The sequence below is a fragment of the Nocardia pseudobrasiliensis NBRC 108224 genome (assembly GCF_001613105.1).
Taxonomy (GTDB): domain Bacteria; phylum Actinomycetota; class Actinomycetes; order Mycobacteriales; family Mycobacteriaceae; genus Nocardia; species Nocardia pseudobrasiliensis.
The window spans coordinates 56,688-114,358 of sequence record NZ_BDBS01000005.1; the positions used below are offsets into that span (position 1 = coordinate 56,688).

The 57,671-nt window shown below is 66.9% G+C and carries 50 protein-coding genes (2 of these 50 cut by a window edge); 24 read left to right on the forward strand and 26 right to left on the reverse strand.

Annotated elements, in window-relative coordinates; genetic code table 11:
• Nucleotides 1-663, forward strand: the 3' portion of a protein-coding gene (locus NP4_RS07290; protein ID WP_114755604.1) for an ArnT family glycosyltransferase. 1,254 nt of this gene lie to the left of the window's left edge; the window shows 663 of its 1,917 coding nt (coding positions 1,255-1,917); its start codon lies beyond the left edge, outside the window; the stop codon is at nt 661-663.
• A gap of 101 nt (nt 664-764) precedes the next feature.
• Nucleotides 765-1,415, forward strand: a complete 651-nt coding sequence (locus tag NP4_RS07295) for a hypothetical protein (protein WP_067993942.1) — start codon at nt 765-767, stop codon at nt 1,413-1,415.
• On the opposite strand, the gene NP4_RS07300 is transcribed toward NP4_RS07295, so the two are convergent.
• The 12 genes from NP4_RS07300 to NP4_RS07355 form a co-directional block, all read right to left on the reverse strand.
• On the reverse strand, nt 1,409-2,665 hold the full coding sequence (locus NP4_RS07300; RefSeq protein ID WP_067993945.1) for a TetR/AcrR family transcriptional regulator: 1,257 nt from the start codon (nt 2,663-2,665) through the stop codon (nt 1,409-1,411). The genes NP4_RS07295 and NP4_RS07300 overlap by 7 nt on opposite strands.
• 292 nt (nt 2,666-2,957) lie before the next feature.
• On the reverse strand, nt 2,958-3,545 hold the full coding sequence (locus NP4_RS07305) for an Rv1363c family protein (protein ID WP_067993948.1): 588 nt from the start codon (nt 3,543-3,545) through the stop codon (nt 2,958-2,960).
• Nucleotides 3,546-3,554: 9 nt separating this feature from the next.
• Complete coding sequence (locus tag NP4_RS07310) at nt 3,555-4,733, reverse strand: MCE family protein (RefSeq protein ID WP_067993952.1); 1,179 nt, start codon at nt 4,731-4,733, stop codon at nt 3,555-3,557.
• Nucleotides 4,730-5,830 carry an MCE family protein gene (locus NP4_RS07315; protein ID WP_067993954.1) on the reverse strand — a complete coding sequence of 367 codons (1,101 nt, stop codon included), beginning with the start codon at nt 5,828-5,830 and terminating at the stop codon, nt 4,730-4,732. Before NP4_RS07315 ends, NP4_RS07310 begins: the two co-directional genes overlap by 4 nt.
• Nucleotides 5,827-6,930 carry an MCE family protein gene (locus tag NP4_RS07320; protein ID WP_067993958.1) on the reverse strand — a complete coding sequence of 368 codons (1,104 nt, stop codon included), beginning with the start codon at nt 6,928-6,930 and terminating at the stop codon, nt 5,827-5,829. The genes NP4_RS07315 and NP4_RS07320 overlap by 4 nt, the downstream gene beginning before the upstream one ends.
• The gene (locus tag NP4_RS07325; protein WP_067994789.1) at nt 6,927-7,928 is read right to left on the reverse strand and encodes an MCE family protein; all 1,002 of its coding nucleotides are present in this window, start codon (nt 7,926-7,928) and stop codon (nt 6,927-6,929) included. Before NP4_RS07325 ends, NP4_RS07320 begins: the two co-directional genes overlap by 4 nt.
• Entirely contained in the window at nt 7,925-8,947 is a 1,023-nt protein-coding gene (locus NP4_RS07330; protein ID WP_067993963.1) for an MlaD family protein, read from the reverse strand. The genes NP4_RS07325 and NP4_RS07330 overlap by 4 nt, the downstream gene beginning before the upstream one ends.
• Nucleotides 8,944-10,422: an MCE family protein gene (locus tag NP4_RS07335; RefSeq protein WP_067993967.1), complete on the reverse strand. Its 1,479-nt coding sequence runs from the start codon at nt 10,420-10,422 to the stop codon at nt 8,944-8,946. Before NP4_RS07335 ends, NP4_RS07330 begins: the two co-directional genes overlap by 4 nt.
• A gap of 8 nt (nt 10,423-10,430) precedes the next feature.
• Complete coding sequence (locus NP4_RS07340) at nt 10,431-11,294, reverse strand: ABC transporter permease (RefSeq protein ID WP_067993970.1); 864 nt, start codon at nt 11,292-11,294, stop codon at nt 10,431-10,433.
• A 1-nt stretch (nt 11,295) separates the two neighbouring features.
• Nucleotides 11,296-12,114, reverse strand: coding sequence for an MlaE family ABC transporter permease (locus tag NP4_RS07345; RefSeq protein WP_067994790.1), 819 nt, complete (start codon nt 12,112-12,114; stop codon nt 11,296-11,298).
• 46 nt (nt 12,115-12,160) lie between these two features.
• Nucleotides 12,161-12,352 carry a hypothetical protein gene (locus tag NP4_RS07350; protein ID WP_067993973.1) on the reverse strand — a complete coding sequence of 64 codons (192 nt, stop codon included), beginning with the start codon at nt 12,350-12,352 and terminating at the stop codon, nt 12,161-12,163.
• Nucleotides 12,340-12,564: a hypothetical protein gene (locus NP4_RS07355; protein ID WP_067993975.1), complete on the reverse strand. Its 225-nt coding sequence runs from the start codon at nt 12,562-12,564 to the stop codon at nt 12,340-12,342. Before NP4_RS07355 ends, NP4_RS07350 begins: the two co-directional genes overlap by 13 nt.
• 99 nt (nt 12,565-12,663) lie before the next feature.
• Between NP4_RS07355 and NP4_RS07360 the strand changes: the two genes are divergently transcribed.
• Entirely contained in the window at nt 12,664-13,527 is an 864-nt protein-coding gene (locus tag NP4_RS07360; protein WP_245997738.1) for an oxygenase MpaB family protein, read from the forward strand.
• A 108-nt stretch (nt 13,528-13,635) separates the two neighbouring features.
• Nucleotides 13,636-14,076, forward strand: a complete 441-nt coding sequence (locus tag NP4_RS07365) for an SRPBCC family protein (protein WP_067993981.1) — start codon at nt 13,636-13,638, stop codon at nt 14,074-14,076.
• On the opposite strand, the gene NP4_RS07370 is transcribed toward NP4_RS07365, so the two are convergent.
• The 3 genes from NP4_RS07370 to NP4_RS07380 form a co-directional block, all read right to left on the reverse strand.
• Nucleotides 14,077-16,182 carry a prolyl oligopeptidase family serine peptidase gene (locus NP4_RS07370; protein ID WP_245997746.1) on the reverse strand — a complete coding sequence of 702 codons (2,106 nt, stop codon included), beginning with the start codon at nt 16,180-16,182 and terminating at the stop codon, nt 14,077-14,079.
• A 154-nt stretch (nt 16,183-16,336) separates the two neighbouring features.
• Nucleotides 16,337-16,987, reverse strand: coding sequence for a hypothetical protein (locus NP4_RS07375; RefSeq protein ID WP_067993988.1), 651 nt, complete (start codon nt 16,985-16,987; stop codon nt 16,337-16,339).
• 373 nt (nt 16,988-17,360) lie between these two features.
• Nucleotides 17,361-17,954: an SACE_7040 family transcriptional regulator gene (locus tag NP4_RS07380; RefSeq protein WP_067993991.1), complete on the reverse strand. Its 594-nt coding sequence runs from the start codon at nt 17,952-17,954 to the stop codon at nt 17,361-17,363.
• A 94-nt stretch (nt 17,955-18,048) separates the two neighbouring features.
• Here NP4_RS07380 and NP4_RS07385 point away from each other — a divergent pair, with 94 nt between their 5' ends.
• The 6 genes from NP4_RS07385 to NP4_RS07410 are packed head-to-tail and all read left to right on the forward strand — an operon-like array spanning nt 18,049 to nt 26,043.
• The gene (locus NP4_RS07385) at nt 18,049-19,626 is read left to right on the forward strand and encodes a carboxyl transferase domain-containing protein (protein ID WP_067993994.1); all 1,578 of its coding nucleotides are present in this window, start codon (nt 18,049-18,051) and stop codon (nt 19,624-19,626) included.
• A 5-nt stretch (nt 19,627-19,631) separates the two neighbouring features.
• On the forward strand, nt 19,632-21,647 hold the full coding sequence (locus tag NP4_RS07390; RefSeq protein WP_067994793.1) for an acetyl/propionyl/methylcrotonyl-CoA carboxylase subunit alpha: 2,016 nt from the start codon (nt 19,632-19,634) through the stop codon (nt 21,645-21,647).
• A complete protein-coding gene (locus NP4_RS07395; protein ID WP_067993998.1) occupies nt 21,644-22,804 on the forward strand; it encodes an acyl-CoA dehydrogenase family protein in 1,161 nt (386 codons plus the stop codon). The genes NP4_RS07390 and NP4_RS07395 overlap by 4 nt, the downstream gene beginning before the upstream one ends.
• The gene (locus NP4_RS07400; RefSeq protein ID WP_067994002.1) at nt 22,801-23,283 is read left to right on the forward strand and encodes a MaoC family dehydratase; all 483 of its coding nucleotides are present in this window, start codon (nt 22,801-22,803) and stop codon (nt 23,281-23,283) included. Before NP4_RS07395 ends, NP4_RS07400 begins: the two co-directional genes overlap by 4 nt.
• A complete protein-coding gene (locus tag NP4_RS07405; protein ID WP_067994005.1) occupies nt 23,280-24,083 on the forward strand; it encodes an HpcH/HpaI aldolase/citrate lyase family protein in 804 nt (267 codons plus the stop codon). Before NP4_RS07400 ends, NP4_RS07405 begins: the two co-directional genes overlap by 4 nt.
• Before the next feature lie 16 nt (nt 24,084-24,099).
• Nucleotides 24,100-26,043 carry an acetoacetate--CoA ligase gene (locus NP4_RS07410; RefSeq protein ID WP_067994008.1) on the forward strand — a complete coding sequence of 648 codons (1,944 nt, stop codon included), beginning with the start codon at nt 24,100-24,102 and terminating at the stop codon, nt 26,041-26,043.
• 7 nt (nt 26,044-26,050) lie between these two features.
• On the opposite strand, the gene NP4_RS07415 is transcribed toward NP4_RS07410, so the two are convergent.
• The 3 genes from NP4_RS07415 to NP4_RS07425 all read right to left on the reverse strand — a co-directional run bounded on the left by NP4_RS07415 (nt 26,051) and on the right by NP4_RS07425 (nt 28,744).
• Nucleotides 26,051-26,884: a hypothetical protein gene (locus NP4_RS07415; protein ID WP_147287927.1), complete on the reverse strand. Its 834-nt coding sequence runs from the start codon at nt 26,882-26,884 to the stop codon at nt 26,051-26,053.
• Nucleotides 26,885-26,952: 68 nt separating this feature from the next.
• On the reverse strand, nt 26,953-27,678 hold the full coding sequence (locus NP4_RS07420; RefSeq protein WP_067994013.1) for an ABC transporter ATP-binding protein: 726 nt from the start codon (nt 27,676-27,678) through the stop codon (nt 26,953-26,955).
• Nucleotides 27,679-27,694: 16 nt separating this feature from the next.
• On the reverse strand, nt 27,695-28,744 hold the full coding sequence (locus tag NP4_RS07425) for an ABC transporter permease (protein WP_067994795.1): 1,050 nt from the start codon (nt 28,742-28,744) through the stop codon (nt 27,695-27,697).
• A 130-nt stretch (nt 28,745-28,874) separates the two neighbouring features.
• On the opposite strand from NP4_RS07425, the gene NP4_RS07430 reads away from it, so the two are divergent.
• Both NP4_RS07430 and NP4_RS07435 read left to right on the forward strand, forming a co-directional pair.
• A complete protein-coding gene (locus tag NP4_RS07430) occupies nt 28,875-30,023 on the forward strand; it encodes a sensor histidine kinase (RefSeq protein ID WP_067994015.1) in 1,149 nt (382 codons plus the stop codon).
• Entirely contained in the window at nt 30,020-30,637 is a 618-nt protein-coding gene (locus NP4_RS07435; protein ID WP_067994017.1) for a LuxR C-terminal-related transcriptional regulator, read from the forward strand. The genes NP4_RS07430 and NP4_RS07435 overlap by 4 nt, the downstream gene beginning before the upstream one ends.
• Before the next feature lies 1 nt (nt 30,638).
• Here NP4_RS07435 and NP4_RS07440 read toward each other — a convergent pair whose 3' ends face one another.
• Together NP4_RS07440 and NP4_RS07445 are read right to left on the reverse strand one after the other, a co-directional pair.
• Nucleotides 30,639-31,256, reverse strand: a complete 618-nt coding sequence (locus NP4_RS07440; protein WP_147287928.1) for a hypothetical protein — start codon at nt 31,254-31,256, stop codon at nt 30,639-30,641.
• Between the two features lie 8 nt (nt 31,257-31,264).
• Entirely contained in the window at nt 31,265-31,927 is a 663-nt protein-coding gene (locus NP4_RS07445) for a papain-like cysteine protease family protein (protein WP_169813683.1), read from the reverse strand.
• 220 nt (nt 31,928-32,147) lie between these two features.
• Between NP4_RS07445 and NP4_RS07450 the strand changes: the two genes are divergently transcribed.
• Nucleotides 32,148-33,005, forward strand: a complete 858-nt coding sequence (locus NP4_RS07450) for a C1 family peptidase (protein ID WP_114755605.1) — start codon at nt 32,148-32,150, stop codon at nt 33,003-33,005.
• On the opposite strand, the gene NP4_RS07455 is transcribed toward NP4_RS07450, so the two are convergent.
• Nucleotides 32,975-33,979 carry a ParB/RepB/Spo0J family partition protein gene (locus NP4_RS07455; protein ID WP_082875647.1) on the reverse strand — a complete coding sequence of 335 codons (1,005 nt, stop codon included), beginning with the start codon at nt 33,977-33,979 and terminating at the stop codon, nt 32,975-32,977. The genes NP4_RS07450 and NP4_RS07455 overlap by 31 nt on opposite strands.
• Nucleotides 33,980-34,323: 344 nt before the next feature.
• On the opposite strand from NP4_RS07455, the gene NP4_RS07460 reads away from it, so the two are divergent.
• Complete coding sequence (locus NP4_RS07460) at nt 34,324-34,749, forward strand: PPOX class F420-dependent oxidoreductase (protein WP_067994031.1); 426 nt, start codon at nt 34,324-34,326, stop codon at nt 34,747-34,749.
• Here NP4_RS07460 and NP4_RS42455 read toward each other — a convergent pair.
• Nucleotides 34,746-35,312, reverse strand: a complete 567-nt coding sequence (locus NP4_RS42455) for an alpha/beta hydrolase domain-containing protein (RefSeq protein ID WP_255285488.1) — start codon at nt 35,310-35,312, stop codon at nt 34,746-34,748. The two genes, NP4_RS07460 and NP4_RS42455, sit on opposite strands and share 4 nt — an antisense overlap.
• Nucleotides 35,294-36,547 (reverse strand): alpha/beta hydrolase domain-containing protein, encoded by a 1,254-nt coding sequence (locus NP4_RS07465; RefSeq protein WP_255285489.1) that lies wholly within the window; start codon nt 36,545-36,547, stop codon nt 35,294-35,296. The genes NP4_RS42455 and NP4_RS07465 overlap by 19 nt, the downstream gene beginning before the upstream one ends.
• A 108-nt stretch (nt 36,548-36,655) precedes the next feature.
• On the opposite strand from NP4_RS07465, the gene NP4_RS07470 reads away from it, so the two are divergent.
• Genes NP4_RS07470 through NP4_RS07480 form a run of 3 tightly spaced genes read left to right on the forward strand, consistent with a single transcriptional unit; the run spans nt 36,656 to nt 39,281 of the window.
• Nucleotides 36,656-36,952 (forward strand): hypothetical protein, encoded by a 297-nt coding sequence (locus NP4_RS07470; RefSeq protein WP_067994034.1) that lies wholly within the window; start codon nt 36,656-36,658, stop codon nt 36,950-36,952.
• Between the two features lie 2 nt (nt 36,953-36,954).
• A complete protein-coding gene (locus NP4_RS07475) occupies nt 36,955-38,982 on the forward strand; it encodes a hypothetical protein (RefSeq protein WP_067994037.1) in 2,028 nt (675 codons plus the stop codon).
• Complete coding sequence (locus NP4_RS07480; protein ID WP_067994038.1) at nt 38,982-39,281, forward strand: hypothetical protein; 300 nt, start codon at nt 38,982-38,984, stop codon at nt 39,279-39,281. The genes NP4_RS07475 and NP4_RS07480 overlap by 1 nt, the downstream gene beginning before the upstream one ends.
• 12 nt (nt 39,282-39,293) lie before the next feature.
• Here the strand turns inward: NP4_RS07480 and NP4_RS07485 are convergent, their stop codons facing one another.
• Complete coding sequence (locus tag NP4_RS07485; protein WP_245997748.1) at nt 39,294-39,647, reverse strand: DUF4254 domain-containing protein; 354 nt, start codon at nt 39,645-39,647, stop codon at nt 39,294-39,296.
• A 304-nt stretch (nt 39,648-39,951) separates the two neighbouring features.
• Between NP4_RS07485 and NP4_RS07490 the strand changes: the two genes are divergently transcribed.
• The 3 genes from NP4_RS07490 to NP4_RS07500 all read left to right on the forward strand — a co-directional run bounded on the left by NP4_RS07490 (nt 39,952) and on the right by NP4_RS07500 (nt 41,717).
• On the forward strand, nt 39,952-40,842 hold the full coding sequence (locus NP4_RS07490) for a helix-turn-helix domain-containing protein (protein WP_067994044.1): 891 nt from the start codon (nt 39,952-39,954) through the stop codon (nt 40,840-40,842).
• Nucleotides 40,832-41,023 (forward strand): DUF397 domain-containing protein, encoded by a 192-nt coding sequence (locus tag NP4_RS07495; protein WP_067994047.1) that lies wholly within the window; start codon nt 40,832-40,834, stop codon nt 41,021-41,023. The genes NP4_RS07490 and NP4_RS07495 overlap by 11 nt, the downstream gene beginning before the upstream one ends.
• 133 nt (nt 41,024-41,156) lie before the next feature.
• Entirely contained in the window at nt 41,157-41,717 is a 561-nt protein-coding gene (locus NP4_RS07500) for a DUF3558 domain-containing protein (protein ID WP_082875648.1), read from the forward strand.
• On the opposite strand, the gene NP4_RS40770 is transcribed toward NP4_RS07500, so the two are convergent.
• On the reverse strand, nt 41,699-42,061 hold the full coding sequence (locus NP4_RS40770; RefSeq protein WP_156524894.1) for a hypothetical protein: 363 nt from the start codon (nt 42,059-42,061) through the stop codon (nt 41,699-41,701). The two genes, NP4_RS07500 and NP4_RS40770, sit on opposite strands and share 19 nt — an antisense overlap.
• 44 nt (nt 42,062-42,105) lie before the next feature.
• Between NP4_RS40770 and NP4_RS07510 the strand changes: the two genes are divergently transcribed.
• Together NP4_RS07510 and NP4_RS07515 are read left to right on the forward strand one after the other, a co-directional pair.
• A complete protein-coding gene (locus tag NP4_RS07510) occupies nt 42,106-43,461 on the forward strand; it encodes a hypothetical protein (protein ID WP_067994056.1) in 1,356 nt (451 codons plus the stop codon).
• 110 nt (nt 43,462-43,571) lie between these two features.
• A complete protein-coding gene (locus NP4_RS07515; protein ID WP_245997750.1) occupies nt 43,572-44,528 on the forward strand; it encodes a YobF C-terminal domain-containing protein in 957 nt (318 codons plus the stop codon).
• On the opposite strand, the gene NP4_RS07520 is transcribed toward NP4_RS07515, so the two are convergent.
• The gene (locus NP4_RS07520) at nt 44,440-45,327 is read right to left on the reverse strand and encodes an MOSC domain-containing protein (protein ID WP_067994057.1); all 888 of its coding nucleotides are present in this window, start codon (nt 45,325-45,327) and stop codon (nt 44,440-44,442) included. The two genes, NP4_RS07515 and NP4_RS07520, sit on opposite strands and share 89 nt — an antisense overlap.
• A gap of 53 nt (nt 45,328-45,380) precedes the next feature.
• Between NP4_RS07520 and cobM the strand changes: the two genes are divergently transcribed.
• The gene (gene cobM / locus NP4_RS07525) at nt 45,381-46,148 is read left to right on the forward strand and encodes a precorrin-4 C(11)-methyltransferase (protein WP_067994060.1); all 768 of its coding nucleotides are present in this window, start codon (nt 45,381-45,383) and stop codon (nt 46,146-46,148) included.
• A gap of 368 nt (nt 46,149-46,516) precedes the next feature.
• On the forward strand, nt 46,517-57,671 hold the 5' portion of the coding sequence (locus tag NP4_RS07530) for a non-ribosomal peptide synthetase (protein WP_067994063.1). The gene runs 32,468 nt beyond the window's last position; the window shows 11,155 of its 43,623 coding nt (coding positions 1-11,155); the start codon lies at nt 46,517-46,519; its stop codon lies beyond the right edge, outside the window.

The window sequence follows — 57,671 nt, forward strand, 5'->3', positions numbered from 1 at the left end:
ATGTCGGCGGTGACCGGCGTGTGGGTATGCGTACTGCTCGGCTACACCCCGGCCTGGCTGCCGTGGTTGCGCTGGAAACTGCTGGTCGCCGGATTCGTCGCGGGCGCACTGCTGTTGATCGGGGCGCACCGGGCGCGCCGGACCGCCGCGGTGACCGCGGCCGTCGCCGTGCTGATCGGTCTCACCGGACCCGCGGCCTACGCCGCGGAAACCGTGGCCCTGCCGCACAGCGGCGGCAGCCCGTACAGCGGGCCCGAGCGCGCACACGGCGGCGGGTTCGGAGGGGGCGGTGGGAATCCCACGGCCACACCGCATCTCGACGCCCTGCTGACCGGGGCCGGGGCGAGTCGCTGGGCGGCAGCAACGGTCGGCTCCCAGCAGGTCAGCTCCCTCGAATTGCGCACGGGCGCATCGCTGCTGGCGATCGGCGGATTCAGCGGGCGCGACGATGCGCCGACCCTGGCCCAGTTCCGGCAGTACGTCTCCGACGGCGCGATCCGCTACTTCCTGGTCCCCGAACACGGCGGCCGGGGCGGCGGGCCCGCGCGGTCGGACGCGACCACCAGCGGCGGGCAGATCACCGCCTGGGTGCGCGCCGACTACACCCCGACCATCGTCGACGGGATGCAGGTCTACGACCTGACGGCCCCGCCGCGGGCCTGAGTGCACCGCGCAGGTCGCGCGCGCGTGACGAGGTCATATCGACTTCGGGAGCATTCGCGTCGCGGCGTGTGCGGACCGATTGCCGGTGGTAAACCAACTGCATGACGGAGGTGGTGGCCGGCGCGCCGACGACGCGGGGACGCTCGGCGGAGTTCTGGGGATATCTGATGTGGGGCCTGGCGGGCCTCGCGATCCTGGTGCCCGAGTTGGTGGCGGTGTTCGCGGTCGCCGACTGGCCGACCATCTCCGCGACGATCGGTCATCTCGAGACCAGGCACGACTGGGTCCGGCTGATCGTGGTGTTCGTGATCGTCGTGCTGGCCTACTACGCGGTCCCGCAGCTGGCCAAGGATCCGCAGACGCCGTGCGTCGTGCACGGACGGCAGGTGACGGCCAACGGGCGGCTCACCGCGAATGTCGCGGAGGTCGGTTATCAGGGCATGGGTGGCTATCTGGTTTTCGCGCTGGCGGCCTTCGCCTTCGGGGTGGTCTTCGCCGCCGGCGCGCGGGCGGTCGATTCGGACAGCTATGCGGGCGGCTATGTGCTCTACGGGATCATCGCGGTGGTATGGGTGATCCTGCCGAGCGTGCTGGCGATGTTCTTCGCGCGAGAAGTACCGTTCCCCACGCTGTTTCGCACCCTGGCCTATCTCGGGCGTCGGGCGCACTGGCTGGCCGCGGTCGTACTGGCGCTGCTGGTGATCCTGCTCATCCACCTGGCCTTCTATCCGTGGCCGCAGCTGGACTACTGATCGGCGCGTCCCGTGCCGAACAGGGTGACCTCCAGTAACTGGATCACCTTGTCCTGCGGGCAGATCGACTCGTCGTCGAAGGCCCGGCCCAGATCGACGACCAGGCCGAACGCGGCCTGCACCAGAATGCGGGCCTGAGCCTCGGACAGCTCGGGGCGGACCCGGACCAGCAGCTTGACCCATTCGGCCACGATCAGGCGCTGGATATTGCGCAGGACGGTCCGCTCCTCGGCCGGGACGTGGCCGAATTCGGCGTAGTAGACGAAGGTCAGCTCGCGTTCGGCGAACGAGCCCGCGACATAGAGATCGATCAGTTTGGCCAGCGCCTCGGCCGGGCCGGTCGAGGCGGCCGTCGCGGGGCCGATCGCGCCCGAAACCCGTTCGGCCGCACGGCGAAACGCGGCGGCGAGCAGATCGCTCTTGCTGCGGTAGTAGCGGTACACCGCCGAGGCCGCCGACAGATCCGCCGCGGTGGCGATGTCCTCGACGCTGACGTTCGGATAGCCGCGCTGATGGAACAGCTCGACGGCCTTCTTCAGCAGCAGTTCGTGTTTGAACGACTGCGGGATCTCCACCGCGCGCGGCGGGCGCGAAATGGTCTCGGCCGCAGGGAGGTCGGCGCGCACCAGCGACCAGGCGGCCGAATTCAGCACGGCGGTCAGCGGTTTCACCGGCACGGTGGCGTGGTGATCGCCGATACTGCTGATCACGCTGAACAGCGCGACCGATCGGACGCCGCGTTCGCGGCGCGACAGCTCCGGCCGCAGTTCGCCGATGAGGTCGCGGACCACCGCGACCGCGTCGGTGAACTGCTCGTCGAGCGTCGCGCGATCGGTGTCGTCGAGATAGCGCCGCTCCCAGCGCACCAGCGCAACGGTCGGGCGATTGGCGATGGTGTCGGCGATCATCGTGTCGATGACGTGACCGAGGCGGCGTTCGGGCGACCACTCGCCCGCCTCCTCGGGTAGGGTGACGGCCGCCACCGTCGCGGCGCTCAGCCGCAACAGCTCCTCGCGGAACAGCGCGTACTTACTGGGATAGTGCCGATACAGGGCCGCCGAGGAGATGCCGAGCTTGGTGGCGATGTCCTCCATGCTCACCCCGTGATAGCCGAGCGAGCCGAAGGCGGCCGCCGAGGTCGCGGCGATTTGTGCACGGCGATTCTTCGGGCGGCGGCGGATGACGCGCTCCGGCGGATTGGTCGCCGACTGCTCGGCGGGCTGCGCGGTGGCGCGTTGTCCTCGGCTCAAGGTGCTGGCCTGTCTTTCGGTAACGGCACGTCGTGCCGGGTTTCGGCGGGCGCGCTCGGGTTGTGGAGCGTCGGTGGCCACCCCGATGTCGCTGCGACGCTCCTCGATATTCACGGTCGCTATCGTAGCCAGCGGGGGCAACGCCGCTGTTCAGTGTTACTCGCGGTTTCGGCCACGCTCATCCCTTCGGCCGCGGTTCCCCATCTCTTCGGCCGCGGTTTCCTCATCCGTTTGGCCGCGGTTTCCTCATCCGTTTGGCCGCGGTTTCCTCATCCGTTTGGCCGCGGTTTCCTCATCCGTTTGGCCGCGGCGAAGCCAAGGGCGAATCGACCTTGTTCACCAACCACCGCCCGCCGTCCTTCTCCAACCGCATGACCATCGACAACTGCCCCGGCTGCGGCTTGCCCTGCGTGCCCAGACTCGTGATGGTCTGCCCGATCACCACGATCGCCTCGGCCGAGGCCCGATCGCCGTCGCGAATCGCGCACTGCACATCCTCGGCCTTGGACACCACCTCGCCCTTGGCGAGGACATCGCGCAAATCCTTACTGGTGGAATCGAATTGCTTGCGCCAATCCCCGGTCGCCCCGTCGAGGACGGCGGCGAAATAGGGATCGAGGTTCTTGGCATCGTAGTCGGCCAGTACCGGCCCGTATCGACAGGCTGCCTGCCGAGCGTCCTCGTGGGCCGCGAGCAGCTCCCGACCGTCGTCGTTCTGCACGTAGTAGTACGCGCCGACGCCGACGGCCGCGCCGAGCAGCGCCACGGTCCCGGCCTGCGCGGCGATTGCCTTGCGCCCCAGTGAAATCCGCCAGCGTCCGCGCCGCGCAGGCGCATCGGTTTCGGTCGTTTCGGTGGTCTCGGAAGGCTGGTCGCTCATGATCGTCTCCTAATTGCCGGAAGTGGGCCGGGACCGTTCGTCGCCGGTGACGCCCGGCGGCGCGGTGGCGCCGTTGTCGGGAACCGCGGGCCGTGGGGCATTGGCCGCGCCGCGGATCTGCAGCGCCGGATCGGCGGTCACGCAGTAGTTGTAGAGTCGCACCCGGGTATCGGCCACGGCGTCGGTCGGTACCACGGGAATGGTCTGATAGTCGCAGGTCGGACGCGGCCAGATATCCACCATTGTGTGGTAGCTGCCGTCGTGGGCGGGTACGCCGAGGGCCTGAATGCCCTGGCGCAGTGCGGGAAACAGCGCCTCGATCGCGGGTTGGCGCAGCTTGGCGGCCTTGGTGACGGCCACGAAATTGGTGACCAGATCGGTGAGGGGGTCCTGATTCTGCGTCAGCACCGATCCGAGCGTCGCCAGCTGATCGGGCCCCTTGTCGAGCAGTGCGCGAATCTCGGCGTCGGCGGCACTGGCCTGTTGGAACAGCGCGCTGCCCCGTGCGGTCAGTGTGCTCAGATCGGGCTGGGCGTGCGCGGTGGTCCCGGCGATCACCTCGAGATTCTCGAGCAACTGCCGCGTCTGCGGCAGCAGATCGTTCAGACCCGCCATGGCCCGGCTGATCCCGGAGATCATGTCGCGCAACCGATCCGGTCCGCCCGCCAGCGCCCGATCGAGTTCGTCGATGATGACATTGAGCCGATCCGGATTCATCCCGCCGATCAGACCGCTCATATCGGTGAGTACATTCTGCACCGGTACGGGCACGCTGGTGCGGGCCCGCTCCACGATCGCGCCGTCGCCGAGATACGGCCCCGATTCGGCCTCGGGCCGAAAGTCCAGATACTGCTCCCCGGCCGCGGACAGCCGCCCGACGTGCACCGATCCACCGACGGGAATCCTTGCGCCGGAGTCGATTTCGGCCAACGCCTCGATTCCGTCACCGGCCACCCGGACATCGCTGACCCGCCCGACCCTGGTCCCACGGAAGGTGACGTCGTTCCCGGGCAGCAGTCCGCCGGAGGTCGGCAGTTCGACGGTGACGCGGAAGCTGCGCGCGAACGGATCGAAGCGCAACACCTCCCGGCCCAGATAGCCGCAGCCGATGATCAGCACGACCACCAGGCCCACATTCGCCAGGGCGATCCGATGCCGGACCACCCACTGCCACAGCGGAGGATTCATCGGGTACCGCCCTGTGGGGGACTGGTGACCCGCCCGAGCACCTTCTCGAGCACCTGGGCCAGACTTCCGGCGAAGGCGGGCACATCCCCGAGTTCGGGTGGTCTGCTGCCGTGCGGATCGGTCAGCGCCCCGACGCTCAGATACGACACCGTCGCCGCGATCGCCAGGGTCGGGCCGCGCAGGCTGGCCATCAGGCCGGGATACAGCCGATGCAGTTGATCCAGCGCCTGGGTGAGATTGTCACCCATGTCGGTGAATCCGCCCATGAGCTTCTGAATGCTGTCGAACAGGCTCAGGAACCGCGGCCCACTGGTATCGGTGAAATCGCCGAGCGCGGACATGGTCGTGGACACCTTGGTGGTGAGATCGACGATGCGCTGATTGTTCTCGCTGAGCAGAGCGAGCAACTGCGGGAAGGTGTCGGCGGCCGCGCCGAGTTCCGTTCTGCGCCGGGCCAATTCGCCGGAGAGCGAATCGAGTCCCTGAAGGGTCGCGTCGATATCGCCGGTGCGCTGGTTCAATGCAGTGATGACATCGGTCATCTCGGTGATCAGATGCGTCAGCTCCGGGGTGTGCCCGACGAACATCGAATTCAACTCGGTACTGATCTTGGCGGCCTGATTGATACCGCCGCCGTTGATCAGCAGCGAGATCGACATCATCAACTGTTCCACCGATGCCGCGGTGCCGGTGTGATCGGTATCGATGACATCGCCGTCGCGCAGGGCTGGACCCGACTCTCGCGCCGACGGCAGCGTGATGGCGACGAACATATCACCCAGCGGCGTGGCCTGACGCAGTTCCGCGGTGGCGCCGCCCGGCAGCGAAATATCCTGCCGGATGGCCATTTCCACATCGGCGATGAAATTCGTGGTCGAGATCCGGGTGACCGCGCCGATATCGGTGCCGCCGATGCGCACATGCGCGTGATCGGGCAGATTGAGCGCATCGCGGAACGCGGCGTGCACGGTGTAACCGGGCCCGCCGATTCCCGGTTTGGGCATCGGCAGATTCTGCACGGTGACCCCGCAGCCGCAGGCTCCGGCGAGGGCCGCGGTCGTGACGATGGCGGCGATGAGGCGGGAAGGATTCGTCATCGCTGCCCCGTGATTCCGAGAAGTGCGGCGGTGAGCCCGAAATCGGGCCCGAAATCGGCGATCTTGCCGGTCCGGCACCCGTCCAGGCGCATCGCGATCCGCTCGCAGAACAGCGAGAGCGCCTCGCCGTCCAGCGCCGATTTGTCCAGCAGTCCGTGTAGTCGCAGCGCCTGATGTTCGGTGCTGGTGGCATTGGCCAGATTCTCGAACAGCAGCGGTCCCACATCGACGATCTCGGTCAGATTGCGGGCGTTGGCGCGCATCTGCGCGGTGATCGCGACGAAACGGCGCAGCGCCCCGGCCAATTGGTCGCGATTCTCGCCGACCACCGAGGCGGTATTGGTGACGAACGCGTCGAGCTGGGCGAGGACCGCCTGCAGGCCGGGCGCTTGTCGACCCATCAGATCCATCAATTCGGTCAGCCGCCCGCTGAAATCACGAACCGTCTGATCGTTCTGCGCGATCACCTGGGTGATCTCGTTGAGTTTCACGATGGTGTTGGAGATCTGGTCCTTGTTCGCGAGCGTGGTCCGGAAGGCCGCCGACAGCGAATCCAGTGTCGCGCGCAGTTTGTCGCCATTGCCGTCGAGCAGCGGGAACAGCACCCGGCTGGCCATCGGCCCGGTCCGATTATCCCCGGCCAGGCTCGCGCCGAGCTGATCGAAGGTCTGCAGAATGCGGTCCAGCTCCACCGGAACCCTGGTGCGCGGCAATGGAATATGCGCGCCGTCGGCGAGAGTCGGACCGGATCCGGAATAGGCGGGGGCCAGTTCGATATGCCGATTGGTGATCAGCTGCGGATTCACCAGCGCCGCCATGGCATCGGCGGGAATCCGCACATCGCGTGCGAGGGTCATGGTGACCTGGACGTAGCTGCCCTTGGCCTCGATCGAATCCACCGTGCCCACCGGCACACCGAGCACATCCACCTCGTTGCCCGCGTAGAGCCCGGCCACATTCTCGAAATCGGCGCTGATGTGCAGCCGATCGCCCAGATACCGATCCGGCAGCGAGCTCATACTGCCGGGGACCAGCGCGCAACCGGAGCCCATACCGGCGACCAGGCACATCATCAGCAGCCGCACGATTCTCGTTCTCATCGGCACCCCTGTACGGCCTGTGCGAAACACAGCCAGTTGTCCGGGAATATCCACGGCGCGTACACCTCGCCGTAGGGCCCGTTGCCGAGCACATTGTCGAATTGGCGCAGAGCCACCGGCATGATCTCGTAGAGCCGGTCCAGATTCTCCTTGTTCTTCTCCAGCCCCTCCGACATCGTGTTGAGATCACGAATGGTCGGACCGAGCTGATCGCTGTTGTCCAAACCCATGTCCCGCAGCAGTTTCGACAGCGAGGCGACATTGTCCAGCAGCTGTTTCAGCGATTGCTGCCGCTGCTGGACGGCCGCGCCGATGGCCTCGCCGCGGGTCAGGAGCAGCAGCACGCTGTTGCGATTGTCGGAGACCAGTTGGGATACCTGATCGAGGTTCTTCAGCAGCGAATCCACCTCGTCGCGACGGTCGTCGATGACCTTGGCCAGCGCCCCGATGCTGTCGAGGGCCTGCACCGCCAGCTGCGGGGAATCGCCCAGCTGCCGGTTCAGGGTGTCCAGTGCGGTGCGCAGCCGCTGCGGGTCGATGCGTTCGATCCGCTCGAAGGAGGATTTGTACTGCGGATCCTGGATCACCTTGCCCAGGTTGTAGGGAACCGTGGTGTGGTCGAGGCGAATCCGATTGTCGGGCAGGCCCTTTCCATTACCAGGTGTCAGATCGATGTGCAGGCGGCCGAGGATGGTCTCCATCTTCACCGCCGCCCGCGCGTCCGGACCCAACCGCAGATCGCGGCGGACCGACAGATCGACGATCACCTTGTCGCCGTCGAGCCGGACCGCGCGTACCGCGCCGACCTCGATGCCGGAGACATCGACCGTCGCACCCGCGCGCAGCCCGGCCGCCTGGGCGAATTCGGCGCGTACGATCTTGTCGCCCAGCCGGGCCTGGGTCAGCGCGCTGGATCCCGCGAGCAGAATCGCCACGGTCGCGGCGGCCGCGAGCCCCAGCCGCAACTGCCTGTTGCGCGGGAAGCCGAACCCTCTCATCGGCACACCTCCGAATGCGAATTTCCGCCGACCTGCGAGAACAGGCCGGGTGGCAGCAGAACACCCCACAGCGAGACGTCCAGGCCGCAGATGTAGGCGTTGCCGTACGCCCCGTAGCTGGAGAACTGCGCGACCCGGTTCAGCATGTCCGGCAGTTCGACCGCGGCCTTGTCCAGTGACGCCCCGTTGAGCAGCAGCAGTGCGATACCCGTTGTCGCCTTGTTCTGCGCGGCCGCCATCCCGGGCTGTACCCGCGCGACCAGATCCACCAGCGAATCGGTCGCGGTGGCCACGTGATCCACCGAGGACTTCAGCGCCTCACCCTGGGAGTAGAGACCGTCCATGAGCGAACGGGCTTGGGTGATAAGGGTTTCCAGCTCGCCGCTGCGATGTGCGAGTCCGGCGATGACCGAGCTGAGATTGGTCACCACATCGCCGAGAATCTTGTCGCGCTCGCCGAAGGTGCTCGCCAGCTGCGCGGCCTGGGTGATCAGGGCGCTGAGCGACACCTGATTGCCCTGCAGCGCCTGGATCAGGGTCTCCGACAGTGAGTTCACCTGATCGGGTTGCAGCACGCCGAACAGCGGCTCGAAGCCGGACAGCAATGCGGAGACGTCGAAGGAGGGTTCGGTGCGTTCGATCGGTATGCGCGCGCCCGGTTCGAGGGGTGCGCCCGCGTCCGGCCCGGGCGTCAGTGCGATATAACGCTGGCCGATCAGATTCTGGTATCGGACAAGGGCCTTCGTCGTGGTGGTGGGATGCTGCGCGGCCTCGATGCGGAAATCGACCCGCGCCCGGTAGTCGGCCTCGAAGTCGATTCGATCGACTCGGCCGACGCGGACCCCGGCCATCCGGATGTCATCGCCGACCCGCAGCCCCAGCACATCGGAGAAGATCGCCGAATAGCTGTGCGTGGCACCGGAAACCGAGCGTTGTAGGGTGGACCAGATGGTGTAGGTCAGCACGATCGCGATCACGGCGAAGGCGCTGAAGCCGACCAGTGCTCGACCGGATTTCATTGTCCCGCAGCCCCTTCGGTGACGGTGAGATGGCCACCGGCCAGTACGGGGCCGAGCAGCAGGAGTTGTGCCGTATTCGGATGCCCGCCGACGATCGCCGCCACCGCGTCGGGGCCGCGTAGTGCGGCCGGGTGCACGGCCGCGGGGGCGGTGAGACCCGGGATCAGCGGTGCGCCGGGAACTCCGGCGAGCGGCGGCTGGGCGGGTCCGGCGGCGTTCCCCGGGCCTGTACCGGGTGTGACCGCGGCGGGCGGAAAGCCGGGGATGCCCATCGGCAGCGGACCGAACGGAGGCAGCCCGGGAATGGCCCCCGGGATCGGGCCGGGCGCGGGTATCACCGGTCGCGGCCCCGCGGCATCGAGCCAACCGGGCAGCAGCTGCGGTGGATACTGCTGCGGCGGAGCCGAATTCGGAACGCTCACCCCGCCGCAGCGTGGACCGTACAGCTCGCCGTAATGCGGGCAGTCCTTCGCCGTGTACTGCTGGAACGGAGTGAACGAGACATCCATCGTCCATACCATCTGCCGCTTGGGCCCCCAGCGAAACGTGGTGTTCAGCCGCTGCAGCGCGGTATTGAGATTCGCGGCGGTGAAGGGGAGGGCGTCGGGATCGCGCGCCAGCCCGCCGAACAGGTCGTCCAGCCCGGATACCAGATATTTCCCGGCATCGGGATTGCGGGCGAACAGCGTGTTCACCGAATCCACCGCGCCGGAGGCATTGCCCAGCAGCGCGATCAGATTCGCGCGCCGGTCGGCCAGGGTGCGGGCGGTGGTCACCGAATCCGACAGCACCCCGACCAGATCCGGCGCCGAGACGCTCAACGCCGTGGCCGCGCGCCCCAGATCTCCGAGCAGATCGCCGATCCGGGGAATCTGGTGCACCTGGGTGAGCCAGTTGTCCAACCGCTGCACCGTGGAACCCGGTGCCCGCGCGGAACCGTCGAGGGCCTCCGACAGCGTGGCCAGCACCCGGCCCAGCTTCTCCGGCGCAATCGTGGTCAGCACCGTGCGCAGGACGTTCAAGGTGGTCTGCAACTGGATGGTGGCCGCGCCGGTGTCCTCCGGAATGTTCGCTCCCGCAGTCAACTTCGCGGTCGTCGCGCCATTGTCCACCAATTCGATCGCGGTGACGCCGAAGATATTGTTCGGTATGACCCGCGCGGTCACATTCGCCGGAATCGTCGACGCCACAGCGGGTTTCAACGCCAGATCCACCCGCTGGCGCGCCCCCTTGGCCACCACCTCGACCGAATCGACGGTACCGATCACCATGCCGCGGAACTTCACATCGGCATGGGCGGGCAACCCGTCCCCGGTACTGGTCAGCAGGGCCGTCGCGGTGACCCGGTCGGTGAAATGGCCGGTGTAGCGCAGCATGAGCAGATACAGCGCCGCGGCGATCACGAGGATCATCGTCAGACCGGAGACGGTGAGCCGCAGGGCCGAGGGCCCGCGTCCGCTGGGATCGAGGAGCACGGCCGCACCTACCCGGAGATTCGGAAGCCGGGGTCGATACCCCAGATCGCCAGGGTCAGAAACAGATTCGCGAAGACCATCACGACGATCACCATCTTGATCGCCCGCCCGGCCGCGACCCCGACGCCCTCGGGGCCGCCGGTGGCGACGAAGCCGTGATAGCACTGGATGAAGGTGGCCAGCAGGGTGAAGACCACGACCTTCAGCAGTGAACAGAACACGTCGCTGCCGATGAGGAACTGGAAGAAGTAGTGGTCGTAGGTGCCCGCGGTGGCGCCGCCGAGGAACAGCACGGTCAGCTTGGTCGCCAGGTACGCCGCGGCCAGACCGACGGTGTAGAGCGGGACGATGGTCACCGTGGCCGCGATCATGCGGGTGCTCACCAGATACGGAAGCGGCCGGATCGCAATGGATTCCAGCGCGTCGATCTCCTCGGAGATACGCATGGATCCCAGCTGCGCGGTGAACCGGCAACCGGATTGGATGGCGAAGGCGAGCGTGGCCAGGATCGGGGCCAGCTCGCGGGTGGTGGCGAAGCCGGAGATCGCGCCGGTGAGCGGGCTCATGGTGAGCAGATTCAGCGCGGTGAACGACTCCATTCCGACGATGATTCCGCCGAAGGCGCACAGGATGAACACCACGCCGACCGTCCCGCCGCCCACGATCAGTGAGCCGTTGCCCCAGCCGACATCGGCGGTCAGGCGGGCCACCTCGCGCCGATAGTGCCTCAGCGCGAACGGAATCGCCGCCAGCGCCTGGACGAAGGTCAGCGCCTGATGGCCCAGCCGCTGATTGGCGTGCACCGGCGTCAGCGCGGCGGCCCCGACCGCGCGCAGCGGCCGCACGGCCGGTGGGATATAGGAACTGGCCATCTCAGACCACCTTCGTGGGGAACAGTGTGTTGTACAGCTGGGTGAGAATGATGTTGGTGGCGAACAACATCAGCGCCGAGCTGACCACCGCGGAGTTCACCGCATTGGCCACCCCGCCCGGCCCGCCGCGGGCGTGCAGACCGATATCGCAGGCGATGATCGCGGTCAGCACACCGAAGATCGCGGCCTTGGCCAGCGCGACGATCAGATCGTTCGCCACCGCGAACGAGGCGAACGAGCCGATGAACGAGCCCGGCGTGCCCGACTGGGCATAGACGTTGAACAGATACGCCGTGGCGAAGCCGACGAAGACGATGAAGCCGCACAGCAGCATGCTCACCAGCACGGCCGCGGCCAGCCGCGGCGCGACCAGCCGTCGCACCGGATTCACGCCCATCACCATCATGGCGTCGATCTCCTCGCGAATCGTGCGCGAGCCGAGATCGGCGCAGATGGCCGAGCCGACCGCCCCCGCGATCATGAGCGCCGACACCAGCGGCGCGCCCTGGCGAATGATGCCCAGCCCCGCGACCGCGCCGATGAACGTCGTCGCGCCGACCTGATCGACCAGCGCACCGACCTGGATGGACACCACGACCGCGATCGGGATGGCCACGAATACCGTCGGCGCGGCGGAGACATTGGCCATGAACGCGCACTGCCGGATGAACTCCTGGAACGGGAACCGCCGCTGCGCCACCGCGAGGAACAACTGAACGAAGGCCTCGCGGCCCAGCCCCACCTGGCGGCCGAGCGTCTCGAGCGACCGCTGGGGGTGGCGACGCCACAACCCCGTCGCCGTGGCGGCGATCCAGCGCAGCTCGGAATCTTCGGGAAGGGTGGAAGTCACCGAAAATCAACCCCTTTCAGGCCGCGAGCCGGTGGTCCAGCAGCACCAGCGCGAATCCGACGGCGACCGCGCCGGCTGCGGCCACGCTCGACACCGCCAGCCACAGCCCGGCGCGCAGGACGGGATTGACGCGCATCCGCCCGCCGAGGATTTTGACCACGATCACGATCAGGTCGATGAGCCACACCAGCGCCATCACGTCATGCACACATTCGAGAAGGTGAGTACCGGCCAGCACACGATCGAGCCCAGGAACGAGATCACCACGTCCGGGCCGTGCAGCTGCTTCAGGTGCGAGGTGTGGGTGAGGGTCCACACCAACCCGACGAGGCCGTAGGGGATGGCGAGAATGACCAGCGTCCCGAGGAATTCCGAGACCTTCATCTCGTAGGCGAGCAATCGGTCCAGCCGCTTGAGCATGCCGCGTATGTTATGCACGATTCTCCGGATGATTGGGCGTTTTCAGAGAAGTCAGGACGTATCTTCACGCGAATGAAGTTATGGCTTATTCTCTACGCAATGACCATCGACCTGACCCGCATCGCGATTCCGGCGGTGCATCGCACGGGGACCAAGCGCCCGCCGCGGCTGCGGGACGCCCTGGACTTCTGGATGTTCGCGGGATCCGCGGCCAATGTGGCTATGCAGATGTGCCGTCCCGGGGTCGGGCACGGCGTCGCCGACAGCAAGGTCGAATCGGGTGCGCTCATGGTGCACCCCTGGAAGCGACTCCGCACCACGGCGTCGTACCTGGCCGTGGCGATTCTCGGCAGCGAGGCGGAGAAGCGGGCGTTCCGCGAGGCCGTGGATGTGGCGCATCGCCGGGTCCGCTCCGATCCAGGCGCGGCCGTGAAGTACAACGCCTTCGACCGCGATCTGCAACTGTGGGTGGCGGCGTGCCTGTATGTCGGCTTCGAGGACGCCTACCAACTACTGCACGGCAAGCTGAATCCCGAACAGGCCGAAGCCTTTTACGCGACCTCGGCGACATTGGGCACCACCCTGCAGGTCCCGTTGTCGATGTGGCCCGCGACGCGGACCGAATTCGACGTGTACTGGAACGACGCTGCCGGGCTCGCGATCGTCGACGACCGGATCCGCGGCTATCTCGACGATCTGCTGCATCTGCGGATGATCGCGTGGCCGCTGCGCCTGATCTTCGGTGGGCTGCTGCGGTTTCTGACCGCGGGCTTCCTCGCGCCGCATTTCCGCGAACAGCTGCGCGTCGAATGGACGGCCGCCGATCAGCGCCGCTTCGAGCATCTGTTCCTGTTCGTGGGCTTCGTCAATCGGTTCATTCCGCGGTTCCTGCGTTTCGCCGGAACATATTCCATGATGGGCGACGTCCGGCGGCGGCTGCGCCGGCAGCGCCCGCTGATCTGAACGCCTCCGATATCGAAATTGCATCGGTTCGTACGGATGTACTGGTTCGGCCGGTTGTGCGCCCCGTAGGCTCCGCAGGATCCCGCACCTCATCCGAACGGAGCCGCCATGCGCACGGTGGACCTGGAACGCACCATCCAGGCGCCCATCACCGACGTATTCGATTGGCTGACCGATGCCACGAACTATCAACGGACACCGCTGATTCGGCGGGTCACCCTGGTGCGCCCGGGCGATGTCTCCGAGCACGGGACCGGAGCCGTCCGACTACTCGTGACGCCGTTGATGCGCCTCACCGAGGAGATCGTGGAATACGATCCGCCGCGGCTGATGCGCTACAAGATCCTGCGTTCGGTGCCGCCGCTGCGCTCGCAGGACGGCTTCCTGGCCTTCGCCACCGAGGGCGGGGCCACCCGCGTGCACTGGCACACCCAATTCGAGGTCGCCGCACCGCTTTTGAGCCCGATGTGGACACTGGTGCTGATGCCGTGGGTTTCGGTGGGCATCCGCTCGGTGCTCGCGCGCGCCGATCACGAACTGAGGCGCTGACTACCGCAGCTGTCGCATGAAGTAGGTGTAGCGCAGCGCGGTGGTGACGGCCGAGTCATCGATGTTCGCGCCCGCGCCGTGCCCGCCCGCCGAACCCTCGTAGTACAGATACGGGTCGCCGAAGGAATTCAGCCGCGCGGCGAACTTGCGGGCCTGCTGCGGGCCGACCCGATCGTCCTTGGCGGTGGTCCAGATGAACGGTTCCGGGTAGCGCACACCGGATTTCAGCTGTGCGTAGGGCGAGATCTTCGCCAGGAACGCGCGCTGGGCCGGGTTGTCGACGCTGCCGTATTCGCCGACCCAGGACGCCCCGGCGGCGAGCCGCTCGTAGCGCAGCATATCCAGCAGCGGCACCCCGATGTCCACGGCGTTCCACAGCTCCGGATGCTGGGTGAGTTCGACGCCCATGAGCAGTCCGCCGTTGGAGGCGCCGGTAATGCCCAGATGCCGGGCCGAAGTGATCCTGCGATCGATGAGATCGCGTCCCACCGCGGCGAAATCGTCGAAGGCGCGCTGGCGGTTGGTGGTCAGCGCCGCCTCGTGCCAGGCCGGTCCGAATTCACCGCCGCCGCGAATATTGGCCAGTGCGAAGGCGCCACCGCGCGCCAGCCACAATCGGCCGAGCACCCCGGAGTAGCTCGGGGTCGAACTCACCCCGAAACCGCCGTAGGCGTTGAGGATCGTGGGTGTGCTGCCGTCGAGCGGCATATCCGCGCGGTGCACGACGAAGTAGGGAACCTGGGTGCCGTCGGTGGAGGTGGCCTTCCACTGGTCGACGGTCAGTCCGGCCGAATCGAACTGCGGCGGAACCCTTTTCACCTCCGCGAGCGCCCCCGTGACGGTGTCGAGACGCCACAGCGTCGGCGGTTCCAGGAACGAGGTGACGGTCAGATAGGACAGGCCGCTGTGATCGTCCGCGGCGGTCGCGGTGATGGCGGCATTGTCGGGCAGGGCCACCGGGGCCGCCGTCCACGCGCCGCTCGAGCCCGGTCGGTAGATCGTGGCCCGCCCGCGCACATCGTGCAGTGACGACACCACCACCTGATCGCGGGTGGTCAACACCTGTTCCAGGGCATCGGCCGGGCCCGGGGCGTAGACCACCGTGGGTCGAAGTCGGCCGGGGTCGCGGGCGAGTTCGTCGGCGTCGAGAGCGATCAGCGTTCCGGCGGGGTGATTCGCGCCGTCGACCGACCAATCCTGTTGCAGGGAAACCAGAACGCGATTGGCGACCATGCCCTGCAGTTCGGATTTGGGTGGCAGGGCGACCGGTTGGGAGCCGTTCACGAGCAGGCGGTATTCGTGGTCGAAGAACGAGGGGTTGCGGTCCAGCAGCGCCAGCCGGTGGTTCTCGCCGTCGGTCAGCACGATCGGCCGGGTGCTGACATCGGTGCGTTCACCGCGGCCGACCTCGACGGCGGCGTCGAGTGGACGGCCGCGATCCCACTGCTTGATCACGTAGGGGTAGCTGGAGGTGGTCAGCTCGCCGGGCGTCCACTCCCGGCCGACCAGCAGCGTATTGTCGTCGACCCAGGCGACGTCCTGCTTACCGCGCGGCAGTACGAATCCGTCGGCCACGAATTGATCTGTGTTCAAGTCGAATTCGCGAACGGTGACGGCGTCCTCGCCGCCCTCCGACAGCTCGACGAGGCAGCGCGTCTGGCTCACGGGCGCGCAGTCGACGCCCTTCCATACCCAGTTCTTGCCCTCGGTGTGGGCCAGTGCGTCCACGTCGAGCACGGTCGTCCAATGCGGTTGCGGCGATTCGTAATCCGCGACCGATGTCTTACGCCAAATGCCCTGTTCGTGATCGGGATCCTGCCAGAAGTTGTAGATCTCGCCGTGGATGATGTCCGGTTCGGCCAGCCGATCCGGGGAATTGCCGATCTCCCTGGTCTGCGCCAGATTGTCGGCGTATCGCGAATCCTTTTGCAGCACACCGAGGGTTTTGGCGTTCTCCGCCGCCACCCACTGGTGCACCCGGGGGCTGTCGTTGTCCTCCAGCCAGCGGAATTCGTCGTCCGACGACGAGGTTTGTCCGCACGCCGCCCCGGCCGCGGCCACCAGCACCGCCATGACCGCCGTCAATCCGCCCGCAGCACGTCCCACAACGCCTCCCCAAGATCGTCCGGAGCGACCAAGCCTAGAACACCCGAAGCGGCGCGCCGGGACGCTCGAGCCGATCGGCGCGCCCGCCTCGCGACCGAAACGAGCCCGCGTACCAGGGTTACGCGGGCTCGTCGTTGTCGGAATCGGGCCGGGGTCACGGCCCGACGGTGATCGGCTGGGACGGGTTGGTGGTATTGGTCAATGCGAAGGTGGCCGTTTGGTTTCCGCTGGTGACATTGGTCGGGCAGAGGAAGCCGCCGGTAACCTTGACCGGTAGCGGGGCGTTGGCTGCCGAAACCGTGGCCGGGTTGCCATTGGTGAACGTGCCCGCCAGGGAGGCGGGTCCGTTCGGAGCGACCACCGCGGTGCAGGAGGCCAGTCCGGTGCTCTTGATGGTCACCCCGGCTTTGGGAATCGTGATGCTGCCCGTGATCGGCGAGCCGTTCTGCACCGTGACGGTCCAGGCGCCGGTCGTGGAGGCCGTGGCGTTGAGGCCGGGGATATTGCTCGAGCAGCCGCTGATGGTCGGCGCCGAGATCGTCACCGAGACCGGGCCGCTCGCGTTGTGATTGGCCGGAGCCGCGGGCACCGATCCGGTCGCGACGGCCGAGGTGCAGGTGAAGGTCACCGAACCGGCCGTGAAGACGAGCGAGCCCTGATTGGTGGCCTTGACCGCGGCTCCGGCGGGCCCGACCGTGGTCGAACCGGCGGGGGTGGCCTGCGCCGGACCGCCGACCGCGATCACGGCCGCCGCACAGCTCACGGCGGCCAGCGCGATACGCGCGTAGAAGAGTTTGCTGAGCATTATCGCTCCTCGAGAAAAAACAAAAGATGGATCGAAATAGCAAGCCGACAGCTAAATGAACTGGACTGTCGATATAAATGTTGGATCCATCGACCCGCCGCCAGCAAGGGTTCGGGCCCTGAGCTTTTCGTAGAATTTCACCGAATCGATTCGGGGCGTTCGCATCTCGTTCGGCGACTAGAATTATTGATCGAATGACAAAGCGGGGCAATCGGTTTCCGTGCTCACTCGGCCGGATCCGACACCGGTCGGCGGCCGACGCGCCTATCGCGCAACGAAACTCGCGTGCCTACCCCGATTGCCCAGCCGTTCCCGAGCCCGGCGGCCCGGCCACATAGTCAACGAAAAGGTTGATACCGCAGGCGCGCTCGCCTCAGCCGAGGGCCGTCAACGCCATCGCCCGCAGAATCGGCCGCGCGCGTGTGGCCAGAGCCGCCGAGGCGCTGTGCGGTGTGGAGTTGAGTAGCCCGAACACCGCGTGCGCCTGCACCCGGGCCGACGCCTCGGCCAGATCGGGATGCAGTTCGCGCAGGACGCCCACCCAGATTTCGACGTACTGCCGCTGCGTGCGGCGGACCTGCCGCCGCGCGGTCTCGGGCAGATTCTCCAGATCGCGGTCCTGGACGCGAATCAGTTCGGGCTCGCCCAGAGCGAAGTCGAGATGGAAATCGACCAGCGCCGACAGTGCCTGTTCGGGCGTATCCGAGCGATCCACGCAGCCGCGCCCGCCCTCGAGCAGGCGCTGACTGATCCCCACCAGCAACTCGACCAGCAGCGCCTCCTTGTTGGGGAAGTGCCGGTACACCGCCGGTCCGCTGATACCCGCCGCCGCGCCCAGATCCTCGAGGCGCACGCCCGGGAATCCGCGATCGGCGATCAGCCGCGCGCCCGCCTCCAACAGCTGCTGTCGTCGCTGCGCCTTGAGCTGCTCGCGTCGGGTGGGCGCAACGGAATCGCTCGTGGTCATCGCGCCTGCTCTCTGCTCGCCTGGACAACTCGGTTAATGCAGATTATCTTAAACTTCAGTTATTGGCGATTAACCGATCGGGCAGGATGGCGTGATGACGGTTACGCAGGACACGGGCGTGGACAATCGCTCGGCACATCTGGCGCTTGTGGACGAGCTGCGATCCAGACTCGCCGCGACGGCGCTGGGCGGGTCCGAGCGGGCCCGCGAACGCCACCTCGCGCGCGGCAAACTGCTGCCGCGCGATCGCGTGGACCGGTTGCTCGATCCCGGTAGCCCGTTCCTCGAGCTCGCGCCGCTGGCGGCCACCGGCATGTACGGCGACGAATGTCCGGGCGCGGGCGTGATCGGCGGTATCGGACGGGTCTCGGGCCGCGAATGCGTGATCGTGGCCAATGACGCCACGGTCAAGGGCGGCACCTACTATCCGATGACGGTCAAGAAGCATCTGCGCGCGCAGGAGATCGCGCTGCAGAACCGGCTGCCCTGCATCTATCTGGTCGATTCCGGCGGTGCGCATCTGCCCTCGCAGGACGAGGTATTCCCCGACCGCGAGCATTTCGGCCGCATCTTCTACAACCAGGCGACCATGAGCGCCCAGGGGATTCCGCAGATCGCGGCCGTACTCGGCTCGTGCACCGCGGGCGGCGCGTACGTCCCGGCGATGAGCGACGAGGCGGTGATCGTGCGCAATCAGGGCACGATCTTCCTGGGCGGTCCGCCGCTGGTGAAGGCCGCGACCGGCGAGGTGGTGACCGCCGAGGAGCTCGGCGGCGGCGAATTGCATTCGCGCACATCGGGAGTCACCGATCATCTGGCCGAGGACGATGAGGACGCGCTGCGCATCGTACGTCGCATCGTGGCCACGCTCGGCCCGAAGTCCCCGAGTCCGTGGGACATTCTGCCCACGGTGGATCCCATCGCGCCGCAGGATCAGCTCTACGACGTCGTCCCGGTGGATCTGCGCACGCCCTACGATGTGCGCGAGGTGATCACCCGCGTCGTCGACGGCGGTGAATTCGACGAGTTCAAATCCGAATACGGCCGCACGCTGGTCACGGGCTTCGCCCGCATCCACGGCCATCCGGTCGGCATCGTCGCCAACAACGGCGTGCTGTTCGCCGAATCCGCCCTCAAGGGAGCGCATTTCATCGAGCTGTGCGATAAACGCTCGGTGCCGCTGGTGTTCCTGCAGAACATCACCGGCTTCATGGTCGGCCGCGACTACGAGGCGGGCGGTATCGCCAAGCACGGCGCGAAGATGGTCACCGCGGTGGCGTGTGCGCGGGTGCCGAAGCTGACGGTGGTGATCGGCGGCTCCTACGGCGCGGGCAACTACTCCATGTGCGGGCGCGCGTATTCGCCGCGCTTCCTGTGGATGTGGCCCAATGCGCGGATCTCGGTGATGGGCGGTGAACAGGCGGCCTCGGTGCTGGCGACCGTGCGCGGCGATCAGCTCGGCGACTCCTGGGACGCGCGGGAGCAGGAGGCGTTCAAGGCTCCCATTCGGGAACAATATGAGCGCCAAGGCAATCCGTACTATTCGACCGCGCGGCTGTGGGACGACGGTGTCATAGACCCCGCCGACACCCGCACGGTCCTGGGACTGGCGCTGTCGGTATGCGCGCAGGCCCCGCTCGCCCCGGTTTCCTACGGCGTCTTCCGGATGTGATCGAGATGATGCACAAATCCCACCCCGTCCCCTTCGACACCGTTCTGGTCGCGAACCGCGGTGAGATCGCGGTGCGCGTCATTCGGACGTTGCGCACCATGGGAATTCGCTCGGTCGCGGTGTACAGCGACGCCGACGCGGACGCCCGCCACGTGCACGAGGCCGATATCGCGGTGCGGCTTGGCCCCGCGCCCGCGCGGCAGAGTTATCTCGACATCGCCCGCGTGGTCGACGCCGCGGTGCGTACCCGCGCGCAGGCCGTCCACCCGGGATACGGCTTCCTGTCGGAGAATTCGGCCTTCGCGGCCGCGCTCGCCGAGGCGGGCATCGTATTCCTGGGCCCGCCTGCCCGGGCCATCGAGATCATGGGTGACAAGATCGCCGCGAAGAATACGGTCTCTGCCTTCGGCGTCCCGGTGGTGCCCGGCATCGCCCGGCCCGGTCTTACCGACGCCGAATTGATCGACGCCGCAACCGATATCGGCTATCCGGTCCTGGTGAAGCCGTCCGCGGGTGGCGGCGGTAAGGGTATGCGGCTGGTGCACGAGCCGGAGAAGCTGCCCGACGCGCTGGTGAGCGCGCGGCGCGAGGCGGGCGCCTCCTTCGGCGACGACACCCTGTTCCTGGAGCGCTTCGTCACCCGGCCCCGCCATATCGAGGTCCAGATCCTCGCCGATCAGTACGGCCATGTACTGCATCTGGGCGAACGCGAGTGCAGCCTGCAGCGGCGGCATCAGAAGGTGATCGAGGAGGCGCCCTCCCCGTTGCTGGACGCCGAGACCCGGGCGCGGATCGGCGCGGCGGCCTGCAATACCGCGCGCAGCGTCGAATACGTGGGCGCGGGCACGGTCGAATTCATCGTCTCCGCCGATCGCCCGGACGAGTTCTTCTTCATGGAGATGAATACCCGACTACAGGTGGAACATCCGGTGACCGAACTGATCACCGGCGTCGATCTGGTCGAATGCCAGGTCCGGGTGGCCGCGGGCCAGAAGCTGGCCGCGAGCCAGGACGATATCCAGCTGACCGGACACGCCGTCGAGGCCCGCGTCTACGCGGAGGATCCCGGCCGCGACTTCCTGCCCACCGGCGGCACGGTGCTGGCGCTTTCGGAGCCGGAAGGCCAAGGGGTGCGGGTGGATTCGAGCCTGCGCGCGGGAACGGTGGTCGGCAGCGACTACGACCCCATGCTGTCCAAGGTGATCGCCTACGGCCCCGATCGCGCCGCGGCCATCGCGAAACTGGATCAGGCGCTGGCCGATACGGTCGTGCTCGGTGTGCGGACCAATACCGACTTCCTGCGCTTCCTGCTGGCCGATCCGGAGGTGATCGCCGGACGGCTGGATACCGGACTGCTGGACCGGCGGGCCGTCGACTTCCGGGCCGCCGCGGTCACCGACGAACAGTTCATCGCCGCCGCGGTCGCCCGCTGGCTGCCCGCCTGGTCCGCCCGGCCCACGAGTCCCTGGGAGATTCCCGACGGCTGGCGACTGGGTACCCCCGCGCCGACCACCATCCGGCTCGTCGGCGGCGATCGCACGGTGCACGTCTCGATCTGCGGCCGTCCGGATGCCGCGCTGGTCTGGGTGGACGATGGCGAAAAGCATTCGCTGACAGCCGATATCGACTCCGATCGGGTCGTCGTCGCGCTCGACGGCATTCGTTGCTCGTTCCGGGTGGCCGAACGTGACGGCCAGATCTGGCTCGCCGATTCCGTCGGCATCGCGATGGTCCGCGAGGTCGCCGAGGTCAGCGTGCGCGCCGCCGCCGAACATGTCGGCGACGCCGAAATCCGCAGTCCCATGCCGGGTGCGGTGATCGCCGTATCGGCCGCGGCGGGTTCGACCGTCGCGGCGGGCGCGCCGGTGATCGTCGTCGAGGCCATGAAGATGGAGCACACCCTCACCGCCCCGATCGCGGGAACCGTTGAGCTGCTGGTCGATTCGGGCGCGCAGGTGCAGGTCGACCAGGTGCTCGCCCGCATCGTTCCCGATACCGAAGCGAAGGAATCCTCCCGATGACCGATTTTTTGTCCACGGGCACGCTGCCCGACGACTACCGCGATCTAGCGCTCACCGTCCGGGACTTCGCGCAGAAGGTCGTCGCGCCGGTCTCCGCCAAACACGATGAGGACCACAGCTTCCCGTACCAGGTGGTGGCGGGGATGGCCGAGATGGGCCTGTTCGGCCTGCCGTTCCCCGAGGAGTACGGCGGCATGGGCGGGGACTACTTCGCGCTGTGCCTGGCCCTCGAGGAGCTGGGCAAGGTCGACCAGAGCGTCGCCATCACCCTGGAGGCCGGCGTCTCACTGGGCGCGATGCCGATCTTCCGCTTCGGCAACGACAAGCAGAAGCGGGAGTGGTTGCCGCAGTTGACCTCCGGTCGCGCCCTGGCCGGCTTCGGCCTCACCGAACCGGGTGCGGGCAGCGATGCGGGGGGCACCCGCACCACGGCCGTGCTCGATGGCGACGACTGGATCATCAACGGCAACAAGCAGTTCATCACCAACTCCGGCACCGATATCACCCGCCTGGTGACGGTGACCGCGGTGACGGGGCAGTCCGGCGGCAAGAAGGAGATCTCCACGATCCTGGTGCCCACCGATACACCGGGCTTCACCGCCGAACCCGCCTACAACAAGGTCGGTTGGAACGCCTCGGACACCCATCCCCTCACCTTCGTCGATGTCCGTGTGCCGCAGGAGAATCTGCTCGGCGAGCGCGGGCGCGGCTACGCCAACTTCCTGCGCATCCTCGACGAGGGTCGCATCGCCATCGCGGCGCTCGCGGTCGGCGCGGCCCAGGGCTGTGTGGACGAGAGCGTGCGCTACGCCAAGGAGCGCGAGGCCTTCGGCCAGCCGATCGCCCGCAACCAGGCCATCGCCTACAAGATCGCGCGAATGGAGGCGCGGGCGCACGCCGCCCGCACGGCCTACTACGACGCGGCCGCGCTGATGCTGTCCGGTAAGCCGTTCAAGAAGCAGGCCTCGATCGCCAAACTGGTCGGCAGCGAGGCGGCCATGGACAATGCCCGCGATGCCACCCAGATCTTCGGCGGGTACGGCTTCATGAACGAATATGCTGTGGCGCGGCACTATCGCGACAGCAAGATTCTGGAAGTCGGTGAGGGCACCACGGAGGTGCAGTTGATGCTGATCGGACGGGAGCTCGGGCTGTGACCGAACCCTTGCGGCGAGTGGTGCAGCGCGGACTGTGGTTCGAGGAATTCGAGGAGGGCGTGCTGTACGAACACCGGCCCGGGCGGACGATTACCGAGGCCGACAATGTGCTGTTCACGACGCTGACCATGAATACCCAGGCGTTGCACCTGGACGCGGCCTTCGCCGACGGGCTGCCGCCGTTCAATCAGCGGCTGGTCAATTCCATGTTCACGCTGTCCACGCTGGTCGGCCTGTCGGTGGCTCAGTTGACCCAGGGCACGATCGTGGCCAATCTCGGCTTCTCCGATATCGCTTTCCCCAAACCGCTGTTCCACGGCGACACCCTCTACGCCGAGACGCTGATCACCGAGAAGCGGGAATCCAAGAGTCGCCCCGGGGAGGGGATCGTGACCTTCGCCCACACCGGCCGCAATCAGCACGGTGACGTCGTGGCGATCGCCACCCGCAAGACGCTGGTGCGGTGCAGGCCCTCATGAGCTGGGAGATGCCCGGCCCGGCGTGGCTGTTCTGCCCCGCCGACCGCCCCGAGCGCTTCGAGAAGGCCGCGGCCGCGGCCGATGTGGTGATCCTGGATCTGGAAGACGGTGTGGCCCCCGCCGACAAGGCGGCCGCGCGGGAGGCGCTGATCGCCACCCGGCTCGATCCGCGCCGCACGATCGTGCGCGTGAACGCGGTCGGCGGCGAGGATCACGCGCTGGATCTCGGCGCGCTCGCCCGCACCGACTACGAACGCGTGATGCTTCCCAAATGTGAAAGCGTCGAACAGGTTTCGCTCCTGCCGTACCGGGCGATCGCCCTGATCGAATCGCCGCTGGGCGCGCTGGCGGTCGATGCGGTGATGCGGGCGGACAATGCGATCGGCGTCATGTGGGGCGCGGAGGATCTGGTCGCGGCCCTGGGCGGCAATTCCAGCAGGCACACCGACGGCGGTTATCGCGATATCGCCCGCCATGTGCGCTCCTCGGCCCTGTTGGCGGCCAAGGCCTATGGGAAGTTCGCCCTGGATTCGGTGTATCTCGACCTCGAGGATCTCGACGGCCTGCGCGCGGAGACCGAGGACGCGGTGGCGGTCGGATTCGATGCCAAGGTGGCCATCCACCCCGGCCAGATCCCGGTGATCCGCTCCGCCTACACCCCAACCGACGACGAATTATCCTGGGCGCGAAGGCTGCTCGACGAGGTTCCGCACAATCGCGGCGTATTCGCGTTCGAGGGCCGGATGGTCGACGGACCCGTCATTCGTCACGCGGAACGTATCGTACGGCGCGCGGGGTAGAAGGAGAGTGAGTGCGGTGCAACCACAGTGGGTGCCGAACGCGGAGGATGTGAAGCGGGCGCGGGTCACCGACTTCACCCGTTTCGTGACCGGCCGGACCGGTCGCGAATTTCCCGATTACCACTCGCTGTGGCAGTGGTCGGTCGACGACGTCGCCGGTTTCTGGGGTGCGGTGTGGGAGTACTTCGACCTCGGTCCGGTGCCCGAGCAGGTCTTGGCGCGATCGGAAATGCCGGGGGCGCAGTGGTTTCCGGGCGTGCGACTGAACTATGTCGACCTGATCGCGCGCCAGGCCCGCACGGATCGCCCGGCCATCGTGTATGCCAGCGAGGGCGGCGAACTCACCGAGATCTCCTGGGGGGAGCTGCTCGGCCGCGTGGCGGCGTTCGCGGCTCTGCTGCGCGCGCAGGGCGTGCAGCCCGGCGACCGGGTCGTCGGCTATCTGCCGAATGTCCCCGAGGCCGTGATCGCCCTGCTCGGCACGGCCGCCATCGGGGCCGTCTGGAGTGCCTGCGGGCAGGACTATTCCGCCAAGGCCGCACTGGACAGGCTCGGACAGCTCGAGCCGGTCGTGCTGGTGACCACCGACGGCTACCGCTACGGCAACAAGACCCACGACAAATCCGGCGAGATCGCCGAATTGCGCGCCGGACTGCCGACGCTGCGCGAGACCGTGGTGGTCTCGCGGATCGGCGCTCAGGTGCCCAATGCCCTGGACTGGGCGAAGGCCACCGCACCGACCGGCGCCGAAATAGATACGGGGCAGGTCGATTTCGATCACCCGCTGTGGATTCTGTACTCCTCGGGTACCACCGGGCTGCCCAAGGGCATCGTGCACGGCCACGGCGGCGTGCTGTTGGAACATCTGAAGGCCGTCGCGCTGCAAACCGATATCGGCCGCGACGACGTGTTCTTCTGGTACACCAGCCCGAGCTGGATGATGTGGAACTTCCTGGTTTCGGGACTGCTGGTCGGCGCGACGGTCGTCTGCTACGACGGCAGCCCGTCCGCGCCCGCGCCGGATGCGCTGTGGGAGTTGGCCGCCCGCACCCGGACCACGGTGCTCGGTACGAGTCCGGGATATGTGCTGTCCTGCATCAAGGCGGGGGTGCGACCCCGCGACGACCACGATCTGTCCGCCCTGCGCGCGGTCGGCGTCACCGGATCCTCGCTGCCGCCCTCGTCGTCGATCTGGTTGGGCGAGAACGCCGGTGAGCACATCCAGGTGAATTCGCTCAGCGGCGGCACCGATATGGTCACCGCCTTCGTGGGTGGCGTGCCGACGGTTCCGGTGTGGCCGGGCGAGCTGTCGGTCCCGTTCCTGGGCGCGGCCGTCGACTCCTGGGATCCGACCGGGCATCCCATCCGCGGTGAGGTAGGCGAGCTGGTCATCACCGAACCGATGCCGTCGATGCCGGTCAAGTTCTGGAACGATCCGGACGGATCACGGTATCGCGCAGCCTATTTCGAGCATTTCCCGGGTGTCTGGCGACACGGCGACTGGATCACGATCACCGATCACGACAGCATCGTCATGCACGGCCGCTCCGACTCCACCCTCAACCGCCACGGCATCCGCATGGGCTCCGCCGATATCTATCAGGCGGTCGAATCACTACCGGAGATCACCGAGGCCCTGATCATCGGAGCCGAACAACCCGACGGCGGCTACTGGATGCCACTGTTCGTAGTGCTGGCCCCGAACGTCGACCTGACCGACGAACTGAAGTCCCGCATCAACCAGGCCATCCGCACCGAGGTCTCCCCCCGCCACGTCCCCGACGTGATCATCGCGGCCCCCGGCGTCCCACACACCCGCACGGGCAAGAAACTCGAGGTCCCGATCAAACGGCTGTTCCAGGGGGCCGATCCGGCGAAGGTCGTCGAGCGCACCGCGCTCGACAACCCGGATCTGCTGGACTGGTACGCGGGGATAGAGATGCCGGAGCCCGGTCGGTAGGCACCTCTCACTCCTCGAAGACTTTGTCGATGCTCTCGGCGGTCGCGGCTCGCTCGATCCACAGCTTCAGCTGCTCGGTATCCGCGCATGCGGTGACCTGCGCGATGACCGCCTCGGACACCGTGAAACGCGCTCGCAGGAAGGTCAGTAGCGCCTCGACCTCGCCCTCGACTTCACCGGCAGCCTTGGCCTCGGCGAAGTATCGACGGACGAAATCGCTTTTGAAGGTGTACGTGCCGGACGTCATCTGGCCCTCCAGGAAGTGTCGGGCCACCTTTGTCAAAGCGGCCACTACCAGGTCAATGTACATTTCGTGCTGGGGAAGGTCGACTATGTGCTCTGCGAACGCGGTGAGGACCCGATCGCGGTCCGGCCCCCGCTGGTGCGCGATAACCGACAGGGCCGCCAGCTCCGGGTTGGCCATGAAGGTATCGCGATCGGTGATGACCGGTACGTTCGCCGGGCTCAGCACGATGGGCGTGAGGGTGCAGCCAGGGCCGATGACGATCGGAATCCGGCAATGTCCGGCGGTGCGGTTGTTGGCGCAGAGTACGAGAAGGACCGTCGGGCATCGGAGTCGGCCTCGTAGGGTGGTCACGTACACCGGCCAGCTCCAGGATTTGTCGCTGTCGGGCTGTAACTGAATCTCGACCACCACCGCGAGCGACGGATTGTTGTCCTTTGCCAGGACGATCACGGCGTCGGCGCGGTACTCGGTGGGGTTGATGTCCGGGAAATCACCCGATTCGGTTCTCGCCTGGTCGAATTCGGGTAGTGGGTCGGCCATCGTCGTGCGTAGCAAGTCCGCGACCAGCTCCGGGCGTTGCCGGAACAGGTCCACCAGGACTTCGTGCAGCATGGTGGGCATGCGGGCACGATAACCGCACCCACCAACAGGAAACTACCTGGTCAAGCGGCCAAATTGACCGACTCGTCGACGCTCAGCACGCCGTCGACCATGCGGTAGACCGCGTCCATTTGATGTAGGTGTGAGCGGTCGTGGGTGACCAACAGGGTGGCGGTGTCGTGGGTGTGGACGACATCGAGGACCAGGTCGATGATGGCCGCGCCGCGTTCCTGGTCGAGTGCGCTGGTGGGTTCGTCGATGACGAGTAGGGCCGGATCGTTCATCAGGGCGCGGGCGATGTTGACGCGTTGGCGTTGGCCGCCCGACAGCTGTGCGGGGCGTTTGTGTTCGTGTCCGGTCAGGCCAACCGAGGTGAGTAGATCCATTGCTCGGGCGTGGGTTTCGCGGCGGGTGCGCGGGGAGACGATCAGGTTCTGGCCCAGATGCGCCATCGCCTCGAGCTGTTCCACCGCGGTCAGGGCGGGGACGAGATTGGACTGCTGGAAGACGATGCCGATCTGCTCGCGGCGCAGCCGCGCGGCGTCGCCGCGGCTCAGGTCGGTCAGTTCGGCTGTGCCCGATCCGGTTTCCAGCCGGATGCTGCCCGAATCGGGTCGGATCAGGGTGGACACCACCGCCAGCAGGCTCGACTTACCCGAGCCCGAGGGTCCGGTGATGGCCGCGATCTCGCCGCCGCCCACCCACAGCTCCACCCTGTCCAGCGCCGTGATGCGGTCGGCGCCGTCCGGGTAGGTGAGGGTGACCTCGGATACGGTCAACGAGTGCATCTGAACTCCTGATATCTCAACGTGATTGGTTCAAGGCCGTGAGCGGGTCGGTGGTGGCTAGGAAGCGCAGCGCGAACGCGGCGCCGATCAAACCCAGGCCGATCAGCGCACCGGCCGGCACCAGAGTCGTTGCGGCGCTGAGCACGAACGGCACCGCGTCACCGATCAATGTGCCCGCCAGAGCAGTCAGGCAAACCCCGAGTCCCACCCCGGCCAGTAGCACGATCAGGGCCTGACCCAGCGCATCGCGTACCAGGGACCCGGTGGTGGCGCCCAATGCCTTCAGCGTCGCGACATCGGGGGTGCGCTGAATCGTCCACACCGTGAAGAAGGCCCCGATCACCAGTGCGGAGATCGCGAAAAGCATCACCGTCATGAGGGTCAGCGAGCCGTTCTCGGCCTGATAGGAGGCGATGGCCTGGTAGGAGCCCGACACACTGGTGGTTCGGGTGTGCGCGGCGCTGTTCACCGCGTCGAGATCGGAGACGTTCGAGACGATCAGCACGGTCGCCGCACCCCCGCGCGGCGTCGCCGACTGCCAGTCCGCCATGGTCATCCACACCACCGGCGTATGCGCGTACCAGTCGTCGCCTCCGACACCGGCCACGGTGAAGGTCGCCGAACCGATCGACAGCCGGTCACCGGCGGCCGCGGACAGCTTCTTCGCCGCGGGCTCGCTCAGCACCACCGTGCCCGGCTGGGTAGCCACATGATTGCCGAATGCGTTGCCGTCGACTCCGAACAGCGCGACCCGGGTCGGCGCCGAGCCGTCGCGGGTCGCCTGCCCGTGCGCGATCCCGACCGGATCCACCGCACCGCCGGACCGCTGCCAGGTCTGGATCTGCTCGGTGGTCAGCGCCGAGGAATCGAACGACGCCGACGAACCGCTGTCGGCGAACACCACCGCGTCGCCCTGTATCCGCTGCAGCGCCGAAATGTTCTGATGGGCCAGACCCGCGGTCAGTCCGCTCAGGAAGCTCACGAGCAGTGCCACCATGACCACCACCAGCGTGATGAGCAGGAATCGGCCGCGGGCGGCCCGCAGATCTCTGAGCGCTACGAACATGACTCCACCCTCGCCGCGATCGGCCCCCGGGCCATCGCGAGCCGGAACCATTCGCCGCCCAACCGGCGGTGGGTGTCCGATTCCTCCTTTCGATGGATGCCGCCTCGGTAACCGCGCATAAGCTGACTAGGTGCACCGGTCCCCGCTCACTCCCGTCTTCGCCGCGCTGCAGGTCGGTCTGCACATCCTCATGGTGGCGCTGACGGGCGTCGTGGTCGTGCGGGGACTGTTGCTCGGAAGCGGCCACCGATGGGGGGTGGCCGCCCTGTCCGCGGTATTCCTCATCACCTATTTCGCCGGGGTCGCGCTGCGCGGACGGCCGCGGGCCGCGCAGGTGTGGCTGGGTGCGCTGACCATGCTGTGGGTGGGCCTGGTCGCGATCGTGCCGGACGCGGTCTATCTGGTCTTTCCCCTGTTCTTCCTGTACCTGCATCTGCTTCCGCGCCTCTGGGGCGTCGTCGCGGTCTTCGTCACCACCGCCGCGGCGGTGCTCGGTTATGAACTGCACAAGGGCTGGAATGTCGGCGGTGTGGTCGGGCCGATCGTCGCGGCACTGGTCGCGATCGCCATCGGACTCGGCTATCGCGCGCTGTTCCAGGAGGCCGCCGAACGGCAGCGGCTGATCGACGAATTGCTCGCCACCCGGGCCACTCTCGCCGAACAGGAGCGCACCGCGGGTAAGCTCGCCGAACGCGAGCGGCTGGCCCAGGAGATCCACGACACGGTCGCCCAGGGGCTGTCGAGCATCCAGCTGCTGCTGCACGCCGTCGAGCGCGCCGCCCCCGAACATCCCGCGCTGCAACAGATTCGCCTGGCACGCGACACCGCCGCCGACAGCCTGGTCGAAACCCGCCAGCTCATCGCCGAACTCACCCCCGCGCCGCTGGACGGCCAATCGCTGACCGACGCACTGGACCGAATCGCCCAGCGCGCCAGCGCCCCCGGCCTGCAGGCCCAGGTGCTGGTCGAGGGCGAGCCGGAACGGCTGCCCATGCCCGTCGAGGCCGCCCTGGTCCGCGTCGCGCAGGGCGCGGTATCGAATGTGGTCCGGCACGCTCGCGCCGAGCGGATGCGCATCACCCTGACCTACGCCGACGACGCGGTGCACCTGGACGTGGTCGACGACGGGATCGGTATCGATCCGGAGGTGTTCCGCCGCGGCACCTTCGGGCTCGGCGCCATGCGCAGCCGCGTCGAACAGCAGGGTGGCAGCATGAATGTCGAATCCGAACCCGGCCACACCGCGGTGACCGTGGCGTTCCCGCTGGAGGAGTCATGATCCGTCTGCTGCTCGCCGACGATCACGCCATCGTCCGGGCGGGACTCGAGGCGCTGTTGAACTCCGACGACGAGATCAGCGTCGCGGGGGAGGCCGCCACCGCCGAGGAGGCCGTGGCCTTCTGCAGCACAACCGAAGTCGATCTGGTCCTGATGGATCTGCGCTTCGGTCCGGGCAAATCGGGTGTCGACGCCACGATCGCCCTGCGCGCCCTACCGAATCCGCCGAATGTCCTCGTGGTCACCAACTACGACACCGATGCCGATATCCTCGGCGCCATCGAGGCGGGCGCCTGCGGCTACATCCTCAAGGACACCCCGCCCGCCGAACTGCTCGCCGCGGTGCGCGGCGCGGCCGCCGGTGATAGCGTGCTGTCGCCGTCGGTCGCGTCGAAACTCATGACGCGCGTGCGCAAACCCGACACCACGCTGAGCCCGCGGGAGATCGAGGTGCTGCGCCTGGTCGCCGACGGGCATTCCAATAGGGAGATCGGCAAGCGTCTGTTCCTGAGCGAGACGACCGTGAAATCCCATCTGGTGCACATCTATTCGAAACTGGGTGTGAAGTCGCGCACCTCGGCGGTGGCCCGCGCCCGCGAGCGCGGGGCCATCTGAGTCAGCGATTCGGCCGGGCGGCCGCCGGTTGCCGGACGGTGAGCCACTGTTCGAACTGGGTGAGGTCGAACTCGCGGCCGCGCAGATCGGTGTAGGTGCCCGATTGTATTGCGGTGACACGGGTTTCGGTCCAGCCGAACCAGGTGTGGGAGGGGTAGTCCAGCAGCAGCCGGGCGTCGGGCGGCAGGGTCGCGGCGGCGTCGTGCTCCTCCGAGCCGGAGGCGATCGCGCGCGGGGGATAGCCCCCGTTCGCGTCGAGTTGCAGTGTGTCCGTATCGGTTCGGGCGCCGATGCGGACCGGCACCGCGACATAGGACGGCTTGCCCGCGTCGCGCATGGTTGCCGACGGGTTGCCGACGAAGGCCGGATCGATCGCGTAGATCAGGATCGGCTCGCCGACGCGCCGCATGACGGCGTCGGCGGAGCCGGGCGTGGGATGGGAGCGTAGGAAGGAACCGGCCAATTGCTGCGCGGGGTCCGAGGCGAGTACGCGATCGACCGCCGCGACGTCCACCCCGGCGGGCCGGTCGGTGTCGGGCTGCGCGCCGGTCCGCGGTGTGGCCGAGCATCCGGCTATCGCGACGGCACCGAGGAGCAGTAGGGTGGCGGCTCGAAACACGTAGCGTCTCATTTCTTTTCGGCGATCCGGTAGTCCTCGCCGAACCAGAGCCAGTCCGGATTCTCGGTATAGGAGGCCAGGGTCTGGGTGACGCTGCGCCGCGAGGTCGGCCACGGATCACCGTAGGTGACGGTCGCCGCCCCGGCGTCGTAGCCGTAGATCACCTGGGCGTGGCCACCGCCGGCGGTCCACGCTATTCCGGTGATGATCGGGCGGTTGGCGGAGATCTCCGCGGCCACGGTCGTCATCGAGAACGGCGAGCCGACCGTGGCGTCGAATCCGATCTTGCCGAATGCCGCCTTGATGTCCTCGAGGGCGGCGGTGTCGTTCGGGCAGAGGCCGTGCCTGCCGGATCCGTGGACGAGTTTGCAGAAGGCGTTCTGGTCGATCCAGTGGCCGAAATAGTTTGCCACGGATGCGCCGTCGGCCGCCCAGCACCATTGATTCCACTGCTGAATCTGTTGGAAATAGGGGAGGGTCTTCGCGCCGAAAGCCGGGATACGCGGTTCGGGGACAGCGGGTAGCCCGCGCGTTACCCGTAGGCCGATCGAGCGGCCGCCGAAATCCTGTCCGTCGGCGGGCGGAGCGGCGAGCGAGATGCTCTGTCCGGCCCAGAGAATGATCATGACGACGATGCCGAGCAGGACGCCCATTTTTCGTTTCGGACGCACGTGCGCACCTCTTTTCGAGTCCGGACTCCCGGAGATCATCGTAGTGAATGCGGCTCGAGTGCGACAGAGATACGGACGTTGAACGCTTGCCCGGCTCCGGCTGCGGCGCGAAATATTGATTCCGTCGTGAAGGAAGTCCCGGTCCTACCGGCTCGCCCGCGACTGGGCGGTAGTACCGATTGTTTCAGGAGTAGACATGCGTAATTCACACTTATCCGCAATGGCGGCGGCATTCGTACTCGGCGTCGGCCTGGTTTCGGCCGGATTCGCCAATGCGGCCCCGCAACAACCCTCCGCCCCGTCCGCGCCGCAGCTGAAGCATCACGCCTTCGGTTTCGACTACAAGGCCGCCAAGGAAGCGCAGAAGCACGGCCCCACCAACTCGGGTACCGCGCTTCCGGTGCGGGTCGGCGCGGTCGGCGCACCGCCGGCCTCCTACTCGCTCAAGCAGTTCGCGCGGACCGCGGGCGATCAGGGTCAGGTCGGATCCTGCGTGGCCTGGGCGACCGGCTACACCGGGTACGGCGTGCTGATGAACGAGCAGGGGATCACCGGTGGCCCGATGGCGCCGATGTTCACCTACGCGCAGATCGCGCGGGGCAACGATCAGGGCACCTACGCCTCGGTCGCATTGCCGATGCAGCAGAAGCAGGGCATCGACACCAAATCCGATTACTGGCAGGGCGATTTCGACTACACCACCCAGCCCGATGCCAAGGAGCGGGCGAACGCCGCGCACTACAAGCTGTCCGGCTCGACGGATCTGACGGGCGGCGATGTGGTCGGCAAAATCAAGGCCGCGATCTTCGCGGGCCTGCCGGTGCCGATCGGCTTCGAGGTCCGGGAAAGCTTCGAGAATCTGAACTCGAGCAACTCCTACTACAACCCCTCGCGGTACGAGCAGGTTATCGGCGGCCATGAGGTCACGATTGTCGCGTACGACCAGAACGGTGTGACCATCGAGAACTCGTGGGGCTCCGGCTGGGGCAAGAGCGGATTCTTCACCGCGCCGTGGTCGTTCATCACCGGCGGCGATGTGGATGAGGTTCACTCCATGGGCCGACTGGTTACCGGATAGTCGATAATCTCATCCGACCCCTGCCGAGCGGCCCTGTCGGCAGGGGTCGGATTTTGTCGTTGCTCCAAATGCGCTGCGAATCTTCGCCAATCGTCGGCGAAGACGTAGGCGAGTTGCACGATCAGGGTGATGGCGTGGGCGGGTAGCGCATCGATCATGCCCTCCAGCGCGGAATTCGCCATCGCATACAGTTCCAGCCGCCGCAGCAGTGCCCGCCCGGTTTCGGTAAACCGTAGCGAGGGATCGGATTTGAGCCGGTGGATCACCTGCCGGGCGTCCTTGATCTGACCGCGGTCGGTCGTTTTCGCGGGCGCCGGGGCGCGGGAACCCGAGGGGCGGTGGCCCGGAATCGGATCGTCGCCGCGGCGCAGGCGCTGGCGCACGTCGTGGGCGGTCCCGAGCGATACCCCTGCGGCCTTGGCGACCTCTCGTAGCGGGGTGCCGGGGGCGCGTGCGATGAGTTCGCTCGCGAGGCGGCGGCCGTCGGTCCGGTCGGTGCTGTGCGGGCGACCGTCCCGGCCGATACGAACGTTCGACTGGGAATCCGCGCCAGTCGAACGCCGTAGCGCGCCGATCGTCTTGTGCGACAGTCCCGTCGACACCCCTATTGCGCGATCCGACCATTCCGGACATTCCCGGACTATCCGGGTCGCCGCGGCCTTGCGATCGGCCAGCGAGAGCGGCAGGCCGTGGGTGATGTTCATCCGAACCGCCAGGATGAACGCCTCGGTATCGCTGCCGTCGAAGAACTCCGCGGCGATCGTGCGCTCACCCCGCAGCCGGGCCGCGCCGACGCGATGCGCGCCGTCGATCACCCGCATACTCGGGCGATGCACCAGGATCGGCGGCAGTTCCTCGTCGACCTCGGCCAATGCGCGCATATGGACCAGGTCCGCGCCGGCCAGCCGCGGTGAATCGGCCGGTGTCAGGGCCTCGAGGGGGATCTGCACGGCATCTCGTCCACCATTGGACATCGGGCCTCCTGCTCGTCGGCACGTTCGTACGCCGAGGGTGCCGACCGAAGGGTCGTGAGAATTGTTGCGCGAGTGGTCGTTCCAACGGACGGCATCGCAGTCTGCCGCCGGGTACGAACAACCGGCTAAATCATGACACGAGAGCTCGCCACGCGTCTGCTATATGTGGCCGGTAGTTGAAAGTGTGTAAACCTTTCGATGACAACAAGATTGGCGATCATGTATCCGTCCTGTAAAGCGCTGCAACATGTTACGAAACATTGTGTGAAGCCTTGGCGGAATGTGATGACACGGGAACGCCGGGGTTGTCGGGATTCGTCGGTAGCTGGTCGTACGCTGGGGTCATGACCTCTCTCTCCGACCCCAAGGTGCTCGAGTTCCTGTCGCAGGGCACTCGCACCGCCAAGCTCGCATTCGTGACCGCCGACGGCCGTCCGGTCATCAATCCGGTCTGGTTCGTCGTCGAGGGCGACGAGCTGGTTTTCAATACCGGCAAGGACACCGCGAAGGGTAAGGCGATCCGGCGGGACCCGCGCGTCTCGATCTGTGTCGACCTCGAGGAACAGCCCTACGGGTATTACCAAATCCAAGGCACCGCAACGATTTCCGAGGATCCGGCCGAACTGGTGCGGACCGCGACGGTGATCGGCGGCCGCTATATGGGCGCCGATCGCGCCGAGGAATTCGGCAAACGCAACGGCGTCCCCGGCGAATTGGTCGTGCGGGTCCGGCCGACGAAGATTCTCGGCGGCGTCGATATGACCGGTTAGTCGCTTTCGTATTCCGCGACCGCCTGCGCGACCACGATCTCGATATCGTCGGCCAGTAGCAGCCGGTCACTCATTAGGGCGTCGGCCGCCTTGCGGACCGCGGCGGCGTAGTCCTCGCGGGTGGGATAGCGATCGGTGACCGTCGGGCGGCCGGGCGGGAAGGGGAGTTTGCTACCCAGTCGCTCGTAGAGGACATCCGGCAGGCCGCCGGTGGGCCGGCGGGGGTTCCAGCCGGTGTAGGCGGCCAGCGGCGCGGCCACCGCGGGCAGGCGGATACCGGCCGCCTCGTTTCCGTCGTCGTCGACCGCGGACACCAGGGAGATATACGGCGCGCCGCGGCGAACCGGCCAGCGGCCGATGCCGAGGTCGGCGTCCGGCCCGAGATCCAGCCGGTGCGGGCGGGGGAGCAGTTCCGGATTCGAGTGCGGGACATGGCCGAATCGGCCGAGGACCGCGGTCGCCGGGACCGCCGTGCCGTCGTCGACGCGGGGCACCCGGCTCGGTGGCGGGGGTTCGACGCCGATCACCCAGTCCCGCAGGGCGATCAGCAGCGCGCGCAGCACCGGTTCCGGATCCAGGTGGTGGGTCGGATTGGCCCCGGGCAGAATGTCTTTGATCGGGCTCGGGCCGAAATGGTCGGTGCCGCCAGGGCGTAGACCCGGACATCCGGATCCTCCGGTACGTCGGTTCCGGTCTCCGCGTCGATATGCACCGACGAGCCGTCGCCGCGCCAGTACTCCGAGGCGCTGTTGGTGAGTATCACCTTCGGCACGCCGCCGGTATCACGTTGGCGGGCAAGCAGTCCGGTGCTGTCGAACGGCGGCAGGCTCGCGAATCCGTCCACGCCCGTGAGCGAGGGCTGCGCGTAACGATGATTGAACTCACCGCGCGCCCCGCTGGCCACATGGGCGAACACCCCGTCGAATACCTGCCGTCCGGATTCGTCGAGATTCATTCCATCCCAGAGGAATTGGCGCAGAAACCGGCCGGATTGCGAGATCCCGAATCCGAAGGCGCGTTCGACACCCTCGGACCGCAGGTGCGACACGATATCCCGCACCGCCAGCAGCCCACAGCCCGCGATCGGCGCACGCGCGGTCCGATATACGAGCTCGTACCAGTGGAAAGCGCGGAATCCGCCGTCCAGTGCGATATGTTCGGCATCGGTGAAACGCCAAGAGCCCCGCGGAATTTCGGACCATTCACCATCCGGCGTATCCCGCACCCGCAATACCGCCGCCGGATCTCCGATATCGGCGGTCGGATACGTCTCGAACCGGAAGAACCCACCCAACCCCGGCATGGTCTCGCTGAGCAGATGCGGCCGCTTCCTATCGCGGTCCGACCGCCACTCCACCCGCACCCACCCCGGCGGCACCTGAGCGCGCGGCACGGTCACCCCCAACTGCCCCGGCCCGCGCCGCACATCCCACTGCCATCCGCACCACACGATCGTCCACCCACGATCCGGCAGAAATCCGTCCCCGGCGTCGATCCGTTCGAGATCCGCGTAGTCCACAACGGTTCCCATGCTGAACGGCGCGCCACCCAACCTCCCCCGGTTGGGCACCACCACGAGCAGATCGCCGCTGCCCCCGCCCACCGGCCGCAATATCCGCAGATCCGCGTCGAACCGGACCAGCCCGTCGTCGCCCCGCGGCGCGAACTCCAGGTCGACAATCCGTCGATTGGCCGAATGCCCCGGATCCACCGCGAACTCCGCGGTCCCCCGCACCAGCTCGTACGCCCGGTCCCCATACGGCGAAACAGATCCGACCCGCACCGCTTCGACACCCATGACCGCAGTCTATGGGCGCGCCCGCGCACCCGGTCTGTCATGATCGTCGGGCTGGCACAGCCGGGTGGGGTCGTCCGACCGAAGGACCGAGTTGTTGAGGAGAGGGCCGTGCTGTTCGAACCGGAGTCCGTGCTGGGTATGGCACGGACGATAGAGCCCGCGACCGAGGCGATGCGTGATCACGCGAAACGAATCGCCGAGGTCGGTTTCGACCCGTCCCATGCCGGACAGGATTACCTGGACCAGGGGCAGAAGCTGGCGGTCGGGGTGAACGGGATCGTCACAATGTTGAATTCCTGGTCCGACGCCTCGGGCGCGACCGTCGATGCGCTGCGGCAGGTGGTGGCCGCGACCTCCACCGCCGATGAACGGAACCGGGCCGGGATCGAGGGGGCGGAGGCGTAGTCGTGGCGAAACCGCAGGAGTATGAGCAGACGTACAAGAGCGGTCTGAGCCAGGCACGCGTCGATCTCGAGCGGTTCCTCAAAGAGGACGGCAACAGCTCGTTCAGCGGCAAGGGCGACCAGGCGATCTGGAATGACAAACCCAAGACCACCGGGACGGATGTCAAAACCCTGCTCGATGACGCGGCCCCCGGACTGCAATGGTTCGAGCTGGCGCTGATCCGATTCCACCGCGTCCACGGCGTCGTGGGGCTATCCGGCTTCGACCGCATCGACGTGCCGCCGCTGAGTCTCGACGGTGAGCAGGTCGGCGCCGAAACCATCGTCGCCACCACGGATCCGGTCGCGGAGATTCGGCGGCTGGAATTCAAGTGGTACGACCAGCAGCGCAGTATGAACCTCGCCAGCTTGCGCCAATTGGCCGACTCGCTGCGAAAGGCGTCGACCTCCAACGACTCCCATCCCTCCGCCGAGGATGTGACGCGCGATCTGAACGGCGTGGCCACCGCGGTGCCCGAGGTGTGGCAGGGCACGGGTGGTGTCGCGGCGCAGGATCATCTGGCCGGTCTGCACGCCCATGCCGATCAGCAGACGCAATATCTGCAGTCGGTCACGGCCGCGTTGGACGGGTTGCCGGATGTGCTGTTGCAGATCGTCAGGGACAAGGCGGATTTCATCGCGAGATTCGACAGTCCGCAGTGCCCGGTCGCGGGGCATGCGATGCGGTTGTCGGGTGGCGAGGACCCGGTGAGCAATATCATCACCGTGGCCGCGGAGAGCACCACGACGGGATATCTGCTCGGCAGTACCAATGCCCGGGCCGCCGAGCAGTTTCATATGACGGATGTCGGACCCGGTAGCAGCGACGGCGCGCACAAGATTCGCGAAGCCTGCCGGACGTGGTTGAGCGAGCATTTCGGCCCGGCGGTCCGGGAGGCCTTCATCGCCTTCGTCCATCAATGCGCGCTCGCCGACTATTACATTCGACGCGCCTACAAGCCGGTGACCGATCTGCTCGACAGCCACGACGCCACCCCGTTCCCGAAACCGCAGGAACAGAACCCCGCCCCATCGCAACCCACCCCATCGGGCACGCCCACCACACCGGCCTCGACCACTCCGGCGTCGACGACGCCCGCGGCGACGACGCCCGCTTCGACCACCCCGGCATCGGCCACGCCCACGACCCCGGCCACCACCACATCGACCTCGACGCAAACCAATCCGCTGCAGACGCTTTCGAGCCTGGCGAGTCAGGCGAGTCAGACTGTTCAGCAGGGCCTCGGCCAGCTGGAGAGTTTGGCTCAGCAGGGTCTGAGCAGCCTGACCACAAACACGTCGACTACCGGCACGACCGACCCATCGGGTTCCAAAACCCTTGCCACACTGGATCTCCCCGGCGGGAAACTGGCGCTTGCACAGGCATCCGACGGATCCCTGACCGCGACGGTGACCGGTCCGGACGGTAAGTCACACGAGTATTCGATGGGTATCAAGGACGGGAAGCCGTACTTCAGCGAGAATCCCGAGCCCGCGACCCAACCGACGACCGCCGCGGCAGCCAAGGAATCCGCTCCGGCGGGTCGTGCGGCGGGCGGTGGTGGCGCGCCCGCCGCGGCCTCGCCCTCGTCCCATCCGGCCGCAGGGATCTCCTACAGCGGAACCCCGGCGGCGAGTACACCCCATACCTCCGTGACGCAGGGAGCGTCGGCCAGCGAATCGGCCGGTGCCGCAACCGCATCGACGCAGAGTGGTGCAGCCATGGGTGGTGTGCCGATGGGTGGTATGTCGGGAGGCGGGGCCGCGGGCGGCAAGGGGAGTGCCGATCCCGAGCGTCGCTCCAACGGGATCATCCCACCGCAGCCGCTGTGGACGACGCCACGCACCGATGCGGAACCCGTACTGGATCCCGCCGGCAGTCCGGAATTGGCGAGCGCGGGAAATCTGGATGCGGAGGCCGCGACCGATGGCATTGCGCCGCAGTCGCCGCGAAACGATGCGGTCGCAATCGATATCGAACTGAGGAAGTGATGGATTACGCAGCGGAGATGGACCGAATCCTGGCCGAATACACCGCGGCCTCGCGAACCGTGACCGACCGCTTCCTGGCGGCCGATGCCCGCACGACCCGGGAGGGCGCGGCCGTATTCGACTCGCTACGACAGCGATTCGAGCCCGAACCCGAGCCGCCCGTCCAGGCAGTCCGCCCCGACCCCGAGCCTCAGCCGCGCAGATCCGGCCGGGAGACCTACGTGCTGCCATCGGACTGGACCGAGGAGGATGAGGCCCGCTCCCAGGGCTACGGTTCGCCGAATTCCTGGCTGGTCTGACGGGTGAGGTGATCACGGCCCGCCCGGAAGCCGTCGGCGTCCGCTGGTCAGCTCGTCGATCAGATCCTCGTACCCCACCGCAAGCTCGGCCAGCCGTTCCCACGCGTCGCCCAGGCCCCACTCCTCGGTACCGGCGAGGGCGGCGAACGCATCGGCGGTGAGCTGGGCGAGACGATCGACGATCGCGCCGATGGTCTCGGTATGAATCCGCGCCGAACCCGGTGCGGGCGAGACGGTCTCGCGCACCCAGCGATCGATACGGTTCACGAGATCCGCTCGCAATTCGTCGATCTCCCGTACGCATTCCGGGTTCGCGCCCAATCGCCGCTCATGTAATTCCGCTAGGTCGTACGCGGCCGACAACATCGGATGTACATCACTGTCGATTCCCCGACAGGCATGCAGCACTTGCTGTTTCGTCGGAAACTGTGGTCTCACAGCAACTCTCTCGATTCGTTCCATCCCCGATAGCGAACAGTTAAGATTCACTCACGCAACATGATTCGCGGCATCCGCAGCGCACCGGCTGCTCCTCCAGAACATCACCGATACAGCCGTTCCGATCCCGTTCCGAGAATTCCGGACATATTCGCAGGAATATCCAGGACCGGGACCGGACTGAAAGTCGATCGCTGCCGAACTGAAAGTGGCAGCGGAAGGGGGTTATGTCATGGCGAAAGATCAGGTACCTCCGTCGTTGCCGCGCAGGCAGCTGGGGAAGCATCTACGGCGGGCTCGCGAGGCCGCGAATCTGAGACAGGAGGAGGTCGCGCAGCTCATGCAGTGGAGTCCGAGCACGCAGTCCCGCCTCGAGCACGGCGATATCGGCAGACTCCGTGATCGTGACCTGGTCGAGCTCGGGCGCATCCTGGAGCTCGGCGAGGCCGAGGTCGTGGCAATGATCGGTCTATTGCGTCAGCCGCCGACCGAGAACTGGTGGCGAAGCTTCATGGATGTGATGTTGGGTGCGTTCGATGTGTATCTGAGTCTGGAAGCGGAGGCTCGTGTACTCGACATCTATCAGCCACACGTCGTCCCGGGCTTGTTCCAAACAGTTGCCTACGCAGGGGCACTCGATCGCATCTACTTTCCGGGCGATTGCGAGGAGGATCAAAGGCGTCGTGTCGAGGTGAGGCTGAGGCGGCAACGAATCATTACCCGAAAGAGTCGACCGGTATCGGTCACGTTGATTCTGCACGAGGCTGTGCTGCATACCATCGTCGGCAGCTCGGCGGTGATGGCTGCGCAACTGAGTCATTTGGCTGCCCTCAGCACGCTTCCGAACGTCACCATACTGGTGTTGCCCTACGGCGCTGGGTTGCCCATCGGAACCCCGGTAGGGCCCTATGTCATCCTCGACTTCCCTGACTCACCAAAGGAATTGGCGTCGCCGACGACGATATACATCGAGAACCTCACCGGTGACATGTACCTTGGGGGAGAAGGTGAAGTGAAGAGGTATCGCGCTGTGTCCCAGATTATTCGACGCGCCGCGTTGGACGAGGTGACCAGCAGGAACATGCTGAGGCAGCTATCGAAGGAGTACCAACGTGGACGCTGAGCTATCCGCAGCGAACTGGTTCAAGAGCAGCCGCAGCTCAGGTGGCAAGGAGTGCGTCGAGGTGGCCTTCCTCACCAACGGCCACATAGGCATTCGCGACTCCAAGAACCCCACAGGCCCCGCCTTGGTCGTCAGTCCGGCGGAGTGGGACGCCTTCACGACCGCAGTCCAGGCAATGTGACCACTAGAGGGCCCGCCGTCCAATGCGGCGGGCCCTCGATCATTCCGTGTCCGGTTACGGTTGCCGCCCTCCAGCGAGGCGCGGTACCGTTCTCGCAGCTAGGCGGGGATGCGACGACAGGATTGGGGTGCGAATGAGTCGCAGCTTGAAGGTTGTTTTCGCGGCTGCTGTGGCTGTCGGCGTCGCGGGGTGCGGGCCATCGACGGACGGGCCGTCCAGTTCCTCGACGCAGACGGTACCGACCACGACTGCTGCCGCCACAACGTCGGCCGCTCCCGCCGTGTGGGATCCCTGCACGATCCCGGATTCGGCCATCGGGGGGCTGGGGCTGAATGTGGCGACGAAGGACAACAAGATCGCCGGGACCGAGTTCGACGGGTGGAAGGTCTGTCACTGGGCTGCCGGTGATAAGAAGTATGACTTCACGATGCTTTCGTCGAGTCACACATTGGCCGAGGCGAGGCAGCGAACCGATTATCAAGAGTATTCCGACACCACCGTTGGTTCGCATCCGTCCCTTCAGTATCGACCGGTGGGCAGTGGCCGGGACTTGAACTGTTGGATCAGCGCGGAAATCTCCTCAGGCATAGTCGATTTCAAAGTGACAAATCGCTATGGATCCTCCGGTCTGGGTGATCCATGTGCCGAGGTGCACCGGTTGGCCGATGGGTTGGCTCAGTATCTGCCCAGCTGATAGGGGGAATGATGGCGGTTGGAGTAAGTCCCGACGAGTGGAAGCGGCTGCTCGCTCAGGCAAATGACAAGCAGTTGGCTCTCGATCCGGAGGTAGGCAGAGGGCTCGATCGTGTCTGTGACGATCACATCGGAAGGTTGCAGCAGGTCCTTGACCTGATCGGTGGCATCAGTCGTATTACCGGCTTCGGTGATTTTCCTTCGGGCACAACGCTCGCTGCCAAGTTCTCGCACACGGCCGCTGGTACGGATCGCTCCTTGGAAACGATGGTCCAGCAACACATCGATACCGTCAATACCGTCAAAGAAGTACTGGCCAAAGCCATCTCCAACTTCACCACCCAAGACCAATCCTCCGCCACCGCAATCACTTCCACCGAGGTCCCCCAATGACCTACGAGGACTATCGCCGTCGCATCATCGACGCCCAGCAACAGTGGAATGCCGAGCGGGACTGGATTTACAAGACGCAGGCGCAGGGCAAGTACGGTCAGACGTTCGAGGGGGATATGCAGCCGCCTCATGTGAAGGAGTCGGACGGCTTCGATCATATGAGTCTCGAGGATATGCAGAAGTCCGTGCGGGCCATGAAGCCTCAGCTCGTACACGATGCCATTACCGCCTGGTCCAACATCGGCATGCAGTTGATGAGCGCGTTCGGGATTTTCGAGCAGGAGTTCGCGCGGACGATTTCGGGGGCCAATGGTCACAGTGGGTGGACGGGCGTGGCGGCGGGGGCGGCTTCGGATGCGGTGCAGCGGTATTCGTCGCAGTCGATGCCGTTGTCGCAGGCGGCGACGGCCATCGGGTTGAAGTTGATGGAGATGCGGACGGGGATCGAGGAGACGCAGGCATTGATGCCGGGGGATGTGCCGCGCGCGATCGTCACCGGTAAGGCGCTGCCCAAAGACGGGATCATGAAGGTCGACGACCACAATCGTCAGGAGGCCGAGGAGGAGGCTCGGCGGATTCTGCGAACGGTATACGGGCAGGTGGTGGTGCAGACCGACAATGGCATGCCGTTCATGCCCGCGCCGCCCGAGATCGGTGGCGTGGGAAAGGGCCTCGGTGAGTATCTGAACCCGGGTGAGAACGGCGGTCAGGGGCCCGGCGAACTCGAAGGCGGCGGCAAGTCGGAGGGTTCGCTGGCCGGACAGCAGGGAGGTCAGGGCGGCGCTGATCCCGCGGGCAGGTCGCAGGAACCCGGGCAGCAGGCGACCACTCCCGCGTCGGCCGGTGGAGATTCGACGACTCCGTCCAGTGCCTCGGCGCAGAATACCGGGCAGACAACGCAATCCGGCTCTACGGGCATGACGGCGGGAAATAACCCGAATTCTGTTGGCGGGCAAGGCGCTTGGGGCCCAGGTTACGACGGAACGGCGAGAGCTCCCGCAGCCCCGGGCGGTTCGCGTTCTTCCAGCGGCCGTCCGGGTGGCATGGGTGAGTCCGCTGGCCGCGCGCCCGGCGGGCCGGGGCGCAGCGTCCCGGGTGGACCACTGACGGGCGCGAAGTCGGCAATGCCCAGGGCCGCAATGGGTTCGGCGGGAGCGCCTGGAACTCCGGGTATGGGAGCGCCCGGGCATGCGGGCAAGGGTAAGGACGAACAGGAGCGCTCGAAAGGCATTCCCGATTACCTGATCACGCAGGACCATGGTGACGAATTGATCGGGTCCGCCGGATTGCCCGGTGCCGTTCCCCCGGTCATCGGGGGAGATTACGACACCGCCGACCGGTTCGGCGAGTGAGCCGATTGCCGCTGGTCACGCATAAAATGTCGCTCTTGCCCCATAGGGGTGAAATTTACTACCATTGCGACTGCTGGACTTGAAATTCGTTGAGCAGCAATATTTTTGATGTGAATGGTGGTGTCATGCGCGATCTGCTCTACATCGGCTCGGGCCCATATTGCTACAGCAATTCGCTCGCCATGGTGCTCGAGGACGCCGCGCCGTCGCCCGCGGTGATCGAGGTGCTGACTGGTTCGCCGTTCGGGATCGCGCTGCTCGGCGGTCGGATGCCGTTCTTCGACCCGTACGGGTGGACACCGGAATTCGGCCTCGATATCGCCATCGGGCTGCTGGGCTGGCGCTGTGAGACCGTGCGCGGCGGAACGCGGGAGGAGGCGGCCGAACGGTTACGTCGTGCGGTGGCGTGGGGCCCGGTGCTCATGGGCCCGGTCGAGATGGGAATGCTGTGGTACCAGCCCGATATGAGCGGACCCATCGGCGCGGACCACTATCTGGTGGCCCTGGGCGTCGACGATGACCGGGTACTGATGCACGATCCGCAGGGCTATCCGTTCGTGACGCTGCCGATCTCGGAACTGATGTCGGCCTGGCAGGGCGGCAAACTCGATTACGGCCAACCCTTCTCGATGCGTTACGGATTCGTGCGCGAGCGTGCGGTGTCGGTCGAGGAGGCGCTGCGCGCCGCGGTGCCCAACGCCATCGAATTCCTGCGCGGCCGGGAGGATCTCGCGGTTCCGCCGGGTACGGTCGGCGGCGCGGAGGCCGCGCTCGGCATGGCCGATCTGCTGTCGGCCGGGCCGGATGCGGAGATGAAGACCCACCTGGTGTATTTCGCCCTGCGGGTGGGCTCGCGCCGATTGTCCGATGCCGCACGGGCATTGGGCGCGCTGGGGATGGATGAGGCGGCGGCCGTGGCGCTCACCCAGTCCCGCCTGCTCGGCACGATGCAATACGACGTCGTCACCGACGATTTCGTCAGCGCCGCGGCGAAAGCGCGTCTCCTGGCTCCGACCTATGAGCGTCTCGCGGCGGAACTGGAGGCCGCGGTGGTGCCCACTCGGTGACGACGACCTCGTCGCCGACGGTGATGCGGCCGGTGCGCAGTACGGCGAATTTGGAGCCGAAGGCGACCCCGCCCTGCGGTACGCGCCGGGTCACGGCCAGGGTGCGCAGCGGTTCCGGGCCGGATCGAGCGCCGGTGTACTGGTCGACCAGCGTTACGGCACAGCGGATCGCGGGCTTGGCGTAGCCGAACTCGGTGTCGCCGAGCGTGATTCGCCGCAGATTGTCCTCGCGATACGGTTCGCCCCAGCCGGTGACGACGATATTGGGGCGGAACCGATTCATCGGCAGCGGTGCGCCGCCCCGCTCGACGATGAGATCGTTGAGATCGACCAGCGACTCCGTGGACAGGATGTGCATCGGAGAGCTGTCGGCGTATCCGGAGGTGCCCGGAATGAGTCCGTCGGTGACGCGCCGATGTTCCGGCGGCACCCGCACCAGCCGACTCGCGACGCCGAGCAGTTCGGTGAGCCAGCCCGCCACGGCATCGCCCTGGTCGATTCCGAAGTAGGGCACGTTGAACAGCGTGACCGGCCGCCGCGGACCGTCGGCCGCCACCACGATCTCGATCGGTTCCGTCCCCGGCGCGCGCAGCGCCAGCACCCGCCCCGCGGCATCGATCGCCGGGGCGATCAAGGCCAGGCGCGGATCGCGGCGCTGCGATCGGAAGACTCCGTCCTCCCCGATGACCATGAAACTGCGGTCGTGGGCGAGTCCGGCCGGGGTGAGCTCGGCAGCCGGCAGCTCGATGCCGCCGCACCCCTTGATCGGATAGGTGATCAGCGCGGTGACGGTGGCCATAGATGTGTCCCCTCGGATCCGGTTGCCCTCGAAGCAGTTTCTACACTCACAAGATGACCGTGCACTTCATCGGGGCCGGGCCGGGTGCCGCGGATCTGCTGACCGTACGCGCGGTACGACTGCTGCGGGAGTCGCCGGTGTGTCTGTACGCAGGGACCTATCTCGACCCCGAGGTGCTCGCCCACTGCGCGCCCGGGGCCGAGCTGATCGATACCCAGCAGCTGGATCTGGATCGCATCATCGAACACTGCCGGATCGCGCACGAGGCGGGTCGGGATGTGGCCCGGCTCTGTTCGGGCGACCCCTCCCTCTATTCGGCGCTGAGCGAGCAGACCCGCAGGCTCGACGCGCTCGGGGTGCCGTGGGATGTGACGCCGGGCGTACCGGCCTATGCCGCCGCGGCGGCGCTGCTGGGCGCCGAGCTGACCGTGCCCGAACTCGTGCAGTCGGTGGTGCTCACCCGGGCCCGGGCTCGGTCGACCGCCATGCCGGAATCGGAGGATCTGGCCGCTTTCGCGGCGACCAGGGCGACGCTGGTACTACATCTGGCCATCACCCGGATTCGGGAGCTCGCCGCGCGACTCACGGAAGAATACGGTCCTAATTGTCCGGTTATTGTTGTATATCGCGCGAGTCAGCCCGCCGAACTCGTCCTGCGCGGCACCCTCGCCACCATTGCCGAACAGGTCGAATCCGCTGGTCTGCGACAGGCGGCGGTGATCATCGTGGGATGGGCGCTGGGCCGGACGGTCGACTGTGTCGAATCACACCTTTACGACCCCTCCCGCGTCCGTCACATCGCCGCCGGGCCCGGCTGTTGAGAGCGAACGCACACCGCGCGGTATGTTCAGATATATTGCCGGACGGAAGTTTTCATCGCACACGCCGTAGGTGCTGGTTCGATGCTTTTCGGCTATGAACCTTTTTGGTCGCCGAGCCGTCGTGGACGGTAGATTGGTTCGGTGTTCATCAGCGAGGTTCGATATGTGACCGATCCGTGGCTTGCCGTCATGGTCATGACCATGTAACAAGATCGGCCCGTAGGGCGTATAGGTCCTATGAACATTTTTGTCTGATTGAGATTTGAAGTGAGCCCCGACCGCCGGACGCCACGCTGGGATTCAGGTGCGCGTCGGCGTCGGTGTGCCGTCGGGGAGCGCTGCAGGGCGTTTCGGAAGCGAGGTTAGGGTTGGACCGGCTGGATTTCGGCGGAAACGGCGAATCGGGGGAGGATCTCTTCCCGCTGTCTCCGGCGCAGCTCGGTATCTGGTATGCCCAGCATCTGGATCCGCAGGTGCCGATCACCATCGCCCAGTACGTCGATCTGAGTGGCGCGCTGGATGTCGAGGTCCTCGAGCGCGCCAGTATCGACGCCTCCAATGAACTGGGTTCGGGCTTCCTGCGCATTGTCGAGCGCGACGGTGAGCCGCTGCAGTACGTCGATTACGCCATCGCCGACTACGACAAGGTCGTCTACATCGATCTGCGCGGCGAGGCGGATCCGGAAGCGGCCGCGCACGAGTGGATGCGCACCGAGTACAGCCGCCCGCTGGATCTCACGACCGACCGGTTGATCAAGATGGCGGCCCTGCAGCTCGCCGACGATCACTGGTTCTGGTACACCCGGGCCCATCACATCGCGCTGGACGGTTTCGGCGCGATGACCAATATGAACCGCATCGCCGAGCTGTACACGGCGTATCTCGCGGGCGCGCAGGCCGCGCCGTCCAAGGCCGCCGATCTGCGCACGCTGGTCGAGTCCGAACTCACCTACCGCGACAGCACCCGATTCCAGACCGACAAGCAGTACTGGGCGCAGCGGGTCGCGGGCCTCGAGGAGGGGTCCAGCCTCACCGGTCGCAATGCCCCGCCCGCACCGCTGAACGGCGTGGTCACCGCCGCGCTGTCCGATGATCGCAACGCGCTGCTGGACGAGGCCGTGGCGCGCCATGATTCGTCGCCCGCGGGTCTGCTCATCGCCGCCTTCGCGGCGTATCTGGCGCAGTGGACCGGTAGTGAGGATGTGATCCTCAGCCTGCCGGTGACCGCGCGCACCACCGCGGCCATGCGGCGTTCGGGAGGCGCGTCGTCGAATATCGTGCCGCTGCGACTGCGGGTCGGGCACGACACCCGCATCGCGGATCTGCTCAAGGCCGTGACCGTCGAGGTGTCGGGCGCGCTGCGGCATCAGCGCTATCGGCACGAGGACATCCGCCGCGACAGCGCCGGGGGCGGCGCGGTCACCAAGGAGTTCTTCGGTCCGTGGGTCAACATCATGTTGTTCCACGACGAGCTCGCCCTCGGTAGCTCGGTCGGCAAGCTGCACGTGCTCTCGACGGGTGCGATCGAGGATCTGGGCGTCAACTTCTACCAGTCCGAGGGCGGCGCGCGCTCGCGCATCGACTTCGAGACCAACCCCAATCTCTACTCCGAAGATGAAGCGCGCCAGCATCATTCGCGCTTCCTGGAATTCTTCGATCGGTTCCTGACCGCGGCTGCCGACCAGGTGCTGTGGGAGCTGCCGATCACCACCGAGGCCGAACTCGATCGCACGCTCGCCGCCTGGAACGACTCCGAGCGCGAGGTGCCGGTCACCACGCTGTCGGCGCTGCTGGACGAGCAGATCGCGCGCAGCCCGCAGCGGGTCGCGCTCGAGTTCGAGGGCGAGTCCCTGACGTATGCGGAGTTCGGTGCGCGGGTCAACAGGCTCGCACGTTACCTGATCTCCGACGGTGTCGGACCGGAATCGCTTGTGGCCCTAAGCATGCGGCGCTCGTTGGACCTGGTGGTCGGTATGCATGCCGTGCTGAAGGCCGGTGGCGCTTACGTGCCGATCGATCCGGATCATCCGGCCGATCGCACCGCCTACATTCTCGAATCCGCCTCGCCCGTCTGCGTTCTCACGGTTTCCGGCGACGAGCTGGAGCTGCCGGAGTCGGTGCGTCGGGTCGAGATCGACACCCTGGACCTGTCGGGTGAATCCGCGGACCCGGTGACGGACGCGGATCGGCGCGCGCCGTTGCGGCCGGACAATACGGCCTACGTCATCTACACCTCGGGTTCGACCGGACGCCCCAAAGGCGTTGCGGTCACCCATCATGCGATCGTCAACCAGCAGCTGTGGATGCTCGACGAGTACCGGCTGACCGCGGACGACGTCTATCTGCAGAAGACCGCGACCACGTTCGACGTGTCGCTGTGGGGTTATTTCCTGCCGCTGATGGTCGGCGCGAAGCTGATCGTCGCGACCCCGGACGGGCACCGCGATCCGATCTATGTCGCCGAGACCATCGAGCGGCATCGAGTGACGGTGACCGACTTCGTGCCGTCGATGCTCACGGTATTCGTCTCGAATGCCACCGCGGCCCAGTGCGTTTCGCTGCGCGCGGTATTCGTGATCGGCGAGGCGTTGCCGCCGGAGACCGCCGCCGGGTTCCGCGCCATCACCGACGCCGGACTGCACAACCTCTACGGTCCGACCGAGGCCGCGGTGTCGGTGACCTACTGGGAGGCCACCGCCGCCGACACCACCACCGTGCCGATCGGTGTGCCGGAGTGGAATGTCGAGGTCTACGTACTGGATTCGCGGCTGCGTCCGGCCGCGATCGGCGCGCCGGGTGAGCTGTATCTGGCGGGCCGTCAGCTCGCGCGCGGGTACCGCGGGCGTGCGGATCTGACCTCGGATCGCTTCGTGGCCAACCCCTTCGGGGATAACGGCGCACGCATGTACCGCACCGGTGACCTGGTGCGCTGGACCACCCGCTCCGTGGGCGGAAATGAAATCGGGCTGCTCGAGTACATCGGCCGCACCGACTTCCAGGTGAAGTTCCGCGGTCAGCGCATCGAACTCGGTGAGATCGAGACCGATCTGCTCGCCCATCCGGCGGTCAGCCAGGCCGTGGTGTTGGTCATGGATACCGCCACCGGCCAGCAGCTGGTGGCCTATGTCGTTCCCGCGCCGGGCCATTCGGTCGATCCGGTCGAGTTGACCAGATTCGTCTCCGAGAAGCTGCCCAGCTACATGGTGCCCGCCGCGATCATGGTGCTGGACGCGTTCCCGCTCAACACCTCCGGCAAGCTGGACCGGAAGGCGTTGCCGGAGCCGGTGTTCAGCGCGGACGCGGCCGGATACCGGGCCCCGCGCACGCAGGCCGAGGAGATCGTCGCCGGGATCTTCGCCGATGTGCTGAGCCAGGACCGGGTCGGCATCGACGACAACTTCTTCGATCTGGGCGGTAACTCGCTGGTCGCGACCCAGGTGGTGTCGCGGATCTCCGCCGCGTTCGGCATCCGGCTCGGGGTGCGGGCGCTGTTCGAGACCCCGACCGTGGCCGGGATCGCCTCCCGGGCCGAATCGGCCACTCCCGCCGATGTTTCGCGGCCGCCGCTGGTCGCCCAGCAGCGCCCCGAGCGGGTGCCGCTGTCGCTGGCACAGCAGCGGATGTGGTTCATCAACCAGTTCGATCCGACCGTGCCGACCTACAACCTGCCGTTCGTGGTGCGATTGCGGGGCACGGTCGATATCGATGCGCTGACCACCGCGCTGCTGGATGTGGTGCGGCGTCAGGAATCGCTGCGCACGATCTTCCCCGAATCCGGCGACGGCGGCTATCAGCAGGTGCTGCCGATGGATCAGGTCGACCTCGGCATCGAGGTGCAGCCGATCTCGGCGGGCGAATTGCCCGGCGCGCTGGCCGAATTCGCCTCCCTCGGGTTCGATGTCTCGCGCGAGCTGCCGATCCGGGTCCGGATCTTCCAGGTCGCGGGTTCGAACGGGCACGGCGCGGATTACGCGGTCGCGTTCGTCGTCCATCACATCGCCGCCGACGGCTTCTCCTTCGGCCCGCTGGCCCGCGATGTGACCGCGGCCTATCTGACGCGTGCCAACGGCGAGGCGCCGGGCTGGAACCCGCTGCCGGTGCAGTACACCGACTTCAGCCTGTGGCAGCGGCAGCTGCTCGGTTCGGAGGACGATCCGGAGTCGATGGCGGCGGGCGAGATCGCATACTGGCGTAAGGCTTTGGCGGGCCTGCCGGATCAGCTGGATCTGCCCGCGGATCGGGTGCGCCCGCCCGTGCAGAGCTTCCACGGCAGCCGGGTCGCGTTCGATATCGACCCCGAACTGCACGCGCGGCTGTCGGGTCTGGCTCGGGCACAGGGCGTTTCGCTGTTCATGGTGCTGCATTCGGCGCTGGCGGTGTTGCTGGCGCGGTTGTCGGGTACCAGCGATATCGCGATCGGCACCCCGGTCGCGGGTCGCGGCGAGCAGGCCCTCGACGATCTGATCGGCATGTTCGTCAACACCCTGGTGCTGCGGTCGGAGGTCGACGGCGCGGAGTCGTTCGCCGAATTCCTCACCCGCACCCGGGAGAACGATCTGGGCGCGTTCGCGCACGCGGATGTGCCGTTCGAGCGGCTGGTCGAGGTGCTGAACCCGACCCGTTCGCAGGCGCGGCATCCGCTGTTCCAGGTGATGCTGTCGTTCCAGGAACTGTCGCATGCGGCGATGGAGATGGCGGGGCTTTCGGTTTCGGCCGAGGAGCTCGAGGTCGACATCGCCAAATTCGATCTGCAGTGGACCCTGACCGAGCAGCGCGGCAGCGCCGGGGAACCGAACGGGGTCTCGGCGGTCGTCTCCTACGCCACCGATCTGTTCGACGCCGAAACCGTCGCCGAGTTCGGCCGCCGCTACCTGCGGGTGCTCGAGGCCGCGGTCGCGAGCCCGCAGGCGCGGATCCGCGAGATCGAGATCCTCGACGACGCCGAACGTTCGCTGGTGCTCGAGCAGTGGAACCGCACCGCGCGCGAGACACCCACGGCGACAACGGTTCTGGACCTGTTCTATGAGCAGGTCCGGCTGCGGCCGCACGCGACGGCGCTGATCTTCGATCCGGGCGAGCGCTCCGGCGGTGAATTCGGTCCGCTGACCGAGCTGACCTACGCCGAATTCTCCGCCCGGGTGAATCGCCTGGCGCGCAAGCTGATCGACGAGGGCGTCGGCCCGGAGTCGTTGGTGGCGGTGGGTATCCGTCGCTCGATCGACATGCTGGTCGCCATCTACGCCACCATGGCCGCGGGCGGCGGGTATGTGCCGATCGATCCGGATTATCCGGCCGAGCGCATCCAGTACATCCTCGACACCGCCGATCCGGTGGTCGTGCTGACCACCGCGCACGACGCCGATGATCTGGGCGCAGATCGGGATCTGTTCGAAATCGACCGGCTGGAGTTGCTGAACTACTCCGACGCGCCGATCGATCCGGCCGAACGCCTCGGGGAACTGCGGCCCACCAACGCCGCCTACGTGCTGTTCACCTCCGGCTCGACCGGCCGCCCCAAGGGCGTGGCGATCGCGCACGCCTCGGTGCTCAACCAGATCGCTTGGATCACCGCCGAATACGGCATGGACGACACCGATGTGATCCTGCAGAAGACCCCGGTCACCTTCGACGTGTCGGTGTGGGAGCTGTTCGGCACGCTGGTCGTGGGCGCGAAGATGGTCATCGCCGCCCCCGACGGGCACCGCGACCCGATGTACATGTCGGAGATCATCGGCCGCCACCGCGTCACCATGACCTCGTTCGTACCCTCGATGCTGTCGGTGTTCGCCTCCAGCGCCTCGGCCGCCGAATGCGTCTCGCTGCGCGCGGTACAGGTCGCCGGTGAAGCCCTGCCACCCGCCACGGTGGCCGCATTCCGCAAATTCTCCACCGCCGCGATCCACAACCTCTACGGCCCTACCGAATTCACCGTCCACGCCACCTCCTGGCATATCGCCGACCAGCACCCGACATCGGTGCCGATCGGCCGCCCGGTCGGCAATGCGCAGGCGTACGTGCTCGACGAGGGTCTGCAGCCGGTGCCCACCGGCGTGCCGGGTGAGCTGTATCTGGCGGGCGCGCAGGTCGCGCGCGGCTACCACGGCCGCCCGGACCTGAGCGCGGAACGGTTTGTGGCCAGCCCCTTCGGGGAACAGAAAGGCGCCTCCGGCGGTCGAACTGGTGCGCGTATGTACCGCACCGGTGACCTGGTGCGCTGGAGTGCCGAAGGCGTTCTGGAATACATCGGCCGCACCGACTTCCAGGTGAAGTTCCGCGGCCAGCGCATCGAACTCGGTGAGATCGAAACCGCCCTGCTCGCGCATCCGGCCGTGAATCAGGCCGTGGTGCTGGTCATCGATACCGTGGCGGGCGATCAGCTGGTCGCCTACGTCGTGACCGCGCCGGGTCCGGTGGACCTGGACAGCATCAAGGCCGCGCTGCACCGCACGCTGCCCGCCTACATGGTGCCCTCGGCCTTCGTGATCCTGGAGGCGTTGCCGCTCAACGCCTCCGGCAAACTGGACCGCCGCGCGCTGCCCGCGCCGGTGTTCGAGGTGCGCGAATTCCGCGCTCCGACAACGCCGATCGAGGAGATCGTCGCGCAGGTCTTCGGCGAGGTGCTTGGCGTGGCCCGCGTCGGCGTCGACGACGACTTCTTCGAACTGGGCGGCAACTCGCTGATCGCCACCCAGGTCGCCTCGCGCCTGGGCACCGCCCTGGACACCAGGGTGCCGGTGCGAATCCTGTTCGAGGCCAGCACAGTCGCGGCCCTGGCCGCACGGATCGAATCGCATGCCGGCGACGGCGCGCGCAAGGCGCTGGTGGCTCGCGAACGGCCCGAGCGGGTGCCGCTGTCGCTGGCGCAGCAGCGCATGTGGTTCCTCAACCGGTTCGACACCGGTTCGGCGGTCAACAACATCCCGGTCGCCATCCGGCTGTCCGGTGAGCTGGACGTGGCCGCGTTGCAGGTCGCGGTCATCGACGTCATCGATCGCCACGAGTCGCTGCGCACCGTGTTCCCGGAGACCGGCACGGGTCCGGTGCAGGTGATTCTGGATGCGGCGCAGATCGTTCCGGACCTCACCCCGGTGCCGGTCACCGAGGACAATCTGATCGATCACCTGGTCGAGCTGGCGTCGATGGCCTTCGACGTCACCTCCGAGGTGCCGCTGCACGCGCGGCTGTTCGAGATCAGCGAATCCGAATACGTGCTGGGCATGGTCGTGCACCACATCTCGGCCGACGGCTGGTCGATGGGTCCGCTGGCGCGCGATGTCATGGTCGCCTACGCCGCGCGCACCTCGTGGGAGCAGCCCGCCTGGGCGGAGCTGCCGGTGCAGTACGCCGACTACGCGCTGTGGCAGCGCGAGGTGCTGGGTTCGGAGGACAATCCGGATTCCTTGATCTCCAGCCAGATTCGCTACTGGACCGAGCAGTTGGCCGATCTGCCCGACGAACTCGTTCTGCCCTCGGATCGGCCGCGGCCCGCGGCCGCCAGCTACCAGGGCGGCACATATCCGTTCGTGATCTCCGCCGAGACGCAGGCCCGCCTGATCGAGTTGGGGCGCAAGCACAATGCCTCGCTGTTCATGGTCATGCATTCGGCGCTGGCGGTGCTGCTGGCGCGGCTGTCGGGCACCGGCGATATCGCCGTGGGCACCCCGGTCGCGGGTCGCGGCGAGGCGGCGCTGGACGATCTGATCGGCATGTTCGTCAATACGCTCGTGCTGCGCACGAATGTCGACGGCGCCACCACCTTCGCCGAGCTGCTGTCGCAGTCGCGCGATGCCGATCTGCATGCCTTCGCGCACGCCGACGTGCCGTTCGAGCGGCTGGTCGAGGTGCTCAACCCGGCCCGGTCGCAGTCGCGGCATCCGCTGTTCCAGGTCATGCTGACCTTCCAGAACACCCGCCAGGCGACGCTGGAGCTGCCCGGGCTGCGGGTCAACGGCATCGAATACGACGCCCGGCTGGCCAAATTCGATCTGCAGCTGACCCTGCAGGAGGCGCAGGACTCCCGGGGCGAGGCCGCGGGTATGTCGGCCGAATTCTCCTATGCGCTCGATCTTTTCGACGAGTCGACGATCGCGGGGTTCGCCCGGCGTCTGGATCTGATCCTGGCCGCGGTTACCGCGCGGCCCGAGTCGCCCATCGGCGATATCGACCTGATGTCGGCCGATGAGCGTACCCGGGTGCTCACGCGGTGGAACGACACCGCGCACGAGGTGCCCGCCGAAACGCTGGTCTCGCTGTTCGAACGGCAGGCCGCGGCCACCCCCGACGCCATCGCGGTGGTGTTCGAGGACGAGCGGCTCACCTACGCCGAATTCGCCGAGCGCGTACACCGGCTCGCCCGGCGGCTCATCGCCGACGGCGTGGGCGCGGAATCGCTGGTGGCGCTTGCCATTCGGCGTTCGATCGATCTGGTCGTCGCGATGTACGCGGTACTGGAGGCGGGCGGCGGGTATGTGCCGTTGGACCCGGATCAGCCCGCGGACCGCATCGATTACGTGCTCGACACCGCCCGCCCGGTGGCCATCTTGACCACCGGCCGCGACGACTTCGTCATCGGACGCAATGTGCCGGTGCTCGAGGTGGATTCGTTGCCGCTGGACGGTTTCGACGCCGCGCCGATCACCGATGCCGAACGGGCGCGGCCGATCCGGCCGGAGGGCACCGCCTACGTCATCTTCACCTCCGGTTCGACCGGTCGCCCCAAGGGCGTGGCCGTCGAGCACGCGGCGATCGTGAACCGCCTGCTGTGGATGCAGCACGAATACGCGATCAATGCCGACGACGCCGTACTGCAGAAGACCCCGGCGACCTTCGACGTATCGGTGTGGGAGTTCTTCTGGCCGTTGCAGACCGGTGCGCGACTGGTGGTCGCCAAGCCGGACGGGCATCGCGATCCGGTGTATCTGGCGCGGATCATCGCCGAGCAGGGCATTACGACGGCGCACTTCGTGCCGTCCATGCTGTCGGTCTTCGTCTCGGCCCTCGACGCCTTCGGCGCCGAGGAAATGAAAAACCGGACCGTGCGCCTGCGGCAGGTCTTCGCCTCGGGTGAGGCGCTGCCCGCGCCGACCGCGCAGAAGCTCATCGAGCTGACCGGCGCGCGGCTGCACAACCTGTACGGCCCCACCGAGGCCGCGGTCGACGTGACCTATCACGAGGTCAGCGCCGTCGACGAGGCGTCGGTGCCGATCGGCCGTCCGGTGTGGAACACCCAGGTCTACGTACTCGACGCGCGGCTGCATCCGGTTGCCCCGGGTATCGCGGGTGAGCTCTATCTCGCGGGCGATCAGCTGGCGCGTGGCTATTTGAGCCGTCCGGACCTGTCCTCGGATCGCTTCGTGGCGAGTCCGTTCGGTGGGGCCGGCGCGCGCATGTACCGCACGGGCGACCTCGTCACCTGGACCGCCGATGGTGAACTGAACTACCTGGGCCGCACCGACTTCCAGGTGAAGCTGCGCGGTCTGCGCATCGAACTCGGCGAGATCGAGGCCGCGCTGCTGGCGCAGCCGGGTATCGCGCAGTCGGTGGTCGTGGTGCGCACCGACGCGCACGCGGGCGATCAGCTCGTGGGCTACGTGGTTCGTCAGCCGGAAGCCTCGGTCGACACCGATGCGGTGAAGGTCGCACTGGCGCAATCGCTTCCGGCGTACATGATCCCGGCGGCGCTCGTCGTGCTGGACGGCTTCCCGGTGAACGCGTCGGGCAAGCTGGATCGAAAGGCGTTGCCCGCGCCGGTCTTCGAGGCCCGGCAGTTCCGGGCGCCCTCGACGCCGATCGAGGAGATCGTGGCGGAGATCTTCGCCGATCTGCTCGGGGTCGAACGCGTCGGCGTGGACGACGACTTCTTCGAGCTGGGCGGCAACTCGCTGGTGGCAACCCAGGTGGTCGCGCGGCTCAGTGCCGCGTTGAGCACCGAGGTCGGCGTGCGGACAGTCTTCGAGGCGCCGACCGTGGCCGCACTGGCCGCGCGGGTGGAGTCGCATGCGGGATCCGGTGTGCGCCAAGCCCTCACGGCCCGGTCGCGGCCCGAACATCCGCCGCTGTCGCTGGCCCAGCAGCGCATGTGGTTCCTGAACCGGTTCGACACCGATTCGGCGGCCAACAACATCCCCGCGGCCGTGCGCCTGACCGGCGCACTGGATCTGGAGGCGCTGCGCGACGCGGTCGCCGATGTGGTGGCCCGGCACGAATCGCTGCGCACGATCTACCCCTCGCACGAGGGCATCGCGTACCAGCAGGTGCTGCCCTCGACCCGCGCGCTGCCCGAACTGGGACTGTTCGACGCCGCCGAGACCGAATTGTTCACCGCGATAGCGGAATTCGTCGGCCGCGGCTTCGACGTCACCAATGAGCCGCCCGCGCGGCTGCGGCTGTACCGCCTGGGTGCGGACGATCACGTGCTGGTGGTCGTCGTGCATCACATCGCCACCGACGGCTTCTCCATGCGGCCGCTGGTGCGCGATCTGATCACCGCCTATGTCGCGCGCGCCGCCGGAACCGAACCGGGCTGGTCGCCGCTGCCGGTGCAATACGCCGATTACGCGCTGTGGCAGCGCGAGGTACTCGGCGCGGAGGACGATCGGCGTTCGCTGATCTCCCAGCAGCTCGACTACTGGCACGACGCGCTGGCCGGACTGCCCGACGAGCTGCGGCTGTCGACCCGTCCGCGTCCCGCGGTCGCGTCGAACAACGCCGGGACGCACCGCTTCCGGGTGCCCGGCGAGACCATCGAGGCCCTCAACCGGGTCGCGCAGGCGCGTGGGGCCACGCTGTTCATGGTCGTCCACGGCGCGTTCGCCGCGCTGCTGTCGCGTTCGAGCGGCATCGACGACATCGCGATCGGCATTCCGGTCGCCGGTCGTGGCGAGCGGGCGCTCGACGATCTGGTCGGCATGTTCGTCAACACCCTCGTGCTGCGCGCGCGGGTCGATCCGGGCGCGAAGTTCACCGATCTGCTGGCGCAGGTGCGCGAGCGGGATCTGGCCGCCTTCGCCCACGCCGACGTGCCGTTCGAGCGCCTGGTGGAAATGCTCAACCCGGTGCGTTCGCAGGCGCGGCATCCGCTGTTCCAGGTGATGCTGTCGTTCCAGAACCTGGGCCGCACCGAATTGGAGCTGCCCGGTCTGACGGTCACCGAACTCGGAATCGACCAGCAGACGGCGAAATTCGACCTCCAGCTCTCGCTGATGGAGTCGGCTGACTCGGCGATGGACGCCGAATTAGTCTTCGCCACAGATCTTTTCGACGCGCGCTTCGCGGACGTCTTCGGCCGCCGGTTCCTGCGCGTGCTGGCCGCCGTCGGCGCGGATCCGGACGTGGCCGTCGGCGATCTGCCGCTCTTGGACGAGACCGAGCGGGCGCTGGTGCTCGAGCGGTGGAACGAGACCGAATACCCGATCGACGCGGCCCTGCCGCCGGTGTCCGAGGACGCCGTCGCGACCCTGGTGTCGCTGTTCGAGGCGCAGGTGGCGCGCACCCCCGAGGCGGCCGCGGTCACCTACGAGGGGA

Coding starts and splice junctions, on each gene's coding strand:
- NP4_RS07295 (WP_067993942.1), top strand. CDS start 765: ATGACGGAGGTGGTGGCCGGCGCGCCGACGACGCGGGGACGCTCGGCG.
- NP4_RS07305 (WP_067993948.1), bottom strand. CDS start 3,545: ATGAGCGACCAGCCTTCCGAGACCACCGAAACGACCGAAACCGATGCG.
- NP4_RS07310 (WP_067993952.1), bottom strand. CDS start 4,733: ATGAATCCTCCGCTGTGGCAGTGGGTGGTCCGGCATCGGATCGCCCTG.
- NP4_RS07315 (WP_067993954.1), bottom strand. CDS start 5,830: ATGACGAATCCTTCCCGCCTCATCGCCGCCATCGTCACGACCGCGGCC.
- NP4_RS07320 (WP_067993958.1), bottom strand. CDS start 6,930: ATGAGAACGAGAATCGTGCGGCTGCTGATGATGTGCCTGGTCGCCGGT.
- NP4_RS07325 (WP_067994789.1), bottom strand. CDS start 7,928: ATGAGAGGGTTCGGCTTCCCGCGCAACAGGCAGTTGCGGCTGGGGCTC.
- NP4_RS07330 (WP_067993963.1), bottom strand. CDS start 8,947: ATGAAATCCGGTCGAGCACTGGTCGGCTTCAGCGCCTTCGCCGTGATC.
- NP4_RS07340 (WP_067993970.1), bottom strand. CDS start 11,294: ATGGCCAGTTCCTATATCCCACCGGCCGTGCGGCCGCTGCGCGCGGTC.
- NP4_RS07355 (WP_067993975.1), bottom strand. CDS start 12,564: ATGCTCAAGCGGCTGGACCGATTGCTCGCCTACGAGATGAAGGTCTCG.
- NP4_RS07360 (WP_245997738.1), top strand. CDS start 12,664: ATGACCATCGACCTGACCCGCATCGCGATTCCGGCGGTGCATCGCACG.
- NP4_RS07365 (WP_067993981.1), top strand. CDS start 13,636: ATGCGCACGGTGGACCTGGAACGCACCATCCAGGCGCCCATCACCGAC.
- NP4_RS07375 (WP_067993988.1), bottom strand. CDS start 16,987: ATGCTCAGCAAACTCTTCTACGCGCGTATCGCGCTGGCCGCCGTGAGC.
- NP4_RS07380 (WP_067993991.1), bottom strand. CDS start 17,954: ATGACCACGAGCGATTCCGTTGCGCCCACCCGACGCGAGCAGCTCAAG.
- NP4_RS07385 (WP_067993994.1), top strand. CDS start 18,049: ATGACGGTTACGCAGGACACGGGCGTGGACAATCGCTCGGCACATCTG.
- NP4_RS07390 (WP_067994793.1), top strand. CDS start 19,632: ATGATGCACAAATCCCACCCCGTCCCCTTCGACACCGTTCTGGTCGCG.
- NP4_RS07395 (WP_067993998.1), top strand. CDS start 21,644: ATGACCGATTTTTTGTCCACGGGCACGCTGCCCGACGACTACCGCGAT.
- NP4_RS07405 (WP_067994005.1), top strand. CDS start 23,280: ATGAGCTGGGAGATGCCCGGCCCGGCGTGGCTGTTCTGCCCCGCCGAC.
- NP4_RS07420 (WP_067994013.1), bottom strand. CDS start 27,678: ATGCACTCGTTGACCGTATCCGAGGTCACCCTCACCTACCCGGACGGC.
- NP4_RS07425 (WP_067994795.1), bottom strand. CDS start 28,744: ATGTTCGTAGCGCTCAGAGATCTGCGGGCCGCCCGCGGCCGATTCCTG.
- NP4_RS07435 (WP_067994017.1), top strand. CDS start 30,020: ATGATCCGTCTGCTGCTCGCCGACGATCACGCCATCGTCCGGGCGGGA.
- NP4_RS07450 (WP_114755605.1), top strand. CDS start 32,148: ATGGCGGCGGCATTCGTACTCGGCGTCGGCCTGGTTTCGGCCGGATTC.
- NP4_RS07455 (WP_082875647.1), bottom strand. CDS start 33,979: ATGTCCAATGGTGGACGAGATGCCGTGCAGATCCCCCTCGAGGCCCTG.
- NP4_RS07460 (WP_067994031.1), top strand. CDS start 34,324: ATGACCTCTCTCTCCGACCCCAAGGTGCTCGAGTTCCTGTCGCAGGGC.
- NP4_RS07465 (WP_255285489.1), bottom strand. CDS start 36,547: ATGGGTGTCGAAGCGGTGCGGGTCGGATCTGTTTCGCCGTATGGGGAC.
- NP4_RS07480 (WP_067994038.1), top strand. CDS start 38,982: ATGGATTACGCAGCGGAGATGGACCGAATCCTGGCCGAATACACCGCG.
- NP4_RS07485 (WP_245997748.1), bottom strand. CDS start 39,647: ATGTTGTCGGCCGCGTACGACCTAGCGGAATTACATGAGCGGCGATTG.
- NP4_RS07490 (WP_067994044.1), top strand. CDS start 39,952: ATGGCGAAAGATCAGGTACCTCCGTCGTTGCCGCGCAGGCAGCTGGGG.
- NP4_RS07500 (WP_082875648.1), top strand. CDS start 41,157: ATGAGTCGCAGCTTGAAGGTTGTTTTCGCGGCTGCTGTGGCTGTCGGC.
- NP4_RS07510 (WP_067994056.1), top strand. CDS start 42,106: ATGACCTACGAGGACTATCGCCGTCGCATCATCGACGCCCAGCAACAG.
- NP4_RS07520 (WP_067994057.1), bottom strand. CDS start 45,327: ATGGCCACCGTCACCGCGCTGATCACCTATCCGATCAAGGGGTGCGGC.
- cobM (WP_067994060.1), top strand. CDS start 45,381: ATGACCGTGCACTTCATCGGGGCCGGGCCGGGTGCCGCGGATCTGCTG.